The sequence below is a fragment of the Virgisporangium aurantiacum genome (genome assembly GCF_016863635.1).
Classification (GTDB): domain Bacteria; phylum Actinomycetota; class Actinomycetes; order Mycobacteriales; family Micromonosporaceae; genus Virgisporangium; species Virgisporangium aurantiacum.
Genome location: NZ_BOPG01000027.1, coordinates 56023 through 111398 on the forward strand (window position 1 = coordinate 56023; position 55376 = coordinate 111398).

At 71.6% G+C, this 55376-nt stretch carries 54 protein-coding genes (2 of these 54 only partly in view); 28 read left to right on the top strand and 26 right to left on the bottom strand.

Annotated features, from left to right (window positions below; all coding sequences use genetic code 11):
• The 4 genes in view from Vau01_RS21530 to Vau01_RS21545 are tightly spaced (at most 34 nt apart) and all read left to right on the top strand, a layout consistent with a single transcriptional unit that may run on beyond the window.
• Nucleotides 1-112: the 3' portion of a carbohydrate ABC transporter permease gene (locus Vau01_RS21530; protein WP_203995718.1), read on the top strand. 713 nt of this gene lie to the left of the window's left edge; 112 of the gene's 825 nt are visible here — the last part of the coding sequence; the start codon falls outside the window, past its left edge; it ends in the stop codon at nucleotides 110-112.
• A 32-nt stretch (nucleotides 113-144) separates the two neighbouring features.
• Nucleotides 145-1143 (top strand): sugar phosphate isomerase/epimerase family protein, encoded by a 999-nt coding sequence (locus Vau01_RS21535; RefSeq protein ID WP_203995720.1) that lies wholly within the window; start codon nucleotides 145-147, stop codon nucleotides 1141-1143.
• Nucleotides 1140-2717 carry a glycoside hydrolase family 140 protein gene (locus Vau01_RS21540; RefSeq protein WP_203995722.1) on the top strand — a complete coding sequence of 526 codons (1578 nt, stop codon included), beginning with the start codon at nucleotides 1140-1142 and terminating at the stop codon, nucleotides 2715-2717. The genes Vau01_RS21535 and Vau01_RS21540 overlap by 4 nt, the downstream gene beginning before the upstream one ends.
• Nucleotides 2718-2751: 34 nt before the next feature.
• On the top strand, nucleotides 2752-3759 hold the full coding sequence (locus tag Vau01_RS21545; RefSeq protein WP_203995724.1) for a sugar-binding transcriptional regulator: 1008 nt from the start codon (nucleotides 2752-2754) through the stop codon (nucleotides 3757-3759).
• Here Vau01_RS21545 and Vau01_RS21550 read toward each other — a convergent pair.
• From Vau01_RS21550 to Vau01_RS21565, 4 genes are read right to left on the bottom strand one after another with little or no spacing between them, the layout of a single operon-like run.
• A complete protein-coding gene (locus tag Vau01_RS21550) occupies nucleotides 3756-4514 on the bottom strand; it encodes an alpha-ketoglutarate-dependent dioxygenase AlkB (RefSeq protein WP_203995725.1) in 759 nt (252 codons plus the stop codon). The genes Vau01_RS21545 and Vau01_RS21550 overlap by 4 nt on opposite strands.
• Nucleotides 4498-5685, bottom strand: coding sequence for a hypothetical protein (locus tag Vau01_RS21555; RefSeq protein WP_203995727.1), 1188 nt, complete (start codon nucleotides 5683-5685; stop codon nucleotides 4498-4500). The genes Vau01_RS21550 and Vau01_RS21555 overlap by 17 nt, the downstream gene beginning before the upstream one ends.
• Nucleotides 5682-8156 carry a GcvT family protein gene (locus Vau01_RS21560; RefSeq protein WP_203995729.1) on the bottom strand — a complete coding sequence of 825 codons (2475 nt, stop codon included), beginning with the start codon at nucleotides 8154-8156 and terminating at the stop codon, nucleotides 5682-5684. Before Vau01_RS21560 ends, Vau01_RS21555 begins: the two co-directional genes overlap by 4 nt.
• Before the next feature lie 45 nt (nucleotides 8157-8201).
• Nucleotides 8202-9395: an alpha/beta hydrolase family protein gene (locus tag Vau01_RS21565; RefSeq protein ID WP_203995731.1), complete on the bottom strand. Its 1194-nt coding sequence runs from the start codon at nucleotides 9393-9395 to the stop codon at nucleotides 8202-8204.
• 174 nt (nucleotides 9396-9569) lie between these two features.
• Here Vau01_RS21565 and Vau01_RS21570 point away from each other — a divergent pair, with 174 nt between their 5' ends.
• The 3 genes from Vau01_RS21570 to Vau01_RS21580 are packed head-to-tail and all read left to right on the top strand — an operon-like array spanning nucleotide 9570 to nucleotide 11407.
• Nucleotides 9570-9935, top strand: a complete 366-nt coding sequence (locus Vau01_RS21570; RefSeq protein ID WP_203995732.1) for a hypothetical protein — start codon at nucleotides 9570-9572, stop codon at nucleotides 9933-9935.
• 51 nt (nucleotides 9936-9986) lie between these two features.
• On the top strand, nucleotides 9987-10712 hold the full coding sequence (locus Vau01_RS21575; protein ID WP_203995733.1) for an alpha/beta hydrolase family protein: 726 nt from the start codon (nucleotides 9987-9989) through the stop codon (nucleotides 10710-10712).
• 47 nt (nucleotides 10713-10759) lie between these two features.
• Nucleotides 10760-11407: an HAD family hydrolase gene (locus Vau01_RS21580; RefSeq protein ID WP_203995734.1), complete on the top strand. Its 648-nt coding sequence runs from the start codon at nucleotides 10760-10762 to the stop codon at nucleotides 11405-11407.
• An 11-nt stretch (nucleotides 11408-11418) separates the two neighbouring features.
• Here the strand turns inward: Vau01_RS21580 and Vau01_RS21585 are convergent, their stop codons facing one another.
• On the bottom strand, nucleotides 11419-11856 hold the full coding sequence (locus Vau01_RS21585) for an SUKH-4 family immunity protein (protein WP_203995735.1): 438 nt from the start codon (nucleotides 11854-11856) through the stop codon (nucleotides 11419-11421).
• Between the two features lie 187 nt (nucleotides 11857-12043).
• Nucleotides 12044-12715 carry a TetR/AcrR family transcriptional regulator gene (locus Vau01_RS21590; protein WP_203995736.1) on the bottom strand — a complete coding sequence of 224 codons (672 nt, stop codon included), beginning with the start codon at nucleotides 12713-12715 and terminating at the stop codon, nucleotides 12044-12046.
• A gap of 69 nt (nucleotides 12716-12784) precedes the next feature.
• Here Vau01_RS21590 and Vau01_RS21595 point away from each other — a divergent pair, with 69 nt between their 5' ends.
• Nucleotides 12785-14647: an AMP-dependent synthetase/ligase gene (locus Vau01_RS21595; RefSeq protein WP_203995737.1), complete on the top strand. Its 1863-nt coding sequence runs from the start codon at nucleotides 12785-12787 to the stop codon at nucleotides 14645-14647.
• Here Vau01_RS21595 and Vau01_RS21600 read toward each other — a convergent pair.
• Entirely contained in the window at nucleotides 14635-15438 is an 804-nt protein-coding gene (locus tag Vau01_RS21600) for a GNAT family N-acetyltransferase (RefSeq protein WP_203995738.1), read from the bottom strand. The genes Vau01_RS21595 and Vau01_RS21600 overlap by 13 nt on opposite strands.
• A gap of 224 nt (nucleotides 15439-15662) precedes the next feature.
• Between Vau01_RS21600 and Vau01_RS21605 the strand changes: the two genes are divergently transcribed.
• Nucleotides 15663-16292, top strand: coding sequence for a helix-turn-helix domain-containing protein (locus tag Vau01_RS21605; protein WP_203995739.1), 630 nt, complete (start codon nucleotides 15663-15665; stop codon nucleotides 16290-16292).
• Nucleotides 16289-16726, top strand: a complete 438-nt coding sequence (locus tag Vau01_RS21610; protein WP_203995747.1) for a pyridoxamine 5'-phosphate oxidase family protein — start codon at nucleotides 16289-16291, stop codon at nucleotides 16724-16726. The genes Vau01_RS21605 and Vau01_RS21610 overlap by 4 nt, the downstream gene beginning before the upstream one ends.
• 20 nt (nucleotides 16727-16746) lie before the next feature.
• On the opposite strand, the gene Vau01_RS21615 is transcribed toward Vau01_RS21610, so the two are convergent.
• From Vau01_RS21615 to Vau01_RS21630, 4 genes are read right to left on the bottom strand one after another with little or no spacing between them, the layout of a single operon-like run.
• Nucleotides 16747-17397, bottom strand: a complete 651-nt coding sequence (locus Vau01_RS21615) for an O-methyltransferase (protein ID WP_203995748.1) — start codon at nucleotides 17395-17397, stop codon at nucleotides 16747-16749.
• Nucleotides 17398-17439: 42 nt separating this feature from the next.
• Entirely contained in the window at nucleotides 17440-19617 is a 2178-nt protein-coding gene (locus tag Vau01_RS21620; protein ID WP_203995749.1) for a xanthine dehydrogenase family protein molybdopterin-binding subunit, read from the bottom strand.
• On the bottom strand, nucleotides 19614-20594 hold the full coding sequence (locus Vau01_RS21625; protein WP_203995750.1) for an FAD binding domain-containing protein: 981 nt from the start codon (nucleotides 20592-20594) through the stop codon (nucleotides 19614-19616). The genes Vau01_RS21620 and Vau01_RS21625 overlap by 4 nt, the downstream gene beginning before the upstream one ends.
• 3 nt (nucleotides 20595-20597) lie before the next feature.
• The gene (locus tag Vau01_RS21630) at nucleotides 20598-21065 is read right to left on the bottom strand and encodes a (2Fe-2S)-binding protein (protein ID WP_239151759.1); all 468 of its coding nucleotides are present in this window, start codon (nucleotides 21063-21065) and stop codon (nucleotides 20598-20600) included.
• Between the two features lie 106 nt (nucleotides 21066-21171).
• On the opposite strand from Vau01_RS21630, the gene Vau01_RS21635 reads away from it, so the two are divergent.
• Nucleotides 21172-22065, top strand: a complete 894-nt coding sequence (locus Vau01_RS21635) for a LysR family transcriptional regulator (RefSeq protein ID WP_203995752.1) — start codon at nucleotides 21172-21174, stop codon at nucleotides 22063-22065.
• Nucleotides 22066-22071: 6 nt separating this feature from the next.
• Here Vau01_RS21635 and Vau01_RS21640 read toward each other — a convergent pair whose 3' ends face one another.
• Genes Vau01_RS21640 through Vau01_RS21650 form a run of 3 tightly spaced genes read right to left on the bottom strand, consistent with a single transcriptional unit; the run spans nucleotide 22072 to nucleotide 27480 of the window.
• Nucleotides 22072-25500, bottom strand: a complete 3429-nt coding sequence (locus Vau01_RS21640) for a hypothetical protein (RefSeq protein WP_203995755.1) — start codon at nucleotides 25498-25500, stop codon at nucleotides 22072-22074.
• Nucleotides 25501-25531: 31 nt separating this feature from the next.
• Entirely contained in the window at nucleotides 25532-26233 is a 702-nt protein-coding gene (locus tag Vau01_RS21645) for an alpha/beta fold hydrolase (protein ID WP_203995757.1), read from the bottom strand.
• A 17-nt stretch (nucleotides 26234-26250) separates the two neighbouring features.
• A complete protein-coding gene (locus tag Vau01_RS21650; protein WP_203995758.1) occupies nucleotides 26251-27480 on the bottom strand; it encodes an MFS transporter in 1230 nt (409 codons plus the stop codon).
• A 205-nt stretch (nucleotides 27481-27685) separates the two neighbouring features.
• Here Vau01_RS21650 and Vau01_RS21655 point away from each other — a divergent pair, with 205 nt between their 5' ends.
• The 6 genes from Vau01_RS21655 (at nucleotide 27686) to Vau01_RS21680 (ending at nucleotide 33792) form a co-directional block, all read left to right on the top strand.
• Nucleotides 27686-28681, top strand: coding sequence for a calcium-binding protein (locus tag Vau01_RS21655; RefSeq protein ID WP_203995759.1), 996 nt, complete (start codon nucleotides 27686-27688; stop codon nucleotides 28679-28681).
• Nucleotides 28682-28856: 175 nt separating this feature from the next.
• Entirely contained in the window at nucleotides 28857-30236 is a 1380-nt protein-coding gene (locus Vau01_RS21660; RefSeq protein WP_203995760.1) for a hypothetical protein, read from the top strand.
• Between the two features lie 310 nt (nucleotides 30237-30546).
• A complete protein-coding gene (locus Vau01_RS21665) occupies nucleotides 30547-30750 on the top strand; it encodes a hypothetical protein (protein ID WP_203995762.1) in 204 nt (67 codons plus the stop codon).
• An 81-nt stretch (nucleotides 30751-30831) separates the two neighbouring features.
• Nucleotides 30832-31383: a thioredoxin domain-containing protein gene (locus tag Vau01_RS21670; RefSeq protein ID WP_203995765.1), complete on the top strand. Its 552-nt coding sequence runs from the start codon at nucleotides 30832-30834 to the stop codon at nucleotides 31381-31383.
• A gap of 76 nt (nucleotides 31384-31459) precedes the next feature.
• Complete coding sequence (locus Vau01_RS21675; RefSeq protein ID WP_239151760.1) at nucleotides 31460-33319, top strand: ABC transporter ATP-binding protein; 1860 nt, start codon at nucleotides 31460-31462, stop codon at nucleotides 33317-33319.
• Complete coding sequence (locus tag Vau01_RS21680; protein WP_203995767.1) at nucleotides 33316-33792, top strand: S26 family signal peptidase; 477 nt, start codon at nucleotides 33316-33318, stop codon at nucleotides 33790-33792. Before Vau01_RS21675 ends, Vau01_RS21680 begins: the two co-directional genes overlap by 4 nt.
• Here the strand turns inward: Vau01_RS21680 and Vau01_RS21685 are convergent.
• Complete coding sequence (locus Vau01_RS21685; RefSeq protein ID WP_203995769.1) at nucleotides 33782-34969, bottom strand: amidohydrolase family protein; 1188 nt, start codon at nucleotides 34967-34969, stop codon at nucleotides 33782-33784. The two genes, Vau01_RS21680 and Vau01_RS21685, sit on opposite strands and share 11 nt — an antisense overlap.
• A gap of 63 nt (nucleotides 34970-35032) precedes the next feature.
• Nucleotides 35033-35881: an NmrA family NAD(P)-binding protein gene (locus Vau01_RS21690; protein ID WP_203995770.1), complete on the bottom strand. Its 849-nt coding sequence runs from the start codon at nucleotides 35879-35881 to the stop codon at nucleotides 35033-35035.
• 82 nt (nucleotides 35882-35963) lie between these two features.
• Between Vau01_RS21690 and Vau01_RS21695 the strand changes: the two genes are divergently transcribed.
• A complete protein-coding gene (locus tag Vau01_RS21695; protein ID WP_203995771.1) occupies nucleotides 35964-36635 on the top strand; it encodes a hypothetical protein in 672 nt (223 codons plus the stop codon).
• 3 nt (nucleotides 36636-36638) lie between these two features.
• Here Vau01_RS21695 and Vau01_RS21700 read toward each other — a convergent pair whose 3' ends face one another.
• On the bottom strand, nucleotides 36639-37112 hold the full coding sequence (locus tag Vau01_RS21700; RefSeq protein ID WP_203995772.1) for a peptidoglycan-binding domain-containing protein: 474 nt from the start codon (nucleotides 37110-37112) through the stop codon (nucleotides 36639-36641).
• Between the two features lie 95 nt (nucleotides 37113-37207).
• Between Vau01_RS21700 and Vau01_RS21705 the strand changes: the two genes are divergently transcribed.
• Nucleotides 37208-37636, top strand: a complete 429-nt coding sequence (locus Vau01_RS21705) for a S26 family signal peptidase (protein ID WP_203995773.1) — start codon at nucleotides 37208-37210, stop codon at nucleotides 37634-37636.
• Here Vau01_RS21705 and Vau01_RS21710 read toward each other — a convergent pair.
• Nucleotides 37598-38197 carry a peroxiredoxin family protein gene (locus Vau01_RS21710; protein WP_203995774.1) on the bottom strand — a complete coding sequence of 200 codons (600 nt, stop codon included), beginning with the start codon at nucleotides 38195-38197 and terminating at the stop codon, nucleotides 37598-37600. The genes Vau01_RS21705 and Vau01_RS21710 overlap by 39 nt on opposite strands.
• A 90-nt stretch (nucleotides 38198-38287) precedes the next feature.
• A complete protein-coding gene (locus tag Vau01_RS21715; RefSeq protein ID WP_203995775.1) occupies nucleotides 38288-38473 on the bottom strand; it encodes a hypothetical protein in 186 nt (61 codons plus the stop codon).
• A 172-nt stretch (nucleotides 38474-38645) separates the two neighbouring features.
• Here Vau01_RS21715 and Vau01_RS21720 point away from each other — a divergent pair, with 172 nt between their 5' ends.
• The gene (locus Vau01_RS21720; RefSeq protein ID WP_203995776.1) at nucleotides 38646-41660 is read left to right on the top strand and encodes an AfsR/SARP family transcriptional regulator; all 3015 of its coding nucleotides are present in this window, start codon (nucleotides 38646-38648) and stop codon (nucleotides 41658-41660) included.
• On the opposite strand, the gene Vau01_RS21725 is transcribed toward Vau01_RS21720, so the two are convergent.
• On the bottom strand, nucleotides 41627-43456 hold the full coding sequence (locus tag Vau01_RS21725) for an ABC transporter ATP-binding protein (RefSeq protein ID WP_203995778.1): 1830 nt from the start codon (nucleotides 43454-43456) through the stop codon (nucleotides 41627-41629). The genes Vau01_RS21720 and Vau01_RS21725 overlap by 34 nt on opposite strands.
• Before the next feature lie 83 nt (nucleotides 43457-43539).
• Nucleotides 43540-43992 (bottom strand): hypothetical protein, encoded by a 453-nt coding sequence (locus tag Vau01_RS21730; protein WP_203995779.1) that lies wholly within the window; start codon nucleotides 43990-43992, stop codon nucleotides 43540-43542.
• Between the two features lie 67 nt (nucleotides 43993-44059).
• On the opposite strand from Vau01_RS21730, the gene Vau01_RS21735 reads away from it, so the two are divergent.
• The gene (locus tag Vau01_RS21735) at nucleotides 44060-44938 is read left to right on the top strand and encodes a hypothetical protein (protein WP_203995780.1); all 879 of its coding nucleotides are present in this window, start codon (nucleotides 44060-44062) and stop codon (nucleotides 44936-44938) included.
• A 53-nt stretch (nucleotides 44939-44991) separates the two neighbouring features.
• Here the strand turns inward: Vau01_RS21735 and Vau01_RS21740 are convergent, their stop codons facing one another.
• Genes Vau01_RS21740 through Vau01_RS21760 form a run of 5 tightly spaced genes read right to left on the bottom strand, consistent with a single transcriptional unit; the run spans nucleotide 44992 to nucleotide 48967 of the window.
• The gene (locus Vau01_RS21740; RefSeq protein ID WP_203995781.1) at nucleotides 44992-45732 is read right to left on the bottom strand and encodes a 2OG-Fe(II) oxygenase; all 741 of its coding nucleotides are present in this window, start codon (nucleotides 45730-45732) and stop codon (nucleotides 44992-44994) included.
• A 13-nt stretch (nucleotides 45733-45745) separates the two neighbouring features.
• Nucleotides 45746-46249 (bottom strand): methylated-DNA--[protein]-cysteine S-methyltransferase, encoded by a 504-nt coding sequence (locus Vau01_RS21745; RefSeq protein ID WP_203995789.1) that lies wholly within the window; start codon nucleotides 46247-46249, stop codon nucleotides 45746-45748.
• 55 nt (nucleotides 46250-46304) lie between these two features.
• Entirely contained in the window at nucleotides 46305-47111 is an 807-nt protein-coding gene (locus tag Vau01_RS21750) for an SMP-30/gluconolactonase/LRE family protein (protein WP_203995791.1), read from the bottom strand.
• Nucleotide 47112: 1 nt separating this feature from the next.
• On the bottom strand, nucleotides 47113-47916 hold the full coding sequence (locus Vau01_RS21755; RefSeq protein ID WP_203995793.1) for an SDR family NAD(P)-dependent oxidoreductase: 804 nt from the start codon (nucleotides 47914-47916) through the stop codon (nucleotides 47113-47115).
• Nucleotides 47909-48967 (bottom strand): DUF4432 family protein, encoded by a 1059-nt coding sequence (locus Vau01_RS21760; protein ID WP_203995795.1) that lies wholly within the window; start codon nucleotides 48965-48967, stop codon nucleotides 47909-47911. The genes Vau01_RS21755 and Vau01_RS21760 overlap by 8 nt, the downstream gene beginning before the upstream one ends.
• A gap of 41 nt (nucleotides 48968-49008) precedes the next feature.
• On the opposite strand from Vau01_RS21760, the gene Vau01_RS21765 reads away from it, so the two are divergent.
• From Vau01_RS21765 to Vau01_RS21795, 7 genes are all read left to right on the top strand, one after another.
• Nucleotides 49009-49986: a helix-turn-helix domain-containing protein gene (locus Vau01_RS21765; protein WP_203995796.1), complete on the top strand. Its 978-nt coding sequence runs from the start codon at nucleotides 49009-49011 to the stop codon at nucleotides 49984-49986.
• A 36-nt stretch (nucleotides 49987-50022) separates the two neighbouring features.
• Nucleotides 50023-50772 carry a phytanoyl-CoA dioxygenase family protein gene (locus tag Vau01_RS21770; RefSeq protein WP_203995797.1) on the top strand — a complete coding sequence of 250 codons (750 nt, stop codon included), beginning with the start codon at nucleotides 50023-50025 and terminating at the stop codon, nucleotides 50770-50772.
• A gap of 91 nt (nucleotides 50773-50863) precedes the next feature.
• Nucleotides 50864-52018 (top strand): DUF5005 domain-containing protein, encoded by a 1155-nt coding sequence (locus Vau01_RS21775; RefSeq protein ID WP_203995798.1) that lies wholly within the window; start codon nucleotides 50864-50866, stop codon nucleotides 52016-52018.
• 10 nt (nucleotides 52019-52028) lie between these two features.
• Nucleotides 52029-52739 (top strand): FadR/GntR family transcriptional regulator, encoded by a 711-nt coding sequence (locus Vau01_RS21780; RefSeq protein ID WP_203995799.1) that lies wholly within the window; start codon nucleotides 52029-52031, stop codon nucleotides 52737-52739.
• Entirely contained in the window at nucleotides 52723-54000 is a 1278-nt protein-coding gene (locus tag Vau01_RS21785; RefSeq protein WP_239151761.1) for an ABC transporter substrate-binding protein, read from the top strand. The genes Vau01_RS21780 and Vau01_RS21785 overlap by 17 nt, the downstream gene beginning before the upstream one ends.
• Nucleotides 53997-54974 (top strand): carbohydrate ABC transporter permease, encoded by a 978-nt coding sequence (locus tag Vau01_RS21790; protein ID WP_203995800.1) that lies wholly within the window; start codon nucleotides 53997-53999, stop codon nucleotides 54972-54974. The genes Vau01_RS21785 and Vau01_RS21790 overlap by 4 nt, the downstream gene beginning before the upstream one ends.
• A protein-coding gene (locus Vau01_RS21795; protein WP_203995801.1) for a carbohydrate ABC transporter permease crosses the window boundary here: on the top strand, nucleotides 54974-55376 show its start. 428 nt of this gene lie beyond the right edge of the window; the window shows 403 of its 831 coding nt (coding positions 1-403); its start codon is at nucleotides 54974-54976; its stop codon lies off the right edge, out of view. Before Vau01_RS21790 ends, Vau01_RS21795 begins: the two co-directional genes overlap by 1 nt.

Sequence of the window (55376 nt, forward strand, 5' to 3'; positions counted from 1 at the left end):
CACCGGCCTCGCCGCCGGCATTCTCATCGCCGTCGTCCCTATCCTGATCGCCTACACCGTTCTCCAGCGCTGGATCGTCGGTGGCCTGACCGCCGGCGCCACCAAGGGCTGACAACACAACGATTCTCGGACGGAGCGCTTCCCATGAGTGACCTGCCGGTTTTCGGCGCGGGCATCTGGCACTTCGCGACCTACAAGGACCGCTACGCCACCAACGGCTACGGACCCGAGGTCGGCCTGCTCGAACAGATCGACCGGGCCGGCGCCGTCGGCGACCTGTCCGTCGTCGACCTCAACTGGCCGTTCGCCGGCTTCGACGGCACCCTCGACGACGTCCGGGCCGCGCTCGCCCGCAACAACCTGCGCGCGGTCGCCATCACCCCCGAGATCTACAACCGGGAGTACGTCAAGGGTTCCATCACCAACCCCGACCCGGCGGTGCGCAAGCAGGCGCTCACGCTGCTCCACGAGGCGACCGAACTCGCCAAATCGTTGGGCTGCGACTACGTCAAGCTGTGGTTCGGCCAGGACGGCTGGGACTACCCGTTCCAGGTCGACTACCGCGCCATCTGGAACCTCGCCGTCACCGGCCTGCGGGACCTGGTCGGCGCCCACCCGGACATCAGGTTCGTCATCGAGTACAAGCCGCGCGAGCCACGCAACCGGATCATCTTCCCGAGCGCCGCCCGGACCCTCCTCGGCATCCAGCAGGTCGGGCTGGACAACCTCGGTGTCCTGCTCGACTTCGGCCACTCCCTCTACGGGCTGGAGACACCGGCCGACGCCGCGCAACTGTGCATCGACCACGGCAAGCTGTTCGCCATCGACGTCAACGACAACTTCCGCGGCTGGGACGACGACATGGTGGTCGGCTCGGTGCACCTCGTGGAGACGTTCGAGTTCTTCCACACCCTGCGGAAGAACAACTGGTCCGGGGTGTGGCAGCTCGACCAGTTCCCGTTCCGGGAGGACAGCGTCGAAGCCGCCAAACAGGCGATCCGGTTCCTCAAGGCGGTGCACCGGGCCCTGGACGCCCTCGACGAGGAGGCCCTGGCGGCCGCACAGGCGTCGCACGACGCCCTTGCCGCGCAACGCCTCGTCCAGCGCGTGCTGCTGACGTCGATGGTCGAGCTGTCCTCATGACGGTGGGCGCGTGGCAGGAAGCCGAGATCACGCTCACCGCCGAAACCGGGATCGCTGACCCGTACACCGCGGTCGACGTGTGGGCCGACTTCACCCACGACGACGGGACGGTCCTGCGCCGCCCGGCGTTCCACGACGGCGGCCGCACCTGGCGGATCCGCTTCGCCTCACCCCGCGACCACGGCACGTGGCACTGGACGACGTCGGCGTCCGTCCCGGACGGCGGCCTGCGCGACGTGTCCGGAACCCTGACGGTGACACCGGGCACCGGCTCCAACCCGTTCCACCGCCACGGTTTCTGGCGCATGTCGCCGGGTGGTCGCAGCCTGGTCCACGCCGACGGCACGCCGGCGATCCTCGTCGGTGACACCGCCTGGGCACTGCCCTGGCGGGCGACCGAGGACGACGTGCGCGCCTACGCCGCCGACCGCGGCGGCAAGGGGTTCAACGCCGTGCTGCTGATGAGCGTCCAGCCGGACATGCGCGCCGTCGGACCGCGGGACCGGCGGGCCGACGAGGGCTTCGGCGTCGGCTTCGAGGACCTGCCGACCGGGCACATCAACGAGCTGAACCCGGACTACTTCCAGCACCTGGACCGGCTCGTCGACATCCTCACCGGGCACGGCATCGTTCCGGTGCTGCAACCGGTCTTCCAGGGCTTCGGGTGGAAGGGCCTCGACGTCGCCGGCACCGTCGTGCCGCCCGCGGAGTACGCCCGGTACTGCCGCTACCTGGTCGCCCGCTACGGCGCGCGCCCGGTCGTCTACCTCGTCGGGGCCGACGGGTCGGGCCGGGAGCCGCAGATCGCCGCCGGCGGCGCCGAGGTGCACACCTGGGACTGCTACGGGCAACCGACCGGCATCCACTACCGGCCGCACGCCGACAACCGGGCCTGGCAGGACGCGCCGTGGCTGGACTTCCAGTGGTGCCAGACCGGGCACACCGGCTCGCACGCCGCCGAGCGCGTCGCCGACATGTGGCGCAACCTCCCGGTGCGGGCGGTGGCCAACGGCGAACCGTCGTACGAACGGACCGGCCGCCCCGACCTGGCCGCCGGCTGGTGGCAGGGTCACGAGGCGTGGAGCAACCTGTGCGCCGGCGGCACCATGGGCGTCGTGTACGGCGCGGCCAACCTCTGGCAGTGGAAGCTGCACCCCGACGAGCCGGGGCACGCGCCCTACTTCCTCTCCGCCGGCGGCGACTGGCGCACCGCGCTGGCCTACGAGGGCTCGACGTACGTGGGCCTGCTCAGCACCGTCCTCGATGGTTTGCCCACCACGGACATGAGCCCGGACTGGCAGACGTGCATCAACCCGCGCGGGCTCACCGTCCCCGGCCGCCTGCACATCGCGTACCAGGAATCCGGCGGGCCGCTGCAGATCATGAACGACGACGGGCTGCCGATGACCTACCGCATCGTCGACCCGAAGACGGGCCGAACCGTCCGGACCGGCACGCGCACGCCGGACACGCGGATCATCGACGGCGACGGGAGCGGCCCGCGCGTCGTCATCTTCTGTGACGTCTTCAGCGACGAAACGGGAGCGGCATCGCCGGACGACGAGGCAGTCTAAGCTGAATAGATATTCCAGATCCTCGGGAGTGTCGATGACAGCAGCCGACCGGGCGGCGGCCCGTCTCTACGACGCCGGGCACCTGTCACACGATCACCTGCGGCTGTTGACGAAGGTGGCCCGGCTCTACCACGAGCACGGCGTCCGGCAGCCGCAGATCGCCGCCCAGTTGCACGTCTCGCAGCCGCGGGTGTCCCGGCTGTTGAAGCAGGCGGTGGAGCTCGGCATCGTCCGCACGACGGTGATCACCCCGCCCGGTGTCTACGGTGACCTGGAAGAGGCGATCGAGGCGCGCTACGGGCTGCAGGAGGTCGTCGTCGTCGACACCCACGGCGCCACCGACGAGCACCAGATCCTGCCGGCGCTCGGGTCGGCCGCCGCGAAGTACCTGGAGACCACGCTGACCGGCGGCGACCGGATCGGCATCTCGTCCTGGAGCGCCACCCTGCTGGCGACCGTCGACGCCATGCGGCCCGGCCCCACCCCGGTCGCGGCGCAGGTCGTGCAGCTGCTCGGCGGCATCGGCGTCGTCACCGCGCAGACCCACGCCACCCGGCTGACCGGACGGCTGGCCCAGCTCACCGGCGCCGACTCGCTGTACCTGCCGGCACCCGGACTGGTGGCCGCCGCCGCCACCCGGGAAGCCGTCGCCACCGACCCCAGCACCGAGTCGGTGTTCCGCGCGTTCGACGACCTCACGATGGTCCTCGTCGGGGTCGGCAGCCTGGAACCGTCGCAACTCCTGCGCGACAGCGGCAACGCGATCGCGGTCGAGGAGCAGCGGTCCCTGCGGCAACTCGGTGCCGTCGGCGACATCTGCCTGCGGTTCTTCGACGAGCGCGGCGAGCACGTCGACTCCTCGCTCGACGACCGGGTCGTCGGCATCACCCACCAGGCACTGCGGGCCGCCCCGCGCCGCGTGGCCGTCGCCGGCGGGCAACGCAAGTACACCGCCATCCGGGCCGCGCTGCGCGGTGGCTGGCTCACCGTGCTCGTCACCGATCTCGCGGTCGCCCAGCACCTGGCCGACGACACCGACTAGACGGGCGGCAGCAGGTCGCTCTCGCTGATGGTGTACGTCAGCGGGGGATAGGCGAAGTCGGTTTCGGTGTTCTCGCGGCGCCGTAGCTGGTAGAACTCGCGCCGCTGCTCCTCGTCGGCCGCCGTGAGGGGCGTGCCGTCCGGGAGGTACGGATGTCCGTCGCGGAACCGCACGAACGTCCTCGACGTCCGGAACGTCACGCCCAGCCACCGGTTCTCGGCCATTCCGGCGGGCCGGTCCAGGACGATCCGGTGCTTGAACCGCCGGTTGGTGTCGACGGAGAACACGACGAAACCGTTGTGGGTCAACGGAATCTCGACGGTGTCGCCGCCGGATCCCTTCGGTTCGACGATCAGCGTCCGCGGCGGGCTCACCTCGGGGCGTTCGTAGCAGGAGAAGACGGCGATGACCGACCCGTCGGCCAGATCGGTGGCCTGGTCGGAGTGGGCGCCCATGGTGGTGTAGGCGTTCGTGTAGCTCTCGATGAGAGCGTTGTTGAAGCCGACGGCGAGCGCCGCGCGTTCCTGAATCCGTTGTGCCAGCCGCTCGTGCACCGCACGGAACCGTTGCGCCGGACTGCCGTACCGGGTGGTGGTTCGCACGAGCGGCACGCCGCCCTCGTCGTCGACCTTGACCAGGACCGTTCCCAGCCGGCCCTTTCCCACCGCTTCGAACCGGGCCGACGCGAACAGCTCCGCGAACGGGTTGTCGTCGAGGGGCAGGGTGTACGGGCGGATCTCAGACTCTGGGGGCAATGTAGTCCCCCGAGTTCATGCTGAAGGGAAACTCGTCGCCGTAGTCGATGAACGACGGGGTCCTGTTCTCCTCGGCGTACAACCGGCGCAGCTCGTCCATGCCCTCGGGCGTGGGCGGTCCGAGCTCCACGAGATCTCCGCCGGTCTTGAGGAACGTGTGGCCGTTCGTGTGGACGGCCTCGGCGCTCGAACAGCGGACCACGTACCCCAGGCGGGTCGGTAGCACCGCGGCGTCCAGCGCCGAGGAACGGATTTCGTGCGTGTACAACCGGTTGGTCGACAGCGGCATGAAGAACACGGAGTCGGGATAGAGGGTCACACTGAACTGCTCCGGAAACGCGCCCGGTTCCTTGAGCCGGAAATGGAGCTTCGTCAGCGCGCTCGTGCCTTTCACGCCGTGGTCGAAGGCGTCGTCGGCCAGCGGACGCAGCGCGTCGAGCCGGTCGTAGAAGGTGCAGAAGGCCATGATGCCGTTGGCGGGCATGTCCTTCGTCTTGTCGGCGTGGGCCGAGATCTTTGCCTTGGACTGCTTGCGCTCGGCCGTGGTCGGGGTGTTGTGGTAGACCTGCGCGAGCACGTGGTTCAGCGGAGCCTGGTCCCGGAAGATGGAGGCGGCCTCGACGTTCAGCGCGTCGACGATGCGCGTGTCGGTCGCGGAGAAGTTCTCGGTCGGTCCCGAGAGGTTCGTCGAACACCGGAGCAGGCGGAAGTGCAGGTCGTCACCGTCCCGCGCCACCGGCGTCAGATAGATTCCGGTGCGGTGGGCCGTTCCGGGCTTGGTCGACTCCGTGAGCGACTGGAACGCGTGCTCCGAACAGATCGCGCCGAAGTGGTCCGAGCCGGGGTCGAAGAAGCGCCGGTAGTACACGCCGACGCCGTGTACCCGCACGGGAACCCGGCCGATGCCGACGATCGTCCACGGCCTCCCGTCGTAGCCGTGCGAGAGCTCCCGGACGACGAGCACCCGCGCGGCCGCGTCGAGCGCGTGACCGCCGATCCTCGACACGTCGCCGTACAGGTAGACGGTTTTCCCGCTCAGGTCGAGGGAAGGCAGGTCGTCGACGGTGACCACGGTCCCGAAGAAGTCCTCGATCAAGGCCTTACCGGGTGACGCCGCGACGAGGATGTTGCCCGCGTCGTCGATGCGGGCCTCCGTCCGTCCGGTGGTCATGCGCGGATCCGCTCGTTGGTGGGGTCGTACATGGGACGCAGCGAGGCGACGGCCGGATACGTCGCGGTGCCGATCTGGACGGTCCATTCGCCGTCGTCCACATAGGACTTGTCGATCGGGCGGTCGGCGTCGACCATGGCGAGGCCGACCGCGCCGCCGAGGGTGAAGCCGTACGACGCGGCCCTGATGTAGCCGACGGCCGTTCCGTTGCGCCGGACCACCTCGGCGTGGAACATCAGCGGCTCCGGGTCGGTCAGGCGGACCTGCACGAGTCGTCGGCTCGGCGGTCCCGCCGCCTTCTTCGCCGCGACGGCGTCCCGCCCGATGAAGCCGTCGGGCTTGTCCAGCGCGACCGCGAATCCCAGCCCGGCCTCGATAACCGAGTCGGTGTTGTCGATGTCGTGTCCGTAGTCCCGGTAGCCCTTCTCCATCCGCAGGCTCGACAGCGCCTTCAGGCCGGCGTGGCGCAGGCCGACCGCCGTGCCAGCCGCGCTGCCGGCCGAGGCGATCAGGTCGTAGACGCCGAGGGCCTGTTCGGTGGGGATGGTCAACTCGTAGCCGAGTTCACCGAGATAGGTGATCCGGACGCACAGCACCCGCGCGAATCCGAGGTCGATCTCGCGTGCGGTGCGGAACGGGAACGCCTCGTTCGACAGGTCGGCGGTGGTCAACCCGGCCAGCAGTTCCCGCGAGCGCGGCCCCTGGACGTTGAGCTGGGCGTAGGCGCCCGTGACGTCGGTGACGAACGCGTGCGCTCCACCAGTCGCTCCGCCGAGGTGGCGGCGGAGCCAGGTCTCCGCATGGCGGTGCGCCGTGTCGGAGGCCACCACCCAGAACCGGTCCTCGTCGAGCTTGGTCACGGTCAGGTCGGCCTCGATCGTGCCGCCCTCGTTGAGCCACTGGGTGTACGTGATGACGCCGCTGTCCCCGTCGACCCGGTTGGCCGACACCCGTTCCAGGACGCGGCCGGCGTCGCGGCCCTGCACGAGGAACTTGGCCATGAACGACATGTCCATGCAGATGACGCCGGTGCGGGCCGCGTGGTGCTCGGCTTCCCAGTAGGGGAACCAGTTCTGCCGGCCCCAGGACAGCGTGTCGACGCTCGGTTCGACGCCCTCCGGGGCGTACCAGTCCGGCATCTCCCATCCGCTGACGTCGCGGAAGTACGCCCGCTGTTCGACCAGACGGTGGTGCAGCGGGGAGAGCTTGGCGCCGCGGGCGGTGCGCATCGACCGGTTGGGGTAGTGGCACTTGTACACGGTGCCGAGGGCCTCCACCGTGCGGGCGGCCCGGTACGCCGGGGTGTTCTGGTACCGGTGCAACCGGTCGATGTTGAACCCGGTGACGTCGATGTCCGGCCGGCCGTCGACGATCCAGTGCGCCAACGCCCGGCCGAGCCCGCCGCCGGTCAGGATTCCGATGGAGTTCAGGCCCGCCGCCACGAAGTAGTTGCGTAGCTCGGGTGCCTCGCCGACCACGGGCTGCAGGTCCGGCGTGAAGCTCTCCGGGCCGCAGAAGTACGTGCGCACCCCGACGTCCATCGACACGGGTATGCGGCCCATCGCCTTCTCCAGGTACGGGGCCGTGCGGTCCCAGTCGGGCGGCAGTTCGCCGAAGGAGAAGTCGTCCGGGATCCCGTCGACCTTCCACGGCGCGCACACCGGCTCGAACAACCCGAGCATCAGGCCGCCGCCCTCCTCCCGGAAGTAGCCGTAGGACGCCGGATCCTCCAGCACCGGCAGCGTCGCCTCGACGCCGTCGACGGGTTCGGTGATGAGGTAGTAGTGCTCGGCCGCCTGCAACGGGATGTTCACCCCCGCGGCCTCGCCCAGCTGGCGGGCCCACATCCCGGCGCAGTTGACCACGTACTCGGCCTCGATGTCGCCGCGTGGCGTGCGGACGCCGGTGACGGTGCCCTGCCGGGTGAGCACCGCGGACACCGGCGTGCCCTCGACGATCCGGGCCCCCTTCAGGCGCGCGCCCCGGGCGAGGGACATGGTCACGTCGACCGGGTTGGCCCGGCCGTCGTCGGGAACGTAGAAGCCCGCGAGCACGTCGTCGACCCGCGCGAGCGGGAACAGCTCCTTGACCTCACCCGGCGAGATCTCGGTGACGTCGACCCCGCACAGGCGGTTGAAGGCGGCGACCCGCCGGTACTCCTCCAACCGCCCGTCGTCGGTGGCCAGCTCGATGAAGCCCACCTGCTTCAACCCGGTCGCGAGCCCGGTCTCCGCCTCCAGCCGCCCGTACAGGTCGCGGGTGTACCGGCGGAGCTCGGTCGACGTCTCCGAGGTCGAGCCGAACGTGACGATCAACCCGGCCGCGTGCCACGTCGTCCCCGACGTCAACCGGTCCCGTTCCAGCAGCACCACGTCGCAGCCCAGGTGCGCGAGGTGGTAGGTGACGGATGCGCCGATGATGCCGCCGCCGATCACCACCACCCGCGCCCGGTCCGGAAGCTGTTGATCCATCCGCCGACCGTACCGCCCGTACCTGTCCCGTGCGGCCGGCTCGCGTCAGCGATGGGCCTTGAGCCACCCGCGGATGTCGTCGACGACCCGCCGGTCGGGATCGCCGAACACCGGCTGGAACTTCGCGGTGACGTTCATGGTGTGCGCCATGCCCGGGTAGATGACCAGGGTGTGGTCCCCGTTTCCGGCCGCGGCGACGGCGGCGTCGGCGGCCAGCGCGGCCCGGGCCGGGGTCTGCAGGTCGTTCTCGCCGTTGAGCAACAGGGTCGGTCCGGCGAACCGGGGCAGAGCTTCGGTGACCGTCGGGAAGCGCGCGATGTCGGCGACGTACTCCTGGAGCGTCTCCAGACCGGGCACGTTCGGGTAGTTGTCGATGCCGGTGGCCGCGCGCAGCACCGGTCCCGCCTCGGCGTCGATCGCGATCTGCCCGTCGTGGTCGGTGTCGGTGCCGGCCCGCACCGTGTCGCCGTCGAGCAGCACGGAACGGAACTGGTCGGCGACCTCCGCCGGCTGGCCGATCAGGCCGTCGGTCGCCTCGCGGGCGGTCAGCCGGCCGTCACCGTCGACGTCGAACTCGTCGTGCAGCTGCAGGAGCAGGCGACCGAAGATCTGCAGCGTCAGCAGCGTCCTGATGTCCCTGCCGACGACGCCCATCGCGACCACACCGGCGGGCTCCGGGATGCCGAACCGGCCCGGATCGGCGGCGAGGTTGGCGGCCACGTTGGTGCCCTCGCTGTGGCCGAGCAGGAAGATCCTCGACGGGTCGATCCGTGTCGAGCCGGCGGCGAACCGGACCACCGACGCGGCGTCCCGTTGAATCTGGTCGTACGGGTTCTTCGGGTTCAGCTGTGCGGGATCGGTGCTCTCCACCGGCCCGATGTCGGTGACGCCACGCTTGTTGAAGCGCAGGGTCGCGAACCCCTCGCGGCTGGCGGCCTGCGCGAGCGGGACGAACGTCGCGCCCCGGCCCTCCGGCAGCGTCTGGTTCATGTCGTTGTGCCCGCTGCCGTGCAGGAAGACCACGAGCGGCAGGCGGCCCTTGGCGCGGGTCGGGTAGGTGAGCTCGGCCTTCGTGACCCAGCCCGTGCCGAAGTCGATCCGGACCTGTTCACGCGTGATGCCCTGCCAGCCGGACCGCGTCGTCGTGGCGGCGGATCGCGCGGCGCCCACGCCGCCGACGAGCACAGCGGTGACGGCCAGGCCGACCGTCAGTCTCTGGAGTTTCTTCATCGTTGTCATGGATTCGACGCTATTCGCGCCAGTTGTGGGCATCGATCCCGTGCGCTGTACTTCGCCGGTACAGCAGGCTGCACCATTGGTTCCAAGCTTTTACCCAGGTTTCGTACGCACTCCTGCAGGCGCCGCCGGGCTAGAGTTTTCACCTGCGCGTGAGCGACTGATTGGGGTGCGTGGATGTCTAACGGTTCCGAGGCGGACAGTTCCGACCGGGCGGTCGATGACGACGCTTCGCCGGTGGCGCGGCTGCGCCGGGCGGAGCTTCGGGTGGCCCACCTGGAGGGCCAGGTCGAGGCGTTGCAGGCTCAGATCGCCGCCCTGGAGGCTGCGGACGAGCACCGGCGGACGGAACTGGCCGGCGCCCGTGACGAGGTGGCCGAGGCGGAGGCCGCGGCACGGGAGGCTCGGGCGCGGGCCGACGAGCGTCGTGAGTTCATCGACGAACTGCGTGAACAACTCCGCGATGCCCGCGCCGCCGGGTCGGCCAGCCAGGCGGACGGTGGCGGGGTCCGCGGCTGGCGGGCCCGCCGGAACCGGTCCTGACGATCGTTAACCCGTCGCGTCGGCGGTGAGGTGCGGGCACGATCGGTGCCCGTGACGACCAGCATCGCCGGTGCGCCGGTTCTCCTGACGTCGGTTCAGGCTCCCGAGGTCGCGGCGCGCCGCGGAGCTGTCCTCGTCTACCACGGGTTCGGCGGCGACAAGTCCCAGCTCGGGGACCTCGCCGGTGCGCTCGCGGACGCCGGCTTCCTCGTCGTCCGGGTCGACGCGGTCGGACACGGCGACCGCCGTCGTCCCGATTGGGACCAGGTGTTCTCCGAACAGCGGTGGGCCGAGGCGGAGGACGAGACAGAGGCCGAGTTCCTGGCACTGCTCACCGCGACGGCGGCCGAGGTGCCGGCGATCGTCGACGAACTCGTCGCGTCCGGACGGGCCCACGAGGGCCGGCTGGGGATCACCGGTCGCTCCCTGGGCGGCGAGATCAGCTACGCCGCCGTCCTGGCCGAGCCCCGCATCCGGGCCGCGGCGCCGATGGTCGGTTCCCCGGAGTGGACGCTGCCGTGGCCGGACAGCCCGCACCGGCACCCGGAGCGGTTCTACCCGGTGCCGATCCTGGCCCACGGCGCCGAACTCGATCAGTTCGTCCCGGCGAGGTACATCCGGGACTTCCACGACCGGCTCACACCGCTGTACGCGCAGGGCCCCGACCGTCTGCGCTACGTCGAGTACCCCGGCGTCGACCATTTCCTGACCCCCGAACTCTGGCGGGAAACCCACCAACGGGTCGTCGCCTGGTTCGACCGATGGCTCACGCCGTAGGACGTAGCCGGTGCCTCGTAGTTGGAGGTGGTCGATAGCCTTCGGTCGTGGTGCGTGGGGTGGTGTTCGTCGACGTCGACGGGACGTTGGTGCCGTCCAGCAGCGGGCAGCATCTCGCGGGTCTGCTGGGTCACGCGGACGTCGTACGGGAGGCGGAAGCGGGCTACGCCGCCGGCACCCTGACCAACACCGACGTGTCCGTGCGGGACGCCCGCGGCTGGGCGGGCCGGACGCCCGCGGAGGTGCGCGAGTTCCTGGAGTCGCTGCCGCTCGTCGACGGCATCGCCGATACCGTCCACTGGTGCCGCCGGCACGGGCTGCTGCCGGTCCTGGCCACGCTGGCGTGGGAACCCGTCGGTGCGTACCTGTGCGAACGGTTCGGCTTCGACCGGGCCTGCGGCCCGCGCCTGGAGATGACCGGCGGCCGGTACAGCGGGGCGGTCGCCGAACACCTCGACGAACTGGGCAAGCGCGATTTCGCCGTGCGGGTCGCCGACGAACTCGGTGTGGAACTGACCCGCTGCGCGGCCGTCGGTGACAGCCGGTCGGACCTGCCACTCTTCGCCGAGGTCGGGTTCGCCGTGGCCTTCAACGCGACCCCGGCGGCCCGCGTCGCCGCGCACGCCGCGGCCGACGGCAACGACCTCCGTGCCGTGGTGCCACTCCTCGCCGGCTGGCTCGCCGCCGTCCGGTAGGCACCAGGGCGTCACAGGATTCCGTCGTCGACCTGTTCCAGGATGAGGGACCACCACCCGGCCTTGATGGCGGGTTCGTCGATCGCTGTCAATGTCTTCCTGAGCTGCCCGATGCGGGCAGCCCGGTTGTCCGGCCTGGCGACGGGGGGCTTGATCTCACCACGCCGGAACGCGGCAAGCTTCTCGGCCATCTGCTCGGCCGTGTACGTCGCCGGCGGCGGACCATCGGTGGTCGCGAAGAACTCGCCGAACAGGTCGAGGAACCGGCGAAGCGCGTCGACGGAGGAGTTCATCGGCGTCCGGCTGCGCCGGTCCGGGGAGTACGACCACACCGCGCCGGCGCTGTCGAGCCCGACCAGTTCGGTGGTGGGTTCCCACACATAGCCGATGACCGACAGCCGCTCGCCATCCACGCTGACCTCGGCCGGCACGGTCGTGCTGTCCAGCACGACACCGAGCGTGGCCCCGTTCGATCGCATCCCAACCCCCGCGGCGAAGACTACAGGCGCAGCCGCACGGCGCCCCGCAACCCGACAAGATCACGACGCGAGGAAGAAACCTTGAGTCTCACTGCGGGTTTCTTCCGCAGATCGCGATCTTCAGGTGGGCAACGCCGCTCCTCCCGTCGGGTCGTTGCTATCTGACGTTCGTCCGCCCGCCCGGTCCGGATCGCAACGCCTCGAAGCTTGCCCACACGTTGTCGACGAAGTAGCGCGCCACCTGCTCCCGGCTGATGTCCGGGTGGGCGAGCCACCAGTGGCCGAGCTGTTCGGCGCTGCCGGACGTGGCGTGGGCGAACGCGTCGACCTGCTGCTGGTCGTGCTGCGGCAGGTGCGGCTCGAACAGGTCGGCGAGCAGGTTGACGGTGCGGAACCGCTCGCGGGCCAGTTCCTCGCCCAGGGCGCCGCTGACCAGGCCGCCGGGGCCGAAGAGCAGCTGCCACCGACGAGGATCGCGCTCCAGGACCCGGTAGTAGGCGTCGGCGCCGCAGCGGAGTTGTTCGAGCGGGTCGTCGGTGCCGGCGACCGCGCGCATGACGTCGGTGTTGAACTGGCCGCGGGCGCGGCGCACACAGGCCAGGTAGATGCCTTCCTTGCTGCCGTAGTGCTCGTAGACGACGGGCCGGGTCACGCCGGCGGCCCGGGCGATGTCCTCGATGGTGGTGCGGTCGTAGCCGTTGGCCAGGAACAGCTCCTCGGCGAGATCGAGCAGCTGCTGCTCCCGCGCCGCCCGGGTCATCCGGCGCCGTCCCGTGCGCAGCGCGTCGACGGTGACGGGCGGCTCCTCCGGTTCTGTGACGGTCTTCACAACGGCAGTGTAGAGCGGCTAACCTACAGGTCGTAAGTTACAGCTCGTAAGTAACGTGTGGAGTCTGCGATGAGCATCATCGACGCCGTCACCCCGTCCACGACCTGCACCGCCGCCCCCGACGAGCTCGCCCGGTTCCACGCCCTGGAGCGCCGGTCGCCCGCCTCGCTCGGCGCACTGCTCGAGGTCCGCGTCGCCGCCACCCCGGACGCGGAGGCCTACCGCCGGCCCGACGGCCGGGGTGGGTGGCGCTCGCAGACGTGGGCCGACACCGGCCGCGTCGCCGCGGAGATCGCCGCCGGCCTGCTCGACCTCGGCGTCGCCCCCGAGGACCGGGTCGCGATCATGTCGTCGACCCGGGTCGAATGGATCGAGGTGGATCTCGGCATCATGTGCGCGGGCGCCGCCACCACGACGATCTATCCGACGTCCACAGTGGACGAGGTGGCGCACATCCTCACCGACTCGGACAGCCGCGTCGCCGTCGTGGAGAACGCCGATCACCTTCCCGCGGTGCTGGCCGCCGGCTCGCCGGTCCGCCACGCGGTGTTGCTGGACGGGCCCGCGCCGACCGGTGCGACGACGCTGGAGGCGTTGCGCGAGCGCGGCCGGCAACTGCTGACCGCCACGCCGACCGCGGTCACCGACGCCACCGCGGCGGTGCGCCCCGACGATCTCGCGACGCTCATCTACACGTCCGGTACCACCGGCCGGTCGAAAGGGGTCCGGCTGTCGCATCGCAGCTGGCTCTACCAGGCGTTCGCCACGCAGGCGACCGGCCTCGCCGGGCCGAAGGACGTCGGTTACCTGTGGCTGCCGCTGGCGCACTCGTTCGGCAAGGCGTTGCTGGCCACCCAGCTCGCGATCGGCCACGCCGCGGTCATCGACGGCGACGTCAGCCGCGTCATCACGAACCTGCCGGTCGTGCGGCCGACGCTGATGCCGTCCGTCCCGCGCGTCTTCGAAAAGGTGCACGCCGGTGTCGTCGCGACCGCCCACCGGCAGGGCGGGGTCAAGGCACGGCTGTTCGACTGGGCGATCGCGGTCGGACGCGAGGCCGTCCGCCGCCGGGCTGCCGGGCGGCGGCCGGGCCTGTGGTTGGACGCTCGACGCGCGGTCGCCGACCGTCTCGTGTTCGCGAAGATCCGTGCCCGGTTCGGCGGCCGGATGCGCTACATGGTCTCCGGTGCCGCCAAGCTGTCCGCCGACCTCGGTGAATGGTTCGACGCCATCGGCCTTCCCGTGCTGGAGGGGTACGGGCTGACCGAGACCTCCGCCGGCATTCTCGTCAACCGGTTGGAGCGCCCCGAGCACGGCACCGTGGGGCTGCCGTTGCCGGGTTCGGAGGTCGCGATCGCCGCCGACGGTGAGATTCTCGTGCGCGGTCCCGGCGTGATGCAGGGCTACCACGAACTGCCCGCGGCGACCGCCGAGACGCTCGTCGACGGGTGGCTGCGCACCGGCGACATCGGCGAGGTGACGGCGCGCGGCGCGCTGCGGATCACCGACCGGAAGAAGGACCTGATCAAGACGGCCGGCGGCAAATACGTGGCGCCCCAGCACATCGAGGCGCAGTTCAAGACGATCTGCCCGCTGGTGAGCACCATCGTGGTGCACGGAGACGGCCGGCCGTACATCACGGCCCTGATCGACCTCGACGCCGACGCCGTGCGGGTGTGGGCGGCCGAGCACGACCTCGCCGGCGCGACGCACGCCGAGATCGCCCGGTCGCCGCAACTGAACCGGGTCATCGACGGGCACATCGGCGAGCTCAACGCCGGGCTGGCACGCTGGGAGAGCATCAAACGGTTCAGCATCCTGGAGAGCAACCTGACCGTCGAGGCCGGCGACCTGACACCGTCGTTGAAGCTCAAGCGCCGGGCGGTGGAGGAGCGCTACACGGCGGTGCTGGACGGGCTCTACACCACATGACGTAATTCAGCGGACCTCATGAGCTCGACGGCTCCACCCACCCGGCGAGCTCCCAGGCCGGTGACGAGCGCGTTCGAGGCGGTGTTGGTTTCGTCGACCTCGCACGTCACCTCCGAGCGGCCGCGGGCCGACAGGACGCCGAATACGGTGTTGAGCAGCGCGACAGCGAGGCCGCGCCGCCGGAACGCAGGCAGCACACCGATCAGGCCCAGCCGCGGCCGTTCCGGTCGGATCCACACGCGGACCAGGCCCGCGTAGACACCGGTGCCCTCCGCGACGGCGACGAGGTAGGTCGCCGGGTCGAACTCCGGATCCGCGAACGTCTGATCGGCGAATCGGACCGGATCATTGCGCCAACCCGCGGCGCCCGGCACATCCTGACGCAACGCATCGTCCAACTCCCGCAGCCGATCCACATCGCACTCGGCCGCCGAGACGAAGGCGAAACCGACCGGCGCCGGTCTGCCGCCGGCCGAAGCTGGACCTGTGGCCGACAGTTGGGTGGGAATCAGGTAGTGATGCTCGTGCCGCTGAACAACGAATCCCCGCGCCGACAGAACGTCTCGCGCGTGATGGGCTGTCTCGTCGACCTCGACGTAGAGATCGCCTGCGTGCACGCGTAAGGCCGAGTCGACCAGCGGGGCGTACGCGTCGTCGGCGACCTCGCGAAGATACAGACACGTGCGGCCGTCCGGCCTGACCAGGACCCGGAGCCGACCGACCGGCTGGCCTCCCCGCGTCGCGGCCCACCCGTCCACGCCGTCGCGCGTCACCACGATCACGTCCGCCATAATTCATGGTGGCACGTATGACATTCGCATCTGGTGGGCGTCGGCGCTCTGGCACACAGTGACCTCCAGCAAAACATTGCCTGGAGGGCAGCATGAGCATTCCGAGACGGTGGACCGGCCTCCACGATTCGGCGGAGGCCGCGGAGTTCCGAACCTGTGTGCGTTGCCGGCGTGACCGCCTTTTCGGGTCAGCGGCGTCGGAGCTCGTTTGCCGCACCGTCCGGATGATCGTCGCAGGTGCCCTCGACAACGGTACCGAGGCGGAGCTGGGTCGCCGCCTGGGGTTGTCCGCACGTCACCTGCGCCGGCTGTTCCACGAACATCTCGGCGTCACCCCGCACCAGTTCAACCGCGCCCGACGGGCCCAGTTCGCGCGCCGCCTGCTCGACGACACGGACCTCACGGTGATCGACGTCGCGTTCGCCGCGGGGTTCGGCAGCCTGCGCCAATTCAACAGAACGATACGGGAGACGTTTCACCAGCCGCCGAACCAGCTGCGGCGGCACCGAATCGGCGGACCCACCGTCGACGACGGTTTGCGCCTCCGGCTCGCCGTGACACGGCCGTACGACTGGGACGCGGTGCGCGGCATGCTCGCCGCGCGAGCGATACCCGGGGTGGAGGCCGTCGACGGGTCCACCTACCGGCGGACGATCGTCGTCGACGGCGACCCGGGCCTGTTGGAGGTGCGTCCGGGCGGGCCGGATCACCTGCTGCTGCAGGCATACCTGCCGAACTGGGAGGGCCTGATCCACGTGGTGCAGCGGGTCAGACGCATCCTGTCCGGATCCGGCGAGTGTCCAGGGCCGGCGCCGATGATCCTTGAGCCGGGGAAAGAGAGGAACCCGACATGACGTTTCAACTTCCGACCGACGACAGCGCGTTCGCCAAGAGTGTGCGGCGCCGCGTCGACGAGGAGTATCTGGCCTGGCTCACCGCGATGGGAAAGCAGGGCATGCCTCAGCCGGCACCGGTGTGGTTCTGGTGGGATCAGGAGGCGGGAAACTTCCTGGTGTACAACCAGACCCTCGCGAAGCGGCTGGAACTGATCCGCCTCAACGAGCAGGTGGCCCTGAACTTCGACGGCTACGGAACGGGCTTCGGAATCATCACGTTCGTGGGTACCGCCGAAATCACCGACGATCCGCCGGCTCACGAGCATCCGGCGTATCTGGCGAAGTACCAGCACTGGATGACCGTCAAGTTCGGTTCGCCGGAGAAGTTCGCCGCCGACTTCTCGGTGCCCCTGCGCGTCCATCCGCTCAAGGTCCGCGGCTCCTCGGCCTGACGCGCGGCCCGCTCGGCGCGTCAGGCGACCCGCAGCGCCGCCATCACGCCGTCGCGGATCGGGACGATGCTGCCGACGTACCGGTCGTCCTCGGCGACCAGGCGGTTGTGTTCGCGGATCGCGGCCGTCGTGCCCCGCTCGTCCGGTGGGTCGCCGCCGGTGGCCACCCGGCCGCTCCAGATCACGTTGTCGCACAACCACACTCCACCGACCCGGATACGCTCGCGGGCCGCCCGCCAGCAGTCGGGATAGCCCTCCTTGTCGACGTCGCAGTAGACCACGTCGAACTCCCCGGTCTCCGCCGCGAACCCGGTGAGGGCGTCGCCGACCCGGTAGCGGATCCGGTCCCACGCCCCGGCCCGGCGCAGGTACTCCTCGGCGAGGGCGGCGTTGCCGGCGTCGCCGTCGGTGCACACCACCTCGCCCGTCGGGCCCACCGCCCGGGCGAACCAGTACGCGGAGTACCCGTAGCCCGATCCGAGTTCCATGACCCGTCGGGCGCCGATCGAGCGGGCGGCCATTTCCAGGTACCGGCCGGTGGCGCGGCCGATGATCGGGAACCGGTGCTCCCGGGCGCGGGCCTCCATGTCATCGAGGACGGGATCGCCGTGCTCGGCGGCGGCCAGATCGGTGAGGTAGCCCTCCACCGCGTCGTCCATCCATTCACTCATGGCCGAACCGTAACAGCGGCGACGCCGTGCGCCGGCCGGTGGTCACAGCAGCATGTCGGCGGTGATGGGTAGTTCGCGGATGCGTCGGCCGGTGGCGTGGAAGACGGCGTTGGCGATGGCGGGTGCCACGCCGACGTGGACGAGTTCGCCGATGCCCTTGACGCCGAGCGGATCGACCTCGCGGTCCTCTCCGGGTAGGTAGACGGCGCGCAGTTCGGGCATGTCGGCGTTGACGGGTACCAGGTAGTCGGCCAGGTTGGCGTTGGCGATGCGGCCGTCGCGCGGGTCGGTGACGGTGTGTTCCAGCAGCGCCGTGCTGATGCCGCCGACCATGCCGCCGATGGCCTGGCTGTCGGCCAGCATGGGGTTGATGATGCGGCCGGCGTCGTAGACGCCGAGCATTCTGCGCACCCGGACCAGGCCGAGGCGGGCATCGACGGCGACCTCGGCGAAGGTCGCGGCGAAGCCGTAGAGGGAGAACCGCTCCGGCGGCGGTGGCGGGGTGAAGGAACCAGGTGCCTCGAGGTGGGTGCGGCCCTGGCGGGACAGCAACTGGCTGTAGGTCTCGCCGCGGGCCGGGTGATCGCGGACGGACATCCGGCCCGCACGGACGATCACCGTGTCGGGGTCGGCCCCGTGGAGCGGGGAGTCCACGTCGTGGACGGCGAGGGCGATCGCCTGCCGGCGGAGGTTGTCGCAGCCGTCCTGCACGGCGGATCCGACGCTGGCCATGGTCTGCGAGCCGCCGTGTGACGGGGTCGGCGGCAGGAGCGAGTCGCCGAGCCGGAACCGCACCCGGTCCACCGCCAGGCCCAGGGCGTCGGCGGCGACCTGCGTCATCGAGGTGTAGGTTCCGGGACCCATGTCGCTGGTGGCCGCCTCGACCACGGCGCTGCCGTCGGCGTCGAGGCGGGCACGGGCCTGCGCGGCGTCCCGTGACGCGTCGTAGCCGCCGGCGGCCATGCCGGTGCCGATCAGCCAGTCCCCGTCGCGCTGCGAGCGCGGCGCCGGCGGCCGGTTCCGCCAACCGAACTCGCGTGCGCCCACGTCGAGGCACTCCCGCAACCGGCGGGTGGAGAACGGCAGGCCGGTGGATTCGTCGTGCGTCGGCTCGTTGCGGTGGCGCAGTTCGACGGGGTCGACGCCGATGCGGTCGGCGAGTTCGTCCAGCGCCGACTCGATGACGAACGCGGCCGTGGAGTAGCCGGGACCGCGCATCCACACCGGCGTGTTCACGTCGAGCGGCACCGTCCGGTACTCCTGGCTGACGTGCGGCAGGCTGTACATCATCTGCCCGACCGCGAGGATGCCCTCGTGGAAGTTCTCGTACCTCGACGTCTCGGCACGGATGTCGTGGACGGCCGCACCGAGCCGGCCGTCCCGGTCGCTGCCCAGCCGGAGCCGGTACCGGTACGCCGGGCGGAATCCCGTCCCGACGTACATCTGCCGCCGGGTCAGCACCAGCTTGACCGGCCGGCCGACGACACGGGCCGCGAGCGCCGCGATGACCACGTGCGGCCAGCAGCGGAGAGCGGAGCCGAAACCGCCGCCGACGAACGGGGAGAGTACCCGCACGGCCTCGTCGGGCAGGCCGAAGACGGCGGCGAGTTCGGCCTGGGTGCCGCCGACCCATTGGGTCTTGTCCCAGACGGTCAGCCGGTCGCCGTCCCAGGCCGCGATGGTCGCGGGCGGCTCCATCGGGTTGTGATGGTTGCGCGAGGTCCGGTAGGTGACGTCCAGCCGCACCGCCGCGGACGCCAACGCCTCCTCGGCGCTGCCGCGTGCGTAGGCGACCGGTTCGTTGGCGGGCGCCGAGTCCAGGTCGAACGAGGGCCGCTCGGCCTCGTAGGCCACCTCGATCAGGCCGGCGGCGTGCTGCGCGCTCGGCAGGGTCGAGGCGACCACGACCGCGACCGGCTGCCCGAAGAACCGGATCCGGTCGTCCTGGAAGACGCGCAGCCGCTGTCCCGGCGGGTGGTGGGACCCGGCGTTGTCCCGGTACGGCAACCGCGGCGCGTTCACGTGACTGATCACCGCGAGCACGCCGGGCTGAGCGGTGGCGGCGTCGACGTCGATGCCGGTGATCCGGCCGCGGCCGACGGTCGCGTCGACCACGACGGCGTGTACCACACCCTCGACGGGGTGGTCGGCGGCGAACCGGGCGGCACCGGTCACCTTGAGCCGGCCCTCCACCCGCGGGGTGGGCGCTCCCACGGTCATCTGTCTTCTCCCACGACGCGTAGTTGGCGCTCCACCGTGCGGGTGAGCAACTCGGCCTTGAAACCGTTGTGGCGCAACGGCCGGGCGCCGGCGGCGGCGTGCTGCGCCGCGCGGATCCACAACTCCGGTGCCGGGCGCCGACCGACCAGGTGCCGCTCGACCGCGTGCAGCTTCCACGGCACGGTGCCCACGCCGCCGGCCGCGACCTTCGCCGCGCGGATCACCCCGTCGCGTACGTGCAGCACGACCGCGGCGGAGCACAGCGCGAACTCGTAGGACCGGCGGTCGCGGACCTTCAGGTAGCCCGAGGCGAGCGGACGTGGATGGGCGGGGATCTCGATCGAGGTGATCAGCTCGCCGGGCCGGATGGCATGTTCGTGCTGCGGTGTGCCGCCGGGCAGCAGCAGGAAGTCGCCGATCGCCACGGGGCGGGCACCGTCGGGTCCGAGCAGGTGGACGGTCGCGTCGAGCGCGGTCAGGGCCACGGCGAGGTCGGAGGGGTGGGTGGCCACGCACGCGTCGGAGGTGCCGAGGATCGCGTGGGTGCGGTTGTAGCCGTCCAGCGCGGCGCAGCCGGCGCCGGGCCGCCGCTTGTTGCACGCCGCGGAGACATCACGGAAGTAGGTGCACCGGGTGCGCTGCATGAGGTTGCCGCCGAGGCTGGCCATGTTCCGCAACTGCGGGGAGGCACTGAGTTCCAGTGCCTGCGACACGACCGGAAACCCGGTGCGGACCAGCGGATGCCGCGCCGCGTCGGCCATGCGGGCCAGCGCACCCAGTCGCAGCCCGCCGCCGGCCGTGGCCGAGATGTCGCGCAGCGGCAGCGCGTCGATGTCGACCAGGTGCTCGGGGCGTTCGACGGTTTCGCGCATCAGATCGACCAGCGTGGTACCGCCGGCGATGTACCGGCCACCGCGACGGCCGGCCGCCAACGCCGCCGGCACGTCGGTGACCGCGGTGTAGGAGAAGGGGAACACGGCTCACCCTTCCCCGGCGGCGGCCTGCTCGACCGCTTCGACGATGTTCACGTAGCACCCGCAGCGGCAGATGTTGCCGCTCATCCACTCGCGGATCTCGTCCGGCGAACCGCTGTGCCCCTCCCGGATACAGGCGACGCCGGACACGATCTGCCCCGGTGTGCAGAACCCGCACTGGAAGGCGTCCCGGTCGATGAACGCCTGCTGCAGCGGATGCAGGTCGTCGCCCGGCCCGGCCAGTCCCTCGATCGTCGTGACCTCGGCACCGTCGAGGCGTACGGCGAGCGTGAGGCAGGCGTTGACGCGGCGGCCGCCGACCAGCACCGTGCAGGCTCCGCACGCACCGGCGTCGCAGCCCTTCTTCGTCCCGGTCAGGCCCAGGTGCTCGCGCAGCAGGTCGAGCAGCGACGTGCGGTTGTCGACGGTGATGCTGTGCCGCCGCCCGTTGACGAGTAGCAGGACCGGGGTCACTGGTGTGTTTCCTTTCGTGTTGATCAGTGGACGGTACGCGCGCCGTCGCATTGAGAAAAGCGATGATTTCCGATCGAGTTGATCGTCACCGACTATGCTTCGGCCCATGGCCGACGTCGAGCTGCGCCACCTGAGAACCATGGACGCCATCGCCGAAGAGGGAACGTTCGGGCGGGCGGCCGCTCGGCTCGGCTACACCCAGTCGTCGGTGAGCCAGCAGATCGCCGCGCTGGAGAAGGCCGTCGGCGGCGCCGTCTTCGACCGACCCGGAGGTCCCCGGCCGGTGCGGATCACCCCGCTCGGCGAGGTGGTCCTGGCCCACGGACGCGATCTGCTCACGAGGGCGGAGTCGCTGGCCGACGCCGTGGACCGCTTCCGGGCGGGCAACGGCCGGATCGACATCGGTACCTTCCCGGCCGTGTCGAGGCTGATCCTGCCGACCGTCGTGCGCCGGCTGCTCGCCGAGCACCCCGGCTGCGACATCAGGCTCTCCGAGGTCACCCCGGAGGACCCGCAGATCGGGGACCTCGACCTGTTGTTCCACTACGGTCGGATCGAGGGCGACGTCGAGCACGTCGAGCTGCTCGACGAGCCGTACCTCCTGGTGGCCGACGCCGACGCGTTCCCCGACGGTCCCGTGCGGGTGAAGCTGCTCGACGACGCGCCGATGGTCGCCTGGCCGTCCACCCATCACCAGAAGTGGTTGGAGCGGACGCTCGCCGGCCACGGCGCGCGGCCCCGGATCGTGTTCCGGACCGCCGGTCACGAGACCGTCGTGTCAATGGTGCGGGCGGGCATCGGTTCGGCGGTGCAGCCCTGGTTCGCCCTGTACGGATCCGACGCTTGGTCCGACGACCGGCTCAGCATCCACCGCCTGCGGCCGTCGCCCACGTGCACGTGGTACCTGTTCTGGCCGGCCGGACGCACCCAGTCGCCCCTCGTCACCCGGGCCATCGAGGTCGCCGTCGAAGCCGCCGCCGAGCTGGCACAGCAGATGTGACGCTCATCAGCCGCCGTTCTGCCACGTCGCGGCGCGGGCGATGTCGAGGCCCGTGGTCCACGGGTCGTCGGACATCATGAGCTCGCGCAGGCGGATCGCGGTCCCGTCGGAGATCCGCGCCCTGGCCACCTGGCCCGTCGCCGGGTCGAGGTACAGGTCGACGATCTCCGGCGGGCGGAGCGCGGCGAGTTCCGCGACGGTACGGCCCGGGGAGCCGAAGACCGCGTGGGCGGCGTCCCGGCGGGACATGCCGGTGCGGTCGGCCAGTTCCACGGCGAAGGCCGGATCCGGGGAGAGCGGTCCGCGTTCGGCGAGGAGCCGGTCGAACCGCCGGACGGTGTCGGGTGAGCCCCAGTTCTGGTGGAACTGACCGGCCCACTGCCAACCGGGCGGAACCTCGGGGTCGGCGTCGGGGTCCGGCGCGTACCGGATCCCCGTCGCCCGTCGCTCGTGGTTGTCGTAGTCGAGGATGACGAGCGCCGATCCGGACAGGTGCCAGATCTCGCCTTCGGGTCGATCGAACCGCTCGGTCGCATCCAGGAGCATCCGGGACCAGTGCCCGGAACCGTCGGCGAACGGCGTGCAGGCCCACGCGTGCAACTCGTCGAGTTCGCCGGCCCGCTGGTGGGCCGTGATCCAGGGCCAGACGATGCTCAGCGCCCTACTTCCCAGCTCGAGGAAGGGAAGGCGGCGGCGATCGAAGGTGGGAACGTCGGTCACTCCGACCAACCCGGGCCGCTCGGTCAGGGCGTCCACCAGTTTGCCCGCCAGGAGCCGCCCGTGCGTGACCACCTCGATGTTCCGGCGGACCCGAAGGCCGGCGCCGGGCGTGAGGACGGCGGGCAGGCCGCCGGCGCCGAGCCGGGCGACGCCGTGCAGGCAGCGCGCGGCGAGCCCGGCCTGCTCGACGACCGCCGCCCGCAGCCGGGGATCTGTGACCGCCGGCAGCAGCTCGCCCAGCCGCCGGTCCGCCTCGCGCGGGCCGAGCAGCGCCGCCTCGGCCAGCGCGCCCGCGGCGACACGGTCGATCCGGCGCAGTGCCGCGGATCCGGCCGGGTCCACCGGACGCATGTGCCGCCACCAGCCCGGCGGCGGGACCGGGTGCGCGCCCGGTTGCACGTGCTGCACGACCCCGAACGGTGCCTGCGCGGTCTCCGTGCCGTCCGCGGCGTGGAACCGGAGCCGTCCGCCGCCGCAGCCGATCCGGGTGGTGTGGTCCGCGCCGGGGAAGGTCACCTCGGCGGTCTCGGGGTAGTCGGGGCCGGCCGCGTCGGCGTCGAAGGTCAGCAGGGGCCCGTGGTCGTCGCCGTACCCGTCCAGCCGGAAGACCCCGGTGCGGTCGGCCATCCGCAGGTCCGTGCCGTCGTACCAGAACACCGGCCCCGGATGGACGACCGCTTCGGGGAACAACTCGGGCATCGTCACCCGCCGGGTCAGGAGCTCGCCGTCGGTCCCGTACACCCGCGCTGGGTGGGTGACGACGGTCAGATAGTCGCCGTGCTGGACGACCAGCGCCTCCGTGCCGCGCTGCCCGACGATCTTCTCGGCGAACGGAAACTCCAGCTCGCCCGGAATACCGGTACGCAGCGCGCGGACCAGGGCGTCGACCGGGTCGGTGGGCGCCCATCCGCTGAGGAAGCCCGGGTCGAGGTCCGCGAACCCGGCCGCGGCCAGCGGCGCCAGATAGGCCAGACCGGCTTCCAGGGCGGGCAGGCCGCCCGCCTCGGTCTGCGTCCGCCAGCCGTCCACCAGCTCCCGGAGCGGGCCGGGCAGCGCCGCCCAGACCCGCCCCAGGATGTCCGTGTAGTCGACGTTGCCGTACCGGCCGATGTCGCGGACGAACCGGCTGATCCTGGCGACGGGCGGGCGGGTCGCCATGGCGGCGAAGTCGGTGCTGCCGGTGAAGGGTTGGCCGTCCCTGCGAGGGTCGGGCAGCGGCCAGGCGCCGGGCTGGGCCACGTCCAGCAACGCGCGCGGCACCGGCAGGCCCTCCCGGGGTGGCACCGCGGCCTGCTTCATCAGCTTCCGCAGGGCCGACGCCGGGCAGCGTGCGCCCGGTCCGGCGAACCAGTCCACCGGAAGCCGGCCGCCGGCCCCCGCGTCCGCGAGCGCGCCCAGCCACGCCTGCCGCAGCCGCTCGCCGCCGGTGGGCTCGGCCGCGATGAGCGCCGCCAGGGATCCGGGTTCCGCGCGGGCCAGCTCGACCAGCGTCGGGCGGGCGGTCTGCCACACCTCCAGCGGCGCCGACGAGAGTGTGCCCGAGCGCAGCATCCGGGCGACGTCCCGCTCCTCGCCGGACCAGCGCAGACTCGGGCGCCAGCACAGCCGCGGCGGCACTCCCGTGGCCATGAAGTCCCGGTCGAGGAGTTCCGCCCAGCCCGGACGCCAGCGCGGATCGCGTTGCCGCATCTCCGCCCGGAGCGCCTCGACCTGGGCATCGGGCATGAACCCGCTCTCCCACCACGCGGGAAGGTGGTCGTGAAAGCATTCGACGACCGCGCCGTCCGCGTCCGCCCGGACCCGCGCGTGCAGCCAGCGCCCGCGCGCCGGGTCGGCGTCCTCTTCGCGCCAGGCCGTCAACAGCTCGGACGGCTCGGGATCGAGCCATTGACCGCGGGCGTCGCGATAGGCGAACCCGGGCCGCGCGTGGCCCACGTAGGCCGCCGTGATCTCGCCGTGCGTGCGGGCCCACTCCACCAGCCGGGCCCGGGCCGGCCCCGCGACGGCTGCCGGTCGCTCCACCTCATCCGTGTCGCGCATGCCAACGGTGATCACGCCGCCGATCTGGTCCGGGTCGAAGATCGGGACCCGTCGACCCGGCGGCTCGCCGGTGCCGGCGGCTAGCTCCGGACGGCTCGAACCGGGCGCCACACCCGTTCGCGCGGCGATCCGCAACGCGGCCTCGACGTCCCCCTCCTCGTCCAGCGGAGCCAGGAGCGCCTCGATGACCGGCCGGTCGACCGCGCCCTGTTCGGCGGCGTCGACGAGGCGCCGGTTCGCCTCTCCCAACGCGTCGTAGTCCTCGCCCAGTTCGAGGTAGAGGTCCTCGACGGTCCCGCTGGTGTAGCCGGCGCCGTGGTCCTTGATCTCCGGAAGGGGTGCCTGTGCCCAGGACGACCCGTCCCACCAGTGGAGGAACGCGAGCATCGGTGTCGCGATGAGCCGCTCCCAGGGCAACCAGTCCGGGCCGCCCGCGAACGGGTCGACCGGCGGCACGTGTGCGTGGATCCGGCTCCCGTACGGCCGGAAGCCGTACAGCACCGCCCGCCCGCCCTCGACCCAGCCGATGGCGAACCAGCCGTCCCCGGTGTCGTCCTCGACCAGGCTCGCGCCGTCCACCGTGAACCCGGAACCGGCGAGCGACGGAACCGCCGCCGAGAGCACGGCATGGGCCGCGGCCTCGGCCCAGATCACCTCGGGACGCCGCACGCTCACGATCAACCCCCATGTTCATCGACGCCCGAGCCTATCCGGCCCGGTGCCGCACCTCGGTCGCGTACCGCACCAGCATGTCCGCCAACTCCGTGGGGCGGCTGAGCGCGACGCAGTGGCTGCCCGCGATCTCGTCGGGGACGATGCCCAGGCGCTCGGGTACCAGCCGGCGGAAGAAGTCGGGCGGAAAGAAGCGGTCCTCGCTGCAGAGCACGAACCTCGTCGGCACGTTCGGCCACGCGTCCAGCGGCCACGGAGCGGCGGTCGCGGCCGTGGACGGATGCGCGCGCTCCTTGCCCATCGCCTCCGTGGCCAGCGCCCGGGGGACATCGTGGTAGTAGCTGACGTAGGGATCGGCGTTGCCGGTCAGTCCGCCGTCGCGCCCGGCCTGTTCCTCCACCGCGCTCCGGTAGCCGGTGTTGGCCCACCACTCGTCCGGTGACTCACCCGGCGACGGGATCATGCCGGCCAGGAGGACCAGCACATCGGTGGGCAGCCGAGCGGCGACCAACGGGGCGGTGAACGCACCGAACGAGTGGCCCACGACGACCACGTTCCGCCGCTCACCGACCGCCTCGACCACGGCGTCGGCGTAGTCCACCAGGGTCTTGGACTCGTCGTCACCCGGCAGGTCGGGCGCCAGCACGTCGTGCCCACGCGCCCGCAACTCGGCCTCCACCAGGTGCCAGGACCAGCCGACGTCTCCGCCGCCATGGATCAATACGAATGTCGACATGTCATGCCTCCGGATCGTTACGGGGAAACGAGTTGTGTGGTTCGGCGGCGAAGTGCCGGGGTGACGGCCCGCTGCACCGCGTACAGGGCGAGTCCGGTCAGCGTGCACGCCGCCCACAGGGCGGTCCGCCCGGCGTGGTCGAGCAGTGCGGTGCCGAGTAGCGGTCCGAGCACGGCGCCGACGCTCCACGCGGTGGAGGCGACCCCCATGTACCGGCTGCGGAGGTCGGCCGGCGCGAGACCGGCGAAGGTGGCGCCGAACACGACGGAGACGCCGATCTGGCCGAGCGTCCACACGAGGATCGACCCGGCGAGGACGGTGCCGCCGTGCACGACGGCGGCGAGCCCGCCGCCGATGCCGACCAGCAGCATCGACACCGCCAGAACGGAGGTCGTGTCGCGGCCGTCGAGCAACCGCACCGCGATCGGTTGGACGACGACGATCAGGATCCCGTTGAGCGCGAGCATCGCGCCGTACGTTCCCGGGCCGTGGCCGTCGGCGGTCATCACCAGCGGGAGCGTGGAGAACGTCTGCAGGAACATCGTGAAGTAGACGACGTGGATCGCCGTCATCGCGAGCATCAGCGGATCGCGGCGGAGGACCGGTAGCAGTGCCCGTCGGGGCGCCTCGGGCGTCGACGGACGGGTCTCCGGTACGTGTCGCCACACGATCAGCGCCGCGAGGACCGCGGCCGCCGCGTTGATCCAGAACAGGACGCCGTACCCGTGCCGGACCAGGATCCCGGCGGCCACCGTCGAGACCGTGAAGCCGACATTGGCCGCCCAGAACAGCGAGCCGTAGGCGCGGAGGCGTTCCTGCGCCGGCAGGTCCGCCACGGCGGCCGATCCCACCGGGCGGAACAGTTCGGCCATGAGCCCCACGCCGACGGCCGCCACGCAGATCGCCGGCATGGTCTCCGCCGATCCGAGCGCGATCAGCGCGACGGCGGTGCCCAGGAACCCGAGCAGCATGGTGTGGCGTCGACCGATCCGGTCGCCCAACCAGCCACCCAGCAGTTGCGATCCGATGTCCCCGATGCCGACCGCCGCCACCACTGCCCCCGCCGTCGTCGGCGAGAGCCCCCGCTCCTGGGTCAGGTAGAGCACCAGGAACGCCCGGGCCACCCCGCCGGCCCGACTCACGAAGTGGGTCGCCATCAAAGCCCACACCAGGCTCGACCGCCGTGGCCGCGGCGTTGGGGGCTCGACCGCCGGCGTGACGGGCGTCAGGGTGCCGTTGGTTGTCATGCCACCGACGCTAGATCCGCAATGGCATCGCGAAAAGCGATTGTTTCCGATCGAGGTGATCGCTATCGCTTATGAATGCCAGGGCGCTGCCCATCGGTCACCAATCAACTACCAATCGCGCCGTGGCACCGTACCCCCGGCTCGGCGATCCGCCGGGCCGGGCGCCCGACCGGGCGCCCGGACAGGAGGAAAGGAGGGGGGACCGATGCTGAACTTCCGACGCGCCGGCGCACCGCTGGCGGCGACCATCGCCGGGGCGTTCGTGCTGGTGCTGCCGGCACCCGCGCAGGCCGCGCCTGTGATGTGCAACTTCCGCGTCGCGACCATCGTGGGCACGGCCGCCGGCGACACGATCACCGGCACCGCCGGTGCGGACGTGATCGCGTCGCTCGGCGGGAACGACGTCGTCAACGCCCTCGGCGGCGACGACATCATCTGCCTCGGAACCGGCAACGACACGCTCGACGGGGGCGCGGGCAACGACTCGTTCTTCGCCGAGGCGACCACCGACGGCGCCGACACGATCGCCGGCGGCAACGACACCGACAACGCGTACTACTACCAGCGGACCGCGGCCCTGACGATCCGGCTCGACACGGTGGCCAACGACGGGGAGACCGGTGAGGGGGACTACGTCAAGGAGGACATCGAGAACGTCCACGGCGGGAATGGCGGCAACCGGATTGTCGGCAGCAACGTGCCGAACATCCTGGCCGGGGGCAACGGCCCGGACACGCTGCTGGGCGCCGGTGGCGACGACACGCTGTACGGCATGGGCGGCAACGACGAGCTGAGCGGGGGAGCGGACAACGACTGGGCGTTCGGGCACACCGGTGACGACACCTACATCGCGGCGGCGGGCGTCGACGGCAAGGACTTCTTCGAGGGGTCGGTCGGCTCCGACACCGCCTCGTACGTGGCCCGGACCACGTCGGTGTACGTCAACCTGGACAACATCGCCGACGACGGTTCCCCCGGCGAGGGCGACGACATGCGCAACGACGTCGAGAACATCGTCGGCGGCACGGCCGGCGACACGCTGACCGCCCACTCGCTCGCCAGCAACAACCTCAACGGCGGGCAGGGCAACGACACGCTCGACACGACCGACGCGTTCGCCGCGAGCGACCGGGTCGACGGCAGTTTCGGCGCCGACACCTGCGCGTACGACGTGTTGTTCGACGTGGCGATCAGTTGCTGACCGACCACTGAACCGGGGAGACGATGGTGCGGGGCCGCCCGCACCATCGTCCGACAGCCGATTGTGCGGAACTGATCAAGAACCGCTCCACAAATCGATGATCACGGGTATCCGGAATGCATCCACACCGGTTTTTCACCGGTTTCGCACAGGCCCCTGCCTAACGTCCCGGTCGATGATGACGTGTGATGCGCCCGCTCCCGCCTTCGCGGCGATCCCGGTCGTCGAGCGACTCGTCGCCGCCGGCTCCGACCTCGGTGCGCAGCTCCTGCGCGCCTTGGACACCCCGCTGCGGGCCTACCTCGGCGCCCTGATCCCCGCGCCCGAGCCGTCGTACAACGCGCATCGCGCGCGGCTGGTGCGGGCCGTCGAGCGTTACCTGCACGCGCACGGGGACGCCGACGTCGACGCGGTGTGCGACCACCTGCTGCGGATCCCGGTGATGCAGCAGGCCGACCACTCCAACCTGCTGCTCGAGGGCGAGACATTCCTGCACAACCTGTTGTTCCACTGGGCCACTGCCGAGGCCGGTGTGTCGATCGCGGTGATGAACCAGTGCTCGACCGTCAGCTGCCTCAGCCGTCGGGTGCCGGTGCTCGGCCCCACGTTCCTGCGCAGCCGCGGCTCGCTGCTGCGCGTCCTGCCGGTGGCGAAGGCGCAGCTGAAGGACATGACGTTCTGCCTGATACCGGGTCCGGTGACGATGACGTTCGACCTGATGGAGGGCGACTGCGACGTGGCGGGCGATCCCGTGCTCGGCCGGCTCGTCGGGCGCACCTTTCCCGACGCGCCCACGGCGTACCGCATTGCCAACGACGAGATCTGGCGCTCTCTCGACCTCGACCACGGCGTGCGGCGGGTCGCGCTCGACGACGCGGTCTACGCGGAGTGCGTGGCGCTCCAACTGGAGGATCCGGACAGCCCGGTCACGCGGCTGCTGTTCGACCCCGCCGTCCGGGATGCGTTCGTCCGGGTCAAACGTCACCTCGTCGAGGATCCCTTGAACCTGGCGGTCAACCGGGCCTCGCCCGATTTCCTGTGGATGCGTAAGGGTCCGCGGCTCCACCAGGTCGTGCTCGACGGCGAGGGCGACCGGGCCCGCTGGGTCCGGGAGGTCGACGGGGCGCCGATGCCGGTGCCGTACGAGCGGCAGGCGTTCGTCGACGCGCTGCGGGCCGGTGACATCCACCCCGACCGGGTGCTCACCTACATCGTGCACTGCCTGCTGCCCGGCGTCGTCGCGGTCGGGGGAGTGAGCCAGCAGGACTACGTGAAGCTCTACCGGCGGATCCTGCTGGGCACGCACGCCGAGGTGCCGTTCCTCGACGCCGACGAGCTCGATCAGGTGAGCCGACCCGACCTGAGCCGGCTCGGCGGACGTTCGCTGCTCTCGCTGAGCCGCGAGGACGCGCCGTTCATCCGGCTGCTCGGGCCGCAGACGCCGCTGGGCGAGATGGCGGCCAAGTACCTCGATCTCCCGGTGGGCGAGACGGTCGGCGAACTGCCGGTGGTCGGCCACCTCATCCGGAAGCTCGACGCGCTCGGAGCGGCATAGATTTCGCGCACGTGGCGACGACGATCAATCTGGTACGGTGACGGCACAGGCGTCCACGGGGGAGGTCTATTTACGCAATCGCGCGAAACGCTTGTCACCGAATTGTTTGCGCAGCTCGCACCGTCTTTCCAATCGGTGTTGCTTTTGCGTGCGCGCGATATCGAATTGCATGCGTCGAATACAACAAAGTGATAGTTGTAGCCATCTATTCACACTGTTACTCTCCTGTTTCGTCCGCCTATGGGCAATCTGTCCGCCAAGTGAGTTATGCGAGCTTGGATCCGGGCGGCCGAACGAGAGGAGACGCTGAATGCTCAAACGCCTGGAGAAGCTGGGCGACCGGATGCTGAGCCGGTTCGTGCCGACGACCACGGCAGCCGCGAGCTGTCCCTGCGGCGCGTACCCCTACACCGGGCCGTGCAACTACTACCCGAACTGTGGTGGCGCCCTGTACCGGGAGTGCTACTGCGCCAACAGCGGGCGGACGATCCGCTGCGGCCCCTGCCACTACTGACGGAAAAGGCGACCCGGGACGCGCCACTACCGCGTCCCGGGTCGGTCTCATCGGCGCCGACGGAAATGAGGATAGGCCCGCATGTTTGGCATCGCGGTCGTGGTCGTGTGTGTCCTGCTGACCGTGCTCAATCTGATACTGACGCTCGGCGTCCTCCGGCGCCTGCGTGAACACGCCGAACGCCTCAACGAACTCGCCGAGGCCGACACCGGGCAGTGGCGTGATCCGATCATCGGCCTGGGCAGCCGGCCCGGCCCGTTCAGCGCCGTCGACGTCGACGGCGGGCGGATCGGTGACGCCGACCTGGGCGTCGACACCCTGGTCGCGTTCTTCTCGCCCGACTGCGGCATCTGCGCGGAGTGGCTCCCGCGGTTCGTCGCCGCCGCGACGGCGCTGGGCGACCGGCGTCGGGCCCTCGCCGTGGTCGTCGCGCCGTCCGCGACGGATCCCGCGGCGGCCGTACAGGTGGCCGCGCTCAGAGGCGCCGCCACGGTCGTCGTCGAGAACGACAAGGGCCCGCTCGCGGAGGCGTTCCGGGTAGCGGGCTTCCCGGCCATGGTCCGTCTCGACGAGCACGGCACGGTCCTCGCCAACCGGCTCGTCGATGTGGCCGGCGTGCCCGCGGTCGCGTGACCGAGCACTTGTGCGAGGGCACCATTAGGCAGAGCCCTCCCGGTCAGGGCGGCTCACCACGAAGTGGGGAGCCGGCGTGACGGGTTTGCCCGGGAGGGCCGCCGCCCCCGACCTCACCGGACGGGCCGCGCTGGGTCACGTGCGCATGGCCGCCGGGCTGGCGCTGCGCGCGGCACCGGCCAGCCTGATCGGGTTGATCGTGTTCACGCTGGTCGACGGAACGGTTCCGATCGCCGTGGCGTGGCTGACCGGGCGGATCCTCGACGGGCTGATCTCCGGGCTGGCCGCGTGGTCGCTGGTCTGGTTGGCGGTGGCGCTCGCGGCGACGGGCGTCGGCGCCGTCGTGCTGCCGCGGCTCACCGGCTACGCGGCGGCGGAGGTGGACCGGCAGGTCCGGCTCACCGCCGCCGACCGGCTCTACACCGCCCTCACCGGCCGGCTCCAGGGCCTGGCGACTCTGGAGAACCCGCAGTTCCACGACAGCCTCCGGCTCGCGCAGGAGGCCGGCGGCACGGCACCGGGCGACCTGGTGCGCCACGGGATGGGCATGGTCCGCAACGTCGTCACCCTCACCGGGTTCCTGGGCACGCTGGTGCTCGTCAACCCGTGGCTGGTGCTGGCCGTCGCGGTGGCCGCCGTGCCCACCACCCGGGCGGAGATCCTGCTCAGCCGGCTGCGAGCGGCGGCCATGTGGCGGATCGGCTACGCGGGACGGCGTCAGTTCTTCTACGCCAACCTGCTCACCGCGCCGCGGGAGGCCAAGGAGGTGCGGCTGTTCGGCCTGGGCGCGTTCTTCCGGGGCCGGATGCTCGCCGAACTGCGCTCCGCCAACGCCGACAGCCGGCTCCTGGACCGCCGGGAACTGAGGATCCAGACCGTTCTCGGCGTTCTCGGCGCCGTGGTCGCCGGCGCGGGCCTGGTCTGGGCGGTGTTGTCCACGCGCAGCGGCCGACTCACCGAGGGCGAACTGATGGTCTTCGTCGCCGCGCTGGCCGGCGTGCAGAGTTCGCTGCTGGGCCTCGTGGGACAGTTCGGCGCCGTCCACAACGCGGTTCTGCTGCTGGACCACTACCACGTCGCCATGACGCTGCCCCCCGATCTGCCGCTGCGGGCGACGCCCACGCCGCTGCCGCCGTTGCTGGAGGCGATCGAGTTCGACGACGTCTGGTTCCGGTACGGTCCCGACCATCCGTGGGTGCTGCGCGGGGTCAGCCTGGTCATCCCGGCCGGCTCGGCGACGGCCCTGGTCGGTCTCAACGGCGCGGGCAAGAGCACGGTGGTGAAGCTGCTGTGCCGGCTCTACGACCCGACGCGCGGACGGATCCGCTGGAACGGCGTCGACCTGCGCGACACCGACCCGGCTGAGCTGCGGAACCGGATCGGCGCGGTGTTCCAGGACTTCATCGAGTACGAGCTGTCCGGCGCCGAGAACATCGGGCTGGGCGACGTGGTCCGCCTCGACGACCGCGACCGGATCACGGCGGCGGCCCGGCGCGCCGGGGTCCACGACGCCCTCGCCCGGCTGCCGAAGGGGTACGACACCATGCTGACCCGGATGTTCATCGAGGGCATCGACACCGAGGACCCGGACACCGGCATGCTGCTCTCCGGCGGGCAGGGACAGCGGCTGGCGCTGGCCCGCGCGCTGATGCGCGACGACCGCGACCTGCTCATCCTCGACGAGCCCAGCTCCGGGCTCGACGCGGAGGCCGAGGCCGAGGTCCACGCGGAGCTGCGCCGGCACCGCGCCGGCCGGACCAGCCTGCTGATCTCGCACCGGCTGAACACGGTGCGGGACGCCGGGCAGATCGCGGTGCTCGCCGACGGCGAGATCGTCGAGCGGGGCACGCACGACACGCTGACCGTACGGGACGGTATCTACGCGCGGCTGTTCGCGCTGCAGGCCCGTGGCTACGCGGAGTCGAGCGCCGAATGACCTGGCTGCTGTTGGCGCCGGTGGCCGCGCTGGCCGGTTGGGGGGCGTGGCTCCGACTCGCCTACCTGGTCGCGGTCGTGGAGGGTCAGAGCATGACGCCGACGTACCGGCACGGAGACCGGGTGCTGGTCCGGCGCCGGCGCGGCCACCGGGTGCGCACCGGCGAGATCGCCATGGTCGACCTGCCGGAGAGCATGCGGCCGATCCCCGACGGCGTCAGCCCGGCGGACTCGTTGCGCAACCGACGGGTGATCAAGCGGGTGGCGGCCACCGCCGGCGAAGCGGTGCCGCCCTCGATCGAGGGCCGGGGCACCGTCGTGCCCGAGCACCACCTGGTGCTGCTCGGCGACAACCCGCTCGGCAGCGGTGACTCCCGGCAGTACGGCTTCGTCCCGGTCGGGGCCGTGGTCGGCGTCGTCCTGCGGAGTGTCGCCTCCGGACGCGGAGCCGCACCGAACCGCGTCACCGGTTGACGTCGCTGCGCCTGTCGGTCCGGACCGCCGTTCCGTTGTGCCAGACCTGGCGGATCCGGCCCGCGAGGTCGTCGACGTCGAGGTCGGTTCCCGCGAGGAGGACCAGATCGGCCCGCTTCCCCGGTGCGATTTCACCCCGGTCGTCGGCGAGGTCGAGGAGCCGGGCGGCCTCGAAGGTTGCCGCCCGGAGCGCTCCGGCGTCTCCGAGGCCGGCCTGGGACAGGTGACGGACCTCGGTGAGGACCTCGGTGTGGGGGCGGACGGGGTTGTCGGTGCCCATGGCTATCGGAACCCCGGCGTCGAGGGCGAGCCGGACCGAGGCCCGGTGCGCCGCGGCGACCGTCGCGCCGAGCTTTTCGGAGTCGGTCTGGCTGATCGACAGCGTCGGTACCAGCCACGTCCCGGCGGCGGACATCGCGACGACCGCGGCCTCGTCGAGGAAGACGCCGTGCTCGACGCTGCGCGCGCCGGCGTGTGCGGCCTCCTCGGCGGCCCGCGCGCCGTGGGCGTGCACCATGACACCCGCGCGACCCTGTCGCTGCGCCTCGGAGACGAGCGCGGCCATCTCGTCCGGCGTGATCTGGCTGTGCTGCGCCCGGGCGCCCTGCAGGATCGAGCCGGTCGCCGTGACCTTGATCCAGTCGGCGCCGGCCCGGGTCATCCGCCGCACCACCGCCCGCGCCGCGTCGACCCCGTCGAACACCGGGTCCGGCATTCCGGGGTCGCCCAACGGGTCGACCGGGCCGATTCTCGGCGACCAGAGGTCGCCGATCCCGCCGGTCGTGCACACCTGCCGGAGGCTGATCAACACCTCCGGACCGTCGATCCAGCCCAGTTCGACGGCCCGCTTGAGCCCGGCGTCGGCACCCCACGCGTCGCGCACCGTCGTCACTCCCAGCCGGAGCAGCGTCGTCAGGACGGGAACGGCGCACAGCACCCGCATCGAGCGGGCGGTCTCGAAGAAGTCATCGCCCACGAAGTCGTGGGCCACCAGATGCGTGTGGCAGTCGATGAATCCGGGCACGAGGAGATGGCCGGTGCAGTCGACGCTGTCATCGCCGTCGAGGCCGACACCGACATCGACGATCCGGTCGCCCTCGACAACGACGTCGGCGACGCTCGTCGCACCGGCACGCACGTCGAGGACGACTCCGCCGCGGAGCAGGGTTCGGGGCATGAACCGCAGCATCGCACGACCCGGTCCCGACGACTGTCCCGCGATCCGCGACAGCCTCGCGGTTCAGCTCACCATCGGACGGAGTACCTGGCTGGCCCAGGCGGTGAGCGTGGTGGGCGTGGTGCTGCGCTCGGTACGTGTCTCGGCCGCGACGGCCCGGGACATCCCGACGATGCCGTCGGCGGCGTTCTCGCTCAACCCGGCGGCGAGCAACGTCTCCCGCACGTTTCGCTCCGGCATCTGTTCGGCCCGGACCGGACGGGCCAACACCGCGGACAGCGTCGCCGCCGCGTCGGACCAGCTCAGATCCTCGGGGCCGTGTACCGCCGCGGTCTCGTGGCCGGACCAGCCGGCGAGCAGCCGCACGGCCGCCACCTCGCCGACGTCGCGCGGTGCCACCCACGGCATCCGGCGGTCGACCGGGACGGTGGTCGTCAACACGCCCGACCGCAGGCCGTCGAGCATGCCGAACAGGTTGGTGAAGTAGTAGCCGCAGCGCAGGACCAGCAGGTCGGCCCCTGTCGCGGCCAGTTGCTCCTCGTTGCGGGCGAGCCCGTCGATCAGTCCGTTGCCTTTCGGTTGGTCGGCGCCCGCGCTGCTGATCTGAAGGACCCGGGACACGCCGGCGGCCCGGATCGCCGCGGCCGCGATCGCGCCCATCTGCTCCATGTCGGCCAGCGGATCGGCCGAGTCGAAGCGCTCCGGCGTCACCCACAACACGGACTCGACGCCGGTCAACGCGTCGGTCACGAACCTCGCGTCGCACAGGTCGCCTTGGCGTACGTCGACCGCGTCGACGGAGAGCCGGGCGGGGTCGCGCACCAGGACGCGGGGCCGCACCCCGGCCTGCACAAGCAACTGGACGACGCGGGAGCCTACATTTCCGGTGGGTGTGGTCACTGCAATCGTCATGCCCCGGACGCTAGCGACGGGGTACGACAAGTTCTGCGCGGTCGGGTTTCGCGGGCGCGCCGGCGGCACCGACAATGGCGGGATGGCCGGCGACGAATACGTGGTGGTCACCGGGCCGCGCCGGTGGTGGCACTGGTTCGTCACCGTGCCCGCGCACGTGTTCGCCGGGGCCTACGTGCTTCACGTGGCCCCGTACGGCTTCGTGGTGCTGGCCGCGGGGGTCGGTGGATTGTGGCTGCTCGCGCCGCTGTTGCGGCGGCTGCGCGGCAACAGCGGCCGCTGGCGCGGCAGGGGTCGGGGGCGGCCGGCGATGCGGTTCACCGCTGCCGGATTGGACTTCAACCCCGTCTTCGACGGCACGTTCCCCATTCACGTGCCGTGGACGCAGGCGCAGAGCACCTTCCACCGCGGATCCGGCCGCCGCCTCGTCTGGTGCGTGCACTCCCCGCAGGTCGAGGGCCTGGGCCTGTTGCGCGGCTTCCTCCCGGCGGCCGGCGAGCACCTGGAACCGGAGGAGCTGCGGGCCGCGGTGACGAAGTGGGCGGATGACCGGCCCGGTCCCGGTGATCCGGCCGCCGAGGTGCTGCTGGCCAACGCGGCCGAGTTCGGCACGTTCATCGCGATCGACGCCGGCCGTGCGGAAGGAGTGGACCTCAAAGATCTGGAGGAACGCCTCGCCGAGTGGAGCCGGAACCGCTGCACCCTCGAACCCGACACCGCCCCGCGCCGGCACTGGTTCGCGACGGACTGGTAGTTGTCACCTGGTCTTGTACCGGCAATCGAACCGGTCGGGTTCGTCGGACCTGAGGTGATACGGCCACATGACGTAGGCGCCCGTGGCCGACCAGTTGTAGACACCGTTGGTGGCCACCTGCCACTTGGCGTTGACGGTGAATTCCCAGGCCTGCGCCCGCTTGAGCGCCTGCTCGGTGGCGGGGCCGAAGTCACCGTCGACGGCAATGGCCTGCCCGTAGCATTTGACGAGCATGTTCTGCAGTGCGACAACGCCGAAGTTGTCGTTGTGGCCGTTGCGGAGCGTGCAGGAGGTCTGGGGGTCGAGCCCGGTGTTGACGGGCAGGAACACCCACAGGTAGTCGGACGTCCGGATCCAACGGCCATGGTTGCAGCGAACGTCATACGTGTCGGCCGGGGCCGCCGCCGCGGTGCCGGGTGCCAGCAGTTGACAGCCGAGAATGATCGCGGCGACCACGGCAATGGTCCTCGACCTCATGCCGGCCCCCTCACGGTCAGCCTGTGCGTCGGACGTTCAACGGTACGAGAGCCATCGTCATCATCACAATGCCGGCCCTCGGCTACGGTGGCGCGGTGGACGGTCTCGATCTTCTGATCCTCGGCGCCGGGCTCGTGGTCGCGCTCGTGGTCGGCGCGATGGTCGTGGGCCGGCTCGCGCTGCACGTGGTGGGCGTGCACGGCGACAGCATGACGCCGACGTTCCAGCACGGCGACCAGCTGCTCGTGCTGCGACGGTGGTTCCGGCGGCGGCTGCGGGTCGGCGTCGTCGTCGTGTGCCTGCCCCCGCCGGGCGTCGTCATCACCGACGCCGCCACCCAACTCATGGTGAAGCGGGTGGCGGCGATGCCGGACGGAAACGTCCACGTGCTTGGCGACGCACCGCGGCACAGCATGGACTCGCGCTCGTTCGGTCCGCTCACGCCCGACCTCGTGCGCGGGCTGGTGCTGCGCCGGCTGCGATCCTCAACGCCCGACGGCGAGCGCGTCGGCCCGGCCGGCTGAGGCAGCCGGCTCAGCCTCGTCGGGCAGCTGCGTGGCGTGGTTGGTGGCGACGGCGATCCGGCCGTCGGCGCCGATGCGGAAGAACCCGGGGTAACTGGTCACCTTGAACGCCGACTGCACCGCCCCGTCGAGCGGCTCGCGCACGACGGCGACGCCGCCGTCCAGCGCGGCCAGGAGCTCGTCGATCTCGGCGGCCTCCGCGCCCAGGTCGCGCTCCGGGTGCAGCCGGGTGACGACGAGCAGGACCGGCACCGCGGCGGCGACGGCGGTGGCGAGCTTCTGGCGTACGTCCGGCAGCTGCGACCGGCAACCGGGGCAGTCCGGGGCGAGGAACACCGCGAGGCCGCCGCCGTCGAAGAGTTGGGCCGAGACCGTCTCGCCGGTTGCCGTCGTGGCGCTGAACGCGGGCGTCGGCAGGCCGGCCATCTGCGGCTCGGGGTGCGAGACCAGGTCGAGGCGCTCGGTGTGCTCGCGCAGCTTGCGGATGACGCCGTACGTGAGCACGAGGTCGAGCAGGACGAGGAGGGTCAGCAGGACGAGGACGGCGACGACGATCGGCACGGGTGGCTCCTGAAGAGATGGACGGACAGCACGAAAAGGGCCGCGGCGGTCGGGGGAATTACCGTCCGCGGCCCGGTCATCGGGTGGGACTCAGCAGTCCCCGCTCCACCAGCACGAACAGCTGCTGTTGCACACGCGCCACTTGAAGCGGGTGTTCGTGAAACGGCAGCAGATGGGGTGCTGGTCGCAGGCGGGCTGGCAGACCGCCGACGCCGTGGTCTTGGGCAGCATCTTCGCGAGCAGCCGATCGGCCAGCGCTCCGACCTGTCGGGTCATCGGTTTCCTCCAATCGTGATCAACATGCCGCGACCATAAGGGCCGCCCGTACAGCGGGCCCTACAGCGCGGATACAGCCGCTCACCTATCGGCCATTGCCCATGAGGGAGCCGGTTCCTAGGCTGTCGGGCGTTGCGTTCCGACGGGCGATTGGCGGCCTCGCGTCTTGGGTGTGCGGTTTCAGGTGCTCGGCCCGCTCCGGTTGTGCGCCGGCTCCCGGTCGGTGCCGGTCGGTCCGCAGAAGCCGCGCGCGATGCTGGCGCACCTGTTGCTGTGCCGCAACGAGCGGGTGTCGCTGGAGCGGCTCGCCGCCGAGCTGTGGGACCGCCCGCCGCGCTCGGCGGTCGCGAACCTGCGCACCTACGCGAGCGGGCTGCGGCAGCTGCTGGCCGAGTGCGGCGACAGCGGCGACCGGCTCGTCGCCCACGCCTCCGGCTACCTGCTGCGAGTGGACCCGCCGGACCTCGACGTGTGCGCCTTCGAGTCGGCGGCCGAGGCGGGACGGGCGCTGCTCGGCCGCGACGACGTCGGTGCGGCGAGCGAGCGGCTGCACTCGGCGCTGGCGCTGTGGCACGGCCGCCCGATCGAGGACGTCCGGCCCGGGCCCGACCTGACCGCCCGGGTCGCCCAGCTGGACGAGCAGCGGCTGACCGTGACCGAGGATCTCGTCGCGGCCCGGCTGGCGCTGGCCGAGCACGTCGCGGTGACGGCCGACCTGCGGCTGCTGGTGGCCGCCCACCCCTTCCGGGAGCGGCTGCGGCACCAGCTGATGCTGGCGCTGTACCGCTCCGGCGACGCCCCCGGCGCGCTGGCCGCCTACACGGAGATGCGGGCCGCCCTGGCCGAGCACCTCGGCATCGAGCCGGGCGCCGAGCTGGCCCGGCTGCACCAGGCGATCCTGCGGCGGGCGCCGGAGCTGTCCCTGCCGGACCGCCCGGCGCCGGACGCCACGGTGGACCCGCCGGCAGGGGCTCCATCGCCTCCGTCCACATCGGACGGTCGCGCTCCGTCCACATCGGACGGTCTGCCGGAGCGCGGCACCCCGCCCCGGCAGCTGCCGCCGGCGCCGGTCGCGTTCGTCGGCCGGGTCGAGGAGCTGTGTGCGATCACGGCGGCGTGCGCGGCGGCTCCGCCCGGGGGCTCGGCGGTGGTGGTCCTGCACGGCCCGGGCGGCATCGGCAAGACGACGCTCGCGGTGCGGGCCGCGCACCGGCTCGCCGACCGGTACCCGGACGGTCAGCTCCACGTCGACCTGCACGGCGGCGCCGCCGGGCTGCCCGGACTCGACCCGGCGCACGCGCTCGGCCGCCTGCTGCGGGCGCTCGGGGTCGACGCCGGCGACGTGCCGGTCGAGGTGGACGAGGCGGCGGCCCGGTTCCGCTCGGAGACGGCCGGGCGGCGGCTGCTCATCGTCCTCGACGGCGCCGCCGGCGCCCAACAGGTCCGCCCGCTGCTGCCCGGCGGAGCCGGCTGCGCGGTCATCGTCACCTGCCGCCGGCCGATGAGCACCCTCGACGCGGTCCGGCTGCGGCTGGACCGGCTGCCGGACACCGACGGGATCGCGCTGATCGCCGCGCTCGCCGGGGCGCAGCGCACGGCGGCCGACCCGGCGGCGGCGGGTCGACTGGTGGCGCTCTGCGACGGGCATCCGCTCGCGCTGCGCATCGCCGGTGCCCGGCTCGCCGAGCGCACCGACTGGCCCCTCGCGGCCCTCGCCGACCGGCTCGGCGACGAGCGGGACCGGCTCGACGAGCTGGCCGCGGACGACCTGGCGATCCGCTCCAGCTTCCGCGACGGGTACAACGAGCTGGCCGACAGCGCCTCCCGGAGCGACCGGGAGGCGGCGGCGCTGTTCCGGGCCTTGGCGCTGTTGCGCCTGCCGCAGGTGCCGGCGGCGGTGGCCGCGACGCTCGTCGACGTGCCCGAGCGGCGCGCGGTCACGCTGCTCGACCGGCTCCGCGACTGCCACCTGGTCGAGGCGGTCACCCCGACCCGCTTCCGGCTGCACGACCTGCTCCGCCTCTACGCGACCGAGCTCGCGGACCGGTTCGACCCCGCGCCGGCGCGGGAGCTGGCGGTGGCGCGGGCGCTCACCGCGTACCTCAACACGGCCGTCGCCGCCGGCCGGCTCCTGCGCGCCGGTCAGCCCGACACCGACCCGGGCGGGCCGGTGCTCGCCGCGCTGGACACGCTCGACGACGCGGTGCGGTGGCTGGAGGTCGAGCTGCCCGGCGTCATCGCCGCGGCGGGGCAGGCGGCCGGCCTGAGCGCGCCGGTGAGCCGGCTCTGCACCTTGCTGGTCCCGCGCGTCACCGGCTGGCTGCAGAAGTGCGGCCGGTGGGCCGAGGCGGAGGCGCTGGCCGCCGCCGTCGAGCAGGCCGCCGGCAACGTCGGCGACCGGGCCGCCGAGGCGCGTGTCCTCGCGGTCCGGGCGACGCTCGACTGGCACACCGGCCGGACCGACGCCGCCCAGGCCCGCCTCGAGGGCGCGCTCGCGATCTGGCGGCAGCTCGGCGACCGCGACGGCGAGGGCCTGGCGATGCAGAACCTCGGCTGGCTGTATCACCGCGTCGGCCGTGTCCCGGCGGCCGCCGACGCCATCCGCGCCGGGGTCCGGCTGCTCGACGGCGGGGACCCCGTCCGGCTCGGCGTCGCGCTGCACAACCTCGCCGAGGTCGAGTTCGAGCTCGGCGAATACGCGGCGGCGTGCGGGCACCTGGAGCGCTCGCTCGCGATCCGGCGCGAGCTGGTCGACCCGGTGGGCGAGGGCATCACGCTGGTGGCGCTCGGGCGGGCGTACAGCCAGCTGGGCCGGCACGACGCCGGGCTGGCCGCGCTCGACGCCGGGCTGGGCCTGTGCCGGCGCACCGGCAACCGCGAGGACGAGTGGGAGGCGCTGCTGAGCCGCTCGGAGGTGCACCTGCGCGTCGGCGCGGTCGCGGCCGCCCGGCGCGACGTCGACGAGGCGCTCGACCTCGTCCGGCGGGCCGGTTCCCGCTACGGCGAGGCGGCGGCGACCCGGCAGCGCGCGCTGGTCCTGCGCCGGGACGGCCAGGACGGTCCGGCCCGCGACGACGCCCGGCGGGCCGACCGGCTCCTGGCCGGGCTGACCGACCGCCGCGACGGCGTGCTCGAGGCGTTCCTCGGCGCGACTCAGGTCGCCCTGCTCGACAAACTGGCCCGGTAACCCTCGGCCTGCTTGTCGAACAACGCGGCGTACCGGCCGGCGAGGGCGAGCAGCGTGTCGTGGTCGCCGGCCTCGGCGACCACGCCGCCGTCGAGCACGACGATGTGGTCGGCGTCGCGCAGGGTGCCCAGCCGGTGCGAGATGAGGACGCTCGTGCGCCCCGCCCGGTAGGCGCGCAGCCGGTGGTGCAGGTCGTGCTCTGCCTCGGCGTCGAGCCCGGCGCTCGGCTCGTCGAGCACGAGCAGGTCCCGGCCGGCAGGCAGCACCCCCCGCGCGATGGCGAGGCGCTGCCACTGCCCGCCGGACAGCAGCACCCCGGGCGCGGGCTCGTCGTCGTCCGGGCCGCCGAGCTCGAACGTCCGGGACAGCATGGTGTCGTACCCGTTGGGCAGGCCCGCCAGCGTGTCGTGCACGCCGGCGCGGCGGGCGGCGTCGCGCAGGGCCGGCAGGTCCTCCGGCGCGACCGCGTCCCGGTCGCCGACGTCGCCGAGCCAGATGTTCTCGGCGGCGGTGAGGTCGTAGGTCACGTAGTCCTGGAAGACCGCGCCGATGCGGGCCCGCAGCGCCTTCGGTTCCACGTCGCGCAGGTCGACCCCGTCCCACAGGATCGCCCCGCGGGTCGGGTCGTAGAAGCGGCACAGCAGCTTCACCACCGTGCTCTTGCCGGCGCCGTTGTGCCCGACGAGGCCGATCGACTGTCCACAGGGGACGGTGAACGTGACGCCCCGCAGCACCCACGGCCGGTCGTCGCCGTAGCGGAACCACACGTCGCGGAACTCGATGCCGCGGCGCAGCGGACCGATCGGGCGCGGCGCGGCCGGCACCGGCAGGTCCGGCGCGCAGGTGACCACGTCCTCGTAGTACCGCAGCAGCAGCAACGCCTGGTGGATGCCGGCGATGTGACCGACGAGGCCGGCCACCCCCTGTTGAACGCCGGCCACCGCCGCCACGAACATCGCGACGTCGCCCACACTCAGGTCGCCCGCCCGCGCCCGGACGACGGCCCACACCAGGCCGACGCCGGCCAGCGCGGCGCTGAGCACCGCGAGCAGCCCCTGGGTGCGCACCTCGCGCCGGTCGTGCCGGCGCCGGGCCGCGTTGGCCGCGCCGACCTCGGCCAGCATGCGGCGGCGGAACAGCCCGCCGAGGCCGAGCAGGCGGACCTCCTTGGCCGCCGACAGGTTCGTCAGCAGCCCGGCGTAGAACATCTCCCGGCGCTCGCCGGGGCTGAGCCGCCAGAGCATGCCGGCCCGCCGGCGACTCAGCCGCAACTCCGCCAGCAGCGCCGGCACCCCGCTCAGCCCGACCACGAGCGCCATCGCCGGGCTCAGCACGGCGAGCGCGGCCACGAATCCGCCGAGCAGCACGCCGCCCTGTACCAGGCCGAGTGCGCCGTCGAGGCAGCGTCCAGGCCCGTCCCGCCCGGCCTGCTCGGCCAGGCTCAGCGTGTTCTGGAACGCCGGCTCCTCCAGCCGCCGCAGCCCGTTGAGCCGCTCCGTGCCGGCGTAGAGCTCGTCGAGCGCCGCCGTCGCCGCCGACCGTCCGACCTCGGCCCGCACGTACTCCAGCAGGTGCGGCACGACGGCGAGCCCGACGCTCGCCACGGCGAGCGCGGCCGCGGCACCGAGCACCGCGCCGGCCGAGGCGTCCACGACCCGGTCGAGCACCCGCCGGGTGAGCAGCGCCGCCACGACGGGCAGCAGCCCCGCGAGCGGCGCGAGCAGCACGTAGCCGACGAACCGCCCCCGGCCCGCGCGCCATGTCACCGCGAGGGCACGGCGCATGCGTGCGATCATGGCCCGACCGTAGGCAGGCCGCCTCCAGCCCGGCATACAGCCCCGCTACAGCGGACCCGCGGTCGCGCTCCTTCGCAATGCGGTCAGCCGGCGGCCGCGGCCTGCTGGTCCCAGGTCGTGATCACGGCGCCGACGACGAAGACCTGGGCCAGCAGGGACAGCGCCGGCAGTTCGGCCTCGATCCCGCCGGTCCAGGCGCTCCTGCGTCGTAGCCAACCGACCTCGCGGTCGCCCACGACGTGCAGCACCGTGGTGCTGAGAAAGGATGCGCGCCGGAACTCGTGATACCTGCCGTCGGCGTAGCCGGTCCAGGTGCGGCGCGCGACGTTTTCGGCCACGGCGATCGTGGTGCCCACGCGGTCGAACATGGTGAACCGGTTGGACCAGAGGCGGGTCTCCACGGGAAAGAACTGGCCCGCGACGACGATCCCGCCGCTGGTACGCCAACCCGGCACCCGCCACTCGGCGACCGTGTGGCCGTCGACGCCGATGGAGTATCGGGTGCCCCAGAATCCCTCTCTGGTTGCCTCCAACATGCCGTCAGGGTAGGGCAGTCGCGCACGCCTGTTAGGTTCGTCGGAGCCGTGGTGGAGGTGTCGGTTCATGGCGAACTCGATGATCGTCGTCGCGTTGACCGGGGATCCGGAGCTGCGTTCCTGGGTGGCGAGCCAGGGTCTGCCGGTCGATGACGCGATGGTGGGCACGGCTCCGTCGGTCGACCTGTTGTCGGGCATCCTGGCGGAGCTGGACTGGCCGTGCGCACCGGCCGAGGCGGGCGGGTGGTGGCGCGCCAACATCGACGGTCGCGACGGCAGCTATCCGCCGGTCAGCGACATGGCGCTGCATGACGGCTGCCTGTCGTTCCGCCTCGGGCCGCTGTTCGGCCCCTGGGAGGTGGTCCGCCGGGTCGCGGCGGTGTGCGGTCCGCAACTGGCGGTGGAGGGGGGCAGCGGGTCGTGCAGTGTGGTGACCGCCGGCGTCAGCTATGAAGACTTCCACCAGGCGATCGCCGGCTGCCCGCCGCCTGCCGACGGCCGGGACCGGACCTGGTCGCGGCCACTGTCGCCCGAGGACCGGCTCCGACACGGCCCGTCCGACCTGAATGAGATCCGTCGCGCCGACCGTCACGTCACGGTCGAGGAGAGCCTGGCCTACGCCTGCACCGGCCGCGTGGGCTGCGGCAGCGAGGCGATGGCCGTCGGCCACGCGATCCAGGCGTACCGTCGGGATCCGGACCGGGACGACGCCGGCCGCCACCCGCTGCTCCTCGACGAGGCCCGCTACCGGAACGTCGTCGAACTCCTGCGCCGGCACCTGGCCGACACCGCCGTTCCGATACCCGAGCTGGTGTGGGCATTCGGCCAGGCCGACGGCGTCGAGGAGGACCTCACGCAGCTGGCCGACCGCCTGCGCGAGGACCCGACGGCCGCCGCCACCCTCGACATGGCGGAAGTGTTCATCCGTCGGACGAACTCGTCGTGACGCCGTCGAAGCCCATCGGCAACCGGCGGTCGTAGACCTCACCGCATGGAACGTCAGGCGGCGTCGTGGAAGACGAGGCCGAGGGCGCGCCGGCGGCCGGAGCGGACGGTGCTCACGCCGTGCCGCATCGGTGCGTTGGACCAGCCCCGTTTCGTTGCCACCGGCCGGTCCCGGGTGGTGAACACCAGCCCGTGGCCCTGCGGCAGCGTGGTGGAGTAGCCGCGGGACTGCGCGCGGGGTCGCTGCTCGGTCATCAGGAACTCCCCGCCGGTGAAGTCCGCGCCCGGCGCGTCGAGGCCGATGACGACCTGGAGCGGGAAGAGCATGTCCCCGAACACGTCGCGGTGCAGCGCGTTCCAGTCGCCGGGGCCGTACCGCAACAGAATCTGCGCCGACTTCGACTGCCCGGCCTCGTGGCACCGTCGGAGCCAGTCCCGCAGGCTGTCGGGCCAGGGCGCGGGCTTACCCAGCTTGGTCGCCCAGTCCCGGGCGATGGGCAGCAGACGGGGATAGAGCGCCTCCCGCAGCGTCCGCACCACGTCGGGCAGGTCGTGGGTGAAGTAGCGGTACTGGCCGGAGCCGAAGCGGTAGCGGGCCATGTCCACGGTGGTGCGGAAATGGGCGGGCTCGTCGTAGAGGGCGGCGATGTCGCGGCATTCGGCGGGGGTGAGAAGGGGACCGGTGAGCGCGTTGCCGGACCGGTCGAGTTCGTCCGTCAGGGCCGTCCAGTCGGTCCCGGCGACCCGGCCGGCGATCGGGCCGGCCGGGTCCGCGAGTCGGGGGCTGTCGATCATGGCAAGGGTCTCCCTAGATGAGGGTCGGCTGCAGGCTGCCTTCGTGCGTGAGGAGCCGCACCTTGCGCTCGACGCCGCCGGCGTAGCCGCGCATCGAGCCGTCGGCGCCGATGACGCGGTGGCACGGACGCACCAGCAGCAGCGGGTTCGCGCCGATCGCGGCCGCCAGCGCCTGGATCCGGTCGCGCGGCAGGCCGAGTTGTTCGGCGAGAGCGCCGTACGTGGTGGTGGTGCCGTACGGGATCTCCTCCAGCGCGCGCCAGACGCGCTGCTGGAAGTCCGTTCCGCCGCGGGTGAACCGGATGTCGAATTCGGTGAGGTGCCCCGCGAAGTACGCTTCCACCTGGCGGATGACGTCTGTGAACGGCTCCCGCTCGCGGCGCCAGCCGGGTTGGATCGCCGGAGCGTTCCTTTGGCCGGGCATCGACAGCGACGTGAGGGTGATCCCGTCGGTGGTCTCCGCACCGACCAGGAGCAGGTCGCCCAGCGGGCTGGTGATGGTCGTGCAGGTTGTCATGCTTCAACTGTGCGGTCCCGCGGGAGCGAATGCTGGCGGGATTCGGACATCGCGTTCAGACCGGGACGGCCGTCAGGTGCCACCGGCCCAGGTTCGCCACGAGCATCGTGGTGCCGCGGAACGCGACGTTCGTCGGGTGGCAGAGCAGGTGCGCCGTCGGGTCGTGCGCGACGGTCTCGACCGACCCGTCGGCGCGCACCCGCAGGATCTGGCTCGGTTCGTAGCAGGCGACGTAGAGCAGGCCGTCGGGCCCGAACGCCACGCCGTCGGGGACGGTTCCGGGAAGCTCGACCACGAGGTCGCGCGCGCCCGGCGCGGAGGTCTCCGGGTCGATGGCGATGCGGCGCACGCCGGGGAGGAACGACTCGGCGACGTAGAGAGCGGACCCGTCGGGCGCGAGCGCGATGCCGTTGGCGAACGCGGACGACTCCGCGTACCAGATCGTGCCCGAGCCGTCCGGGGTGAAGCGGAACACCGAGGGTCCGGGGACGTCGGGCGGGTAGCTGTCGGAGACGTAGAGTCGGCCGGCGTCGTCGATTGCGATCGCGTTGGGATTGCGGAGGTTCACGCCGTCGGCGCCGGAGGCGAACCGCTCCAACGCCCCCGTCTCCACGTCGTAGCGGAACACCGCGCGGTGGGCGATGTCGCAGGCGTACACGGAACGCCCGTCCGGCGTGACCGTGACGCCGAGAATGAAACCCCCGGTGGACGCCACCACCCGCGCCGCCGACCCGTCGGGCTCGACCCGGTAGATCTGCCCGGCCTCGCCGCCGCACCACACGCTGCCGTCGGGATGCACGGCGACGCCCTCGGGGTGGTCGAGGCGCGGTTCGGTGAGGAAGCCGTCGTAGAACGTGCGCATGTCATGCCTCCGGTAGGGCGGCGGGGTTGATGGCGAGCAGGCCGCCGTCGACGCGGTACTCCGAGCCGGTGACGAACGAGGCGCGGTCGCTGGCGAGGAACGCCACCACCTCGGCCACCTCGGCGGCCGTCGCCACCCGGCCGAGCGGGTGGGTGGCGCCCCACCCGGCGACCGTTTCGTCCACAGTGGAGTCACCGCGGAACCGGTCGGCCGCCCACCGCAGCATCGGCGTGTCGACCGAACCCGGGCAGACGGCGTTGGCGCGCACGCCGTCGGCGGCGAAGTCGACCGCGATCGAGCGCATGAGCGCGTTGACCGCGGCCTTGCTCGCCGTGTACGCGGCCACCCGCTGCTGGGCGGTGAACGCCTGCACCGACGACACCGCCACGACGGCGCCGCGGCGCTGCCGCAGGGCGGGCACGGCCGCCCGGCACGCCAGGTAGACCCCGGTCAGGTTGACGCCCAGCACCTCGGCCCACAGTTCCTCGGAGGTGTCCTCGACGGTGCCGTAGCGCTGGATTCCGGCGCTCGTGACGAGCACGTCCAGGCCGCCGTGGTCGGTAACGGCGCGGTCGACCAGCGCCCGCATCGCGTCCGCGTCGCGCACGTCGGCGGTCACGCCGGTCACGGTGAGGCCGGCGGCTCGCAGGTCGGCCTCGGCCGTGCGCACGCCGGCCTCCTCGTGGCCGCAGAACACCACGGCCGCACCGCCGGCGGCGAGCCGCTCCACCACGGCCCGCCCGATGCCGAGCGAGCCACCGGTCACCACGGCGACCTTTCCGTCGAAGTCGTTCACGTCAGCCATCCCCGTCTCCGTCGATGATCCCGGCGGCCAGCCGGAACGCCAGGCGTTCCCCGGCCGCCAACCGTAGTGCCGTACCGCCCTCGACGGCCGCCGCGAGACCGTCGGTGGGATAGCTGGAGAACGGCTCCAGCCCGATGACGTACGCGCGCCCCCACCACGGGTGGTCGACGGTCGCGCCGAGTTCCTGCCACATCCACAGGTACGGCATCACCCGGGCGTCCCACTCGACGCGGAGCCCGCCGCCGGCGTCCGACACCTCGTACCAACCGGTGTCGGCGAAGCCGGTCAGGTACACGATGTCGCTGGGGGCGCCGGGCGCCGGCGCGACCGACAGGTCCAGGGTGCCGCCGCCGTCCGCGGGAACCGACGGCCATCGGTGCGGCCCGCCGGGCGCGACGCGGCGCCGGCCCTGCGGGTCGATGGACGACGCGTGCGGGATGACCGAAATCCCGTCGGGCAGCCGGATCCGGCAGCCGGGGCGCAGGAACGGCGCGCCGAACGTGACGTGATGTCCCCACATCAGGTCGAGCGGAACGGGTGCGAGGTTCGTCAGCTCCTCGTCCACGGTGAACCGAGCCTCGCCCCGGCGCAGGCGCATGGTCTTGGCCAACCGCAACGGCATCCGCCTGGCCTCCACCGTGAACCGCACGGCGACCTCGTCGGCGTCGTCGGTGACGATGGCGTGGTCCCAGGGCAGGTTGGCCACCTCGCCGTGCTGAGCCAGGGCCGCGCCCTGGTAACGGCTCGGCGCGCCGCCGTTGGGCAGCACCTCCTGCCAGCCGCCGGGGTAGGTGTCCAGGAACGCCGCGACGTCGTCGCCGGCACCGCCCGCGACGTCGGCCGGAGCGCGTACGCCGGTGGGGGAGAGCCAGACGTAGTCGCGGTCGTTCCGTTTGTCGTTCAGCTCCACCAGATCGGTGCCCTTGCCGGTGAGGACGGTCAGCCGCAGCCGCTCGTTCTCGAGGACCACCGCCGGGACGCCACCAACCGTGACCTCGTGCACACGGGCACCCCAGTTGCGGTGCCGGCGCCACTTCCGTGTCGGCAACATGCGTGACACATTGACATAGTGATCTGGTCACTTGTCAACCGGTGCGGGGCGACGCCGTGGTGTGGACCGACCGGCTCGACGCGGTAGTGCCGCGGCTCGCCGTCCCGGGCGGCACGGCCGGCATCTACCAGTGGGCGCAGTGGTCGGGCGTCGTGGAGAACCCGCCGCACCGGCACACCTACTTCGAGGTATGCCGGGTCGACGCGGGGCGGGGACGGTTCGTGATCGGTGGTCGCGACCACGACGTCGGGCCCGGTGACCTGTTGTTCGCGCGGCCGGGGGTACGGCACCGGATCCTCAGCCCTGATCCGCCGGGCATCGGCCTGTCGTGGGTCTCGTTCGACCTGCGCCCGTCGCCGGAAGCCACCGACGAGGACGACGCTCTGGTGGGCGCGTTTCTCGCCACCGACAGGGCGGTCGCCCGGGACCGCGACACGCAGGTCGGCTCGGTGTGGCGGGCGCTCCACGCGTGCGCCGCCGGCCCACCCCGGCCGGGACAACGGACCCAGCTCATCGCGCTCGGCCAGGCGTTGCTGGTGGCGCTCGTCCGGGCCGGTGGCCCCGACCTGCCGGGAACCGCCGCGCCGGTCGACGTCGCCGCCCGGGTCGTGCGGCAGGTGACCCGCTACGTCCACGACAACGTCGACCGGCCGGTGCGCGTCGACGAGTTGGCCCGGCACGTCCACCTCTCGCACCGGCAGCTGACCCGGCTCTGCGCCGAGCATCTCGGGACGTCGCCGGCGGCGTACGCGTCGGCCGTGCGGCTGGACCGGGCCGCGGCGCTGCTCGTGCGCACCGCACAGCCGATCAAACAGATCGCGGCGGCCACCGGCTTCGCGGACGTCGTCCAGTTCACCCGGGCCTTCACGCGGCGCCACGGCCGTCCGCCCGGCCGGTTCCGCGCCGACGGCGACCTGAGCCCGGTGCTCAGGGCCGAGGGCGGCATGGCCGGAAACGTCAATCCCGTGGCCGCCGCGCACAAAGACGTCGACCTGGCGACCGAGCAGGCTGGGCCGTGACGCCGATCGGCGTCGAAACGGACCCACGGAGGCGAAATGACAATCACGGCCGACCGGGTGGAGACCTACCGGCGCGACGGGTACCTGCTGCCCGGGCGCCAGGTGTTCGCGCCCGACCGCTTCGCGCGGCTCCAGGAACTGTTCGAGGAACACCTGGCGCGGGCTCAGGCGGCGGGGGAGCGGGGTGACTCCGGCGGTCTCGACATGCCGCACGTGCACGACGCGCGGTTGCTGGAGTTCCTGCTCGCCGACGAGATCCTGGATCTGGTCGAACCGCTCATCGGGCCGGACATCGGACTGTTCGCGAGCGCGTTCCTGTCCAAGGAGCCGCGCACCGGGCGCGCGACGCCGTGGCACGAGGACTCGTACTTCTGGGACGGCCGCTTCGACCGCATGGACGCCATCACCACCGTGTGGCTCGCGCTCGACCCGGTCGACCGGGCGAACGGCTGCATGAAGGTGCTGCCCGGCAGCCATCTCGACGGCGCTGGCGAGTACGAGTTCGCCGACCCCACCGAGTTCAGCTTCGACCGGGTGGTGACCGGTGGCGTGGACGAGGCCGCGGCCGTCCACTTCGAACTCGCCGCGGGCGAGTGCTCGCTGCACGACGCGCGCATCATCCACGGCGCGGACCCGAACCGTAGCCCACGGCGCCGGGCCGGCTACACCATGCGCTACTTCTCGCAGTCGCTGCGCTTCGACCCGCGACACCCGAAGAACGCCGGCCATCCGCTCTGGCACGCCCGTGGCGTCAACCGCACCGGCAACCCCGTAGCAAATGCTTGATTTGCTGGCTTGAAGATCTAGACACGCTAATGACCAAGTGATTAGATCACTTGGTCATTTGCATCTCGTCACCGCCTGGCGAGGAGGAAGCGTGGCCGGATCCCGGCTGTTCCGCACATTCATCGGTGCCGCGGTCATCACCGCGGCACTCGTCACACCGGCCGGTCCGGCCGTCGCCGCCACCACCGGCGGCAGCGGCGGACCGGCGTGCAACACCCCCTCCGTACCGACGGTCTCTTCCGTCACCACCCATGCCGGTTACACCGACGCGTTCACCAAATACGGGAACACCGGCGGAGGCTGGACCGGCGGGGACAGCACGTTCTCCGTTCCGCTGAAGGGGACCACGCTCTGGCTGTTCTCCGACACGTTCCTGGGAACCGTGAACCCGGGCGGCAGCCGCCCGAACGACGGCCCCATCGTCAACAACACGTTCGTGCAGCAGCGCGGCGACCGGTTCCGCACCGTCCACGGTGGAACCACCGCCGAGCCCGACGCGATGCTGCCGAAGCCCGCCGACGACGCCTGGTACTGGCTCGGTGCCGGCCAGATCAGCGGCGACGCGCTCCAGGTGAGCTTCCAGCGCTACGACCGGTTCGGCCCGGGCCAGTGGGACTGGAAGTGGACCAACAACGTCATGGCCCGCTACTCCACCCGCGACTTCCGCAAGCTCGACGTCACGCCGATGCCGTCGGGCCACGGGGTGTCGTGGGCCAGCTGGCTGGAGCGGATCGGCGGCCACACCTACGTCTACGGCGTCGAGGACAAGGGCGCGGTCAAGAACATGCACGTCGCCCGGGTCAAGGGCGACGACCTCCGCAAGCGGTGGGAGTTCTGGACCGGCCGCGGCTGGTCTCGCGACCAGGCCGACTCAGTCGCCGTGCAGCCGGGAGTGGCCAACGAGTACAGCGTCACCCGGTACCGCAACGGATACCTGCTCATCACGCAGGACACGAGCACGATCTTCAACCCCGACGTCGTGGCGTACTTCTCGTGCTCGCCGACGGGCCCGTTCGTGGACAAGACCTTCCTCTACCAGACGCCCGAAGGCGGCCTCTCCGGCACCTACGGCAACGCGAACATCTTCACCTACAACGCACACGAACATCCCGACCTCCGCAAGAGCGACGGCCGGGGTGACAAGCTGCTGGTGACGTACAACGTCAACAGCTTCGAGTGGGACGACGTGATCAAGGACGTGACCATCTACCGGCCACGGTTCCTCGAAGTCACGTTCGCCCGGTAGCCGGTACGCCATGGCCGAACTCGCCCGGTCCAGCCTGTCCGACGCGCTCACCGAACGGATGCTCGAGCTCATTCGGAGCGAGGGCCTGCGTCCCGGCGATCGGCTGCCGTCGGCACGGGCGCTCGCCGAGCGGTTCGCCGTGGCGACGCCGACCATCCGGGAGGCCCTGCGCCGCCTGCAGGCCACCGGAACCATCGAGATGCGGCACGGCTCCGGGGTCTACGTGAGCCAGACCCTGGACCGTGTCGTCCTCCCCAACCCGCACCTCCCCCCGCTACCCGGCGCGCAACTGCTGCAACTGCTGGACGCGCGCCTGCTCGTCGAGCCGTACCTGGCGGGGCTCGCCGCCAGCCGACCCGATCCCACCCATCGGGCCCGGCTGACCGAGGCCCTGGCCGCCGCGGAGCGTCACATTCACGGTGACGACTCCGCACTGCACCGGGCGACGATGGCGTTCCATCGCGCCGTCGCCGCGGCCAGTGGCAACACCGTGCTCCACGAGATCGTCGACTCCCTGCTGACGGTGCGTGCCAGCGAACAACGGGAGATCCTGCGCATCTTCGACGATCGCGACCGGGATCACGAGGAACACCGGGCGGTCCTCGCCGCGATCGAGGCCGGGGCCGCGGACCGGGCACGCACCCTGATGCACCGGCACCTGCTGGACGTCAGGACGGTCGTGGCCGGACGTCTGAACGTGACTGATGAAGAAGAGAGGTAAGCCCGTGTGGCGCAAGCGCGCGGTCGCAGCGGTATGCGTTGCGGTTTCGCTCGTCATTGCCGGCTGCGGCGACGACGGCGACAGTGGTGAGAAGAAGACACACCTCAAGCTGTACAACGACAAGGGCGCCTGGGAGCCCTTCTTCAAGCAGGTGGGCGAGCAGTCCAAGCAGGAGATCGGGCTGTCGATGGAGCCGGTCGGCTACACCGACGAGCCGGCGTACGAGGCCTTCGTGAAGGCGTCGTTCCGCACGAACGTCAAGCCCGACCTGTTCACCTGGACCACCGGCTCGCGCCTGGAGGAGATCGTCAAGGCCGGGCACATCGCCGAGACCACCAACCTGTGGAACGACGCGATCGCCAGCGGTGACCTGACCGAGAACCTCAAGCCGTACTACACCATCGGTGGCAAGCAGTACTGCGTGCCGGCCAACGTCGCCTACTGGGTGATGTTCTACAACAAGAAGATCCTCGACCAGTACAACCTCAAGCCGCCGACGTCCTGGGGCGAGCTCCTGGCGATGGCACAGACCCTCAAGAGCAACGGCGTCACGCCCTTCTACCACACCTCCATCCTCTTCAGCTTCGTGTGGTTCCAGCAGATGCTCGTCGGCTCCGACCCCGAGCTGTACGCGAAGCTCTCGGAGGGCAAGGCCAAGTACACCGACCCGGGCGTCGTGAAGGTCATGGAACAGTGGAAGGACCTGATCGACAAGGGCTACTTCTCCGACCCCGGTGACAAGACCGAGCCGGCGGCGCTGATGAAGTCGGGCAAGACGGCCATGGGCGTGTGGGGCACCTGGTTCAACACGAGCATGACCCAGGCCGGCATGAAGCCGGGCGACGACTACGGCATGTTCTTCATCCCGAACCAGACGCCCGCCGGCGGCAAGACCGCGCTGCTGTTCGAGAGCGGCCCGCTGTGCTCGCTCGACAAGGCGCCGGACCGCGAGGCCAGCATGAAGTACATGAAGTGGTGGGTCGGCCCGACCGCGCAGGAGAAGTGGGCCAACTCGCGCAACGACGTCTCGGGCAACCCGAAGGTGAAGGTCACCGAGCCGGGCCTCAGCGACATCACCAAGAAGGCGTCGACCAACGAGTACGTGCTCTACAACCGGTACTTCGAGGCCACGCCGGCGCCGGTGCTGACCGCCGCGCTCGACGCCTTCGGCGCGTTCGTGGCCAAGCCGGCCGACTACCGCAAGCAGTTGGAGACGATTCAGAAAGCGGCCGACGACTACTGGGCCAAGCACGGGAAATGACCGTGTCCCGGAACCCGACCGTCCACAGTGAACCGATCGGGACCGCGCGGCGGGAGCGGGCAACCGCTCCCGCCCCGCGGGACAGGCGCGGCGGGCTGAGCGCCCGCGCCCGGCAGAACCTCGCCGGGGCCGGCTTCGTGTCCCCGGCCGTCCTCGTGGTCGCCGTGCTGCTCTACGTGCCGTTCCTGTGGACGGCGTACCTGAGCTTCACCGAGTACGACGGGCTCAACCCGCCCACCTTCACCGGCGTCGACAACTACACCCGGTTCTTCGACGACCCGGCCCTCGGCGGTTCGGTGCGCAACACGTTGATGTGGGCGTTCGGCGTGACCGTGGTGCCGGTGGTTCTCGGGCTGCTCGTCGCCGTGTTGTCCTACGGCATCCGGGGCGGCACCTGGTTCCGGCTGCCGTTCCTGCTGCCGTACGCGCTCTCCGGCGCCGGCCTCGCCGTCGTCTGGGGCTTCCTGCTGCAGAGCGGCGGCGCGGTCAACGACCTGCTCGGCCTGTTGCACCTGCCGGGTGCGGACGTGTCGTTCCTCCTCGAGTGGCCGTACAACACGATCTCGATGATCGTGGCGGTGACGTGGCAGCAGACCGGGGTGAACGCGCTGCTGTTCCTGGTGGGCCTGCAGTCGATCCCGAAGGAGTACAGCGAGGCGGCGCGGCTGGACGGCGCGACCGGGTGGCGGTTGTTCCGGCGCATCACGTGGCCGTTGCTGGCCCCGTTGACGACCGTCATCGTGGGCCTGTCGCTCGTCGCGAGCCTCAAGACGTTCGACATCGTATGGGTCAACACGCAGGGCGGGCCCGGCCGGACGTCGGAGACCCTCGCGGTGACGATGTACCGCGAGGCGTTCGTCAGCGCCGACTACGGCTATGGCTCGGCCGTCGCGCTCTCGCTCACCGTGGTGACCGCCGCGATCTCGTACGTGTACCTCCGCCGACAGGTCGGCACCGGAAAGGAGCCCGACTGATGCGCGAGTCGTTCACCGCCGCCGTCGCCCGTCGCGCGGCCCTCGCGGTACTCGGGCTCATCTGGCTCATCCCGACGTACCTGCTGGTCGTCAACGCGGCCCGCCCGGTCGACGAGGACGGCACCGACAACATCTGGACCCCGCCGGGCGACTTCGCGTTGCTGGACAACATGCGCCAGGCGTGGGAGCGGGTCGACCTCGGGCCGAGCCTCGGCTCCACGCTGCTGTACAGCCTCACCGGGCCGGCGCTCGCCGTCGTGATCGGCGCGATGGCCGGCTTCGCGATCAGCGTGCTGAAGCTGCGGTGGGGGTTCGCCTGGTTCCTGCTCATCTTCGGCGGCACCATCTTCCCGACCCAGATGCTGCTGATCCCGTTGTTCCTCGGCTACAGCGAGGCCAGTC

Excerpts from the sequence above, each read along its gene's own strand:
- Vau01_RS21750 (WP_203995791.1), bottom strand. The coding sequence starts at position 47,111 with ATGCGCACGTTCTACGACGGCTTCCTCACCGAACCGCGCCTCGACCAC.
- Vau01_RS21600 (WP_203995738.1), bottom strand. The coding sequence starts at position 15,438 with ATGGCGGACGTGATCGTGGTGACGCGCGACGGCGTGGACGGGTGGGCC.
- Vau01_RS21615 (WP_203995748.1), bottom strand. The coding sequence starts at position 17,397 with ATGAGTGAATGGATGGACGACGCGGTGGAGGGCTACCTCACCGATCTG.
- Vau01_RS21730 (WP_203995779.1), bottom strand. The coding sequence starts at position 43,992 with ATGTTGGAGGCAACCAGAGAGGGATTCTGGGGCACCCGATACTCCATC.
- Vau01_RS21760 (WP_203995795.1), bottom strand. The coding sequence starts at position 48,967 with ATGTTGCCGACACGGAAGTGGCGCCGGCACCGCAACTGGGGTGCCCGT.
- Vau01_RS21745 (WP_203995789.1), bottom strand. The coding sequence starts at position 46,249 with ATGACAACCTGCACGACCATCACCAGCCCGCTGGGCGACCTGCTCCTG.
- Vau01_RS21650 (WP_203995758.1), bottom strand. The coding sequence starts at position 27,480 with ATGACAACCAACGGCACCCTGACGCCCGTCACGCCGGCGGTCGAGCCC.
- Vau01_RS21790 (WP_203995800.1), top strand. The coding sequence starts at position 53,997 with ATGACCGTGTCCCGGAACCCGACCGTCCACAGTGAACCGATCGGGACC.
- Vau01_RS21555 (WP_203995727.1), bottom strand. The coding sequence starts at position 5,685 with ATGACCACCGGACGGACGGAGGCCCGCATCGACGACGCGGGCAACATC.
- Vau01_RS21680 (WP_203995767.1), top strand. The coding sequence starts at position 33,316 with ATGACCTGGCTGCTGTTGGCGCCGGTGGCCGCGCTGGCCGGTTGGGGG.
- Vau01_RS21540 (WP_203995722.1), top strand. The coding sequence starts at position 1,140 with ATGACGGTGGGCGCGTGGCAGGAAGCCGAGATCACGCTCACCGCCGAA.
- Vau01_RS21665 (WP_203995762.1), top strand. The coding sequence starts at position 30,547 with ATGCTCAAACGCCTGGAGAAGCTGGGCGACCGGATGCTGAGCCGGTTC.
- Vau01_RS21695 (WP_203995771.1), top strand. The coding sequence starts at position 35,964 with ATGGCCGGCGACGAATACGTGGTGGTCACCGGGCCGCGCCGGTGGTGG.
- Vau01_RS21570 (WP_203995732.1), top strand. The coding sequence starts at position 9,570 with ATGTCTAACGGTTCCGAGGCGGACAGTTCCGACCGGGCGGTCGATGAC.
- Vau01_RS21715 (WP_203995775.1), bottom strand. The coding sequence starts at position 38,473 with ATGACCCGACAGGTCGGAGCGCTGGCCGATCGGCTGCTCGCGAAGATG.
- Vau01_RS21690 (WP_203995770.1), bottom strand. The coding sequence starts at position 35,881 with ATGACGATTGCAGTGACCACACCCACCGGAAATGTAGGCTCCCGCGTC.
- Vau01_RS21725 (WP_203995778.1), bottom strand. The coding sequence starts at position 43,456 with ATGATCGCACGCATGCGCCGTGCCCTCGCGGTGACATGGCGCGCGGGC.
- Vau01_RS21645 (WP_203995757.1), bottom strand. The coding sequence starts at position 26,233 with ATGTCGACATTCGTATTGATCCATGGCGGCGGAGACGTCGGCTGGTCC.
- Vau01_RS21740 (WP_203995781.1), bottom strand. The coding sequence starts at position 45,732 with ATGATCGACAGCCCCCGACTCGCGGACCCGGCCGGCCCGATCGCCGGC.
- Vau01_RS21610 (WP_203995747.1), top strand. The coding sequence starts at position 16,289 with ATGACGTTTCAACTTCCGACCGACGACAGCGCGTTCGCCAAGAGTGTG.
- Vau01_RS21780 (WP_203995799.1), top strand. The coding sequence starts at position 52,029 with ATGGCCGAACTCGCCCGGTCCAGCCTGTCCGACGCGCTCACCGAACGG.
- Vau01_RS21560 (WP_203995729.1), bottom strand. The coding sequence starts at position 8,156 with ATGGATCAACAGCTTCCGGACCGGGCGCGGGTGGTGGTGATCGGCGGC.
- Vau01_RS21655 (WP_203995759.1), top strand. The coding sequence starts at position 27,686 with ATGCTGAACTTCCGACGCGCCGGCGCACCGCTGGCGGCGACCATCGCC.
- Vau01_RS21785 (WP_239151761.1), top strand. The coding sequence starts at position 52,723 with ATGAAGAAGAGAGGTAAGCCCGTGTGGCGCAAGCGCGCGGTCGCAGCG.
- Vau01_RS21635 (WP_203995752.1), top strand. The coding sequence starts at position 21,172 with ATGGCCGACGTCGAGCTGCGCCACCTGAGAACCATGGACGCCATCGCC.
- Vau01_RS21735 (WP_203995780.1), top strand. The coding sequence starts at position 44,060 with ATGGCGAACTCGATGATCGTCGTCGCGTTGACCGGGGATCCGGAGCTG.
- Vau01_RS21595 (WP_203995737.1), top strand. The coding sequence starts at position 12,785 with ATGAGCATCATCGACGCCGTCACCCCGTCCACGACCTGCACCGCCGCC.
- Vau01_RS21535 (WP_203995720.1), top strand. The coding sequence starts at position 145 with ATGAGTGACCTGCCGGTTTTCGGCGCGGGCATCTGGCACTTCGCGACC.
- Vau01_RS21670 (WP_203995765.1), top strand. The coding sequence starts at position 30,832 with ATGTTTGGCATCGCGGTCGTGGTCGTGTGTGTCCTGCTGACCGTGCTC.
- Vau01_RS21565 (WP_203995731.1), bottom strand. The coding sequence starts at position 9,395 with ATGACAACGATGAAGAAACTCCAGAGACTGACGGTCGGCCTGGCCGTC.
- Vau01_RS21770 (WP_203995797.1), top strand. The coding sequence starts at position 50,023 with ATGACAATCACGGCCGACCGGGTGGAGACCTACCGGCGCGACGGGTAC.
- Vau01_RS21545 (WP_203995724.1), top strand. The coding sequence starts at position 2,752 with ATGACAGCAGCCGACCGGGCGGCGGCCCGTCTCTACGACGCCGGGCAC.
- Vau01_RS21685 (WP_203995769.1), bottom strand. The coding sequence starts at position 34,969 with ATGCCCCGAACCCTGCTCCGCGGCGGAGTCGTCCTCGACGTGCGTGCC.
- Vau01_RS21755 (WP_203995793.1), bottom strand. The coding sequence starts at position 47,916 with ATGGCTGACGTGAACGACTTCGACGGAAAGGTCGCCGTGGTGACCGGT.
- Vau01_RS21605 (WP_203995739.1), top strand. The coding sequence starts at position 15,663 with ATGATCGTCGCAGGTGCCCTCGACAACGGTACCGAGGCGGAGCTGGGT.
- Vau01_RS21700 (WP_203995772.1), bottom strand. The coding sequence starts at position 37,112 with ATGAGGTCGAGGACCATTGCCGTGGTCGCCGCGATCATTCTCGGCTGT.
- Vau01_RS21620 (WP_203995749.1), bottom strand. The coding sequence starts at position 19,617 with ATGACCGTGGGAGCGCCCACCCCGCGGGTGGAGGGCCGGCTCAAGGTG.
- Vau01_RS21660 (WP_203995760.1), top strand. The coding sequence starts at position 28,857 with ATGATGACGTGTGATGCGCCCGCTCCCGCCTTCGCGGCGATCCCGGTC.